Here is a 57,671-nt window from a genome sequence, read left to right as displayed (position 1 = left end):
CGATCCGTTTTTCTTGTACGATTTGCCCAATCCGGCAAACAACAGGAACATGATCAAACCGGTCAACAAAATCATCGTTACGTTTTTGGTGATCGAAAGGTCGATCGGCTTGACATTGGTGATGTGTCCTTTGGCGTCTTCGGTTACGGTACCGGCCGCGTCGGTTCGGTAGATTTTACCGTCGTGGTGGCCGATCATGTAGTAGCTTCCGTTGGATTCGGCTACGGCATGACCGTGCTCGAATTTAGACGACATGAAAAAATGCACGCCATTGTCGATCAAGATAACCGGAAGCGGGAAACCGACGTGCTTCTCATGGCCCGATTCTTTTCCATAAGAAAACAAGTGGAAATCGTGCGAATCCAAAAGGTGGTGCTTGATGAATTCTTTTCTTTCTGCCTCGGCCTGGTCGGCTTCAGACAACCCTTCCTTGGCCTCACCATGACCGGTGTGAGCGGCAGCGGCAGCATGTGTTTCGTGTGGGTTCTGGGCCGGTGCGGCAACCGAATCCTGGGTCGGATTGGCAAAACCAGAAAATGAAAGACAGGCAGTTAATGTGGCTATTATAAAATGGAGTGGCTTTTTAGAAAACACCATAGCGGATTTATTATCTTAATTATACTTTCTGAAATTTGGTGCAAAGGTACATTTTTTATTCATATCAAAAAGGGTTCACAAAAAATATTTTTTGAGGTTTTTGCCGCTTTAACGCCCGTTTACTGCTTTTTGTTTAAAAGGCTGATTTAGAAATGGCTGAAATTTGTTAAAATGCAAGAAATTGTGCTTTAATTTCTATTGAGCAACCGAATCGCCACGGTGGTTTCAATGGTCAGAAACAGCGCGAAGATGACAAAGAAGTTGGTTTTTTCGGCGGCCACCTCCGAATGCGTAGCCGCGAGGATCGGGTGCAGCAACACATAAGCCAGCACCATCTTGATACAGGTCAGCAGCATAAAGGTATTGCCCACGCTGTCGATGTTCTTTTGTTTCATCCGGATCAAAATCGACAGGATAACGACAGAACACAGCACGAAGAACCCATACAATTGCGGAATCGTATACAAAAAATGGGCGTCCCGGCCCGAAAACACAAACTGGAACAACAGCATGTGCCCGGCAAAAACCAAAGCCGAAACCACGAGCAATTCCAAAATGGGTCTGAGTGAGTTGAGGCTCATTTCTGGTCGTCGATTCGGTTGATTTCCTTGAGCTGGCGGTTCAGGTTGTAGAACGCGATGGCCACGCCCACGAGCGTCAGGATCTTGACATACAGGTTATGCGGATTGGGGTATTTGGCGTCGAGCCATTTACCGCCCCAGGCAAACAAAAACACGATCACCCCCATCTGGATCGGGATGTTGATCAGCGCGAGCCATTTATTGTTGCTGCGCTTGTTCGGTTCTTGGTTGTCCGTCATTGGGAATCAGTTTGAGGTTGGGTTTCATGATGCACGAAGCGCTGAATTCGGCGCCCGGCTCTACCGATAATTTCCCGCAAACCACTTCGCCGTGGATGCTCGCCTTCGATTTGACGTTGAGGATTTCGGCCACCTGGATTTTTCCGTGGAAACGTCCTTCGATATCGGCATTCTTGCAGATGATGTCGCCCTTGACGATACCGGCCGGCCCGATCACGATTTTCCCGTTCGAATTGAAATTGCCAATCAGTTCGCCATCGAGCCGAAAATCGGCATGCGAAAGGATGTCGCCCTTGATGGCGGTGCCTTCGACAATCCGGTTGGTTTTACCCAAGAGATCGGTGTACGATTTGGGCTTCTTGTCAAACATTATCGCTTTGGTTTTTGGTTCATCTGCATCGGTTCCTGCGGCGGCATCATCGAACCCGGAGGCGCGAATCCCGGCGGTACCGCATTGGTTTTCGGGTCTGGTGAGGAAACATCCGATTTGGTTTTCATCTTCTGGTTTTCCTCTGGACGTTTCTTCGGCAATTCCGCCGGTTTTTCCTCCTGCGGTTTTGGTGCCAATGTCGGTTCCCCGGCTACAATCGGACCGTTGCCCACCTTGAGGAATTCGTCGAAATTCTTCTTGATCTGCACCACGCGGTAGTTCTCGTTCGAGATGATGTAAAACGGTTCCTGGATTTTATATTCCTTGAATTCCTTGAGGATCGACGCGATGCCCTTGGCGTGGTCTTCGGTTTTCATGCCGTGGATGACGATGAAGTTTTTGTCCATCGTGTAAATGTCGATCGAGACATTGATTTTTTCGAACGAACGTTCCTTGATGAACTTGACGATTTTGCCATACAACGCAATGGTCTTGTTGTCCGATAAATTGTCGGCATGGTACAAAATCTTCCAGCTCAATGGCTGCTTCGAATTGAATTGGAGCGCCTCGAGATACGGCACCTCACGGCCCAGCAATCCTTCGGCTTCTTTACCTTCGGTGCTGTTGGGATAGGTCAGCGCCACATAGTTGAGTGCCTTTTTGTATTCCTCGACGCCTTTGAGTTTTCCGATTGTATTGGCCTTGAGCAATTCGAATTTCGGTACCATTTCCTCTCCGGTGAACTGGTCGATTGCGATTCCGGTATCGGTCAGGACTTTCTTGTAATCGCCCGATTCATAGAGTCGGAACAATTTTTCGTAAGCCTGCTGCGGCGTGTCGCCGAGCGCCAATCCCGACGCATCGGTGTTTTGCAGAATCTGCGCATACCTTGAATCCGGATATTCGCGGATGATGCGGTCTTTCATCGCGGCCGCCTTGTTCTTGTCGATGATCTCGTAAATCTTGTACAGGTTGTACATCGATGGCAATACCAATCTTTCTTCGGGCTGGTTTTCGAGCAATTTTTCGAGTTTGCTGGCCGCCAACTGGTATTCCTTGAATTTCTCCTTGTAAATCACACCCAACTGGTAATAGGCAAAATTGCGTTCCTTGCCGATGCTGTCGATTTCCTTTTGGGTCGTCGGCAACTGTTTGATGTAAAATTCGGGCTTGAACATTTCATCGGATTTTTCCGCATTGGCTTTGGCGTCGCCGCTTTCTTCACCGCCCGAATCGGCTACGTCGCCGTCCTGCGGATTGCTCGCGCCTTTGCTGGCCGAAACCCTCCAGTTGTTCTTGTGCGTCCTGTTGCCCCATAACTTCTTGAACTCGGCCTTACCGAAAGCCACGGTCGTCGGGTTGTAGAAATAGAAATTGCTTTCGCCCGAACCCGATGCTTTGGGCGCCGGTGGCATCGCCGGATTGTCGGCTGGTGATTTGACCGCTCCTTTCGTCGCGGCCTTGGAAGCTTCTTCTGCCGCTTCCGCACCGGCTGCATTGGCATTGGCCATGTTCTTGAATTTGCCTTCCTTGCCTTCAAGCGGCACGTCTGTACCATAGCTCTCTCCAGAAGCAGCGGCGGCAGCGGCTTCTTTCTCGCGTTTGAGCCTCAGTGCTTCTTGTTCCTTCTTGAGTTTTTCGATGTGGTCATTGTAATACGCGATCTTTTCGGTTTCCGACATCGCATATACCTTTAATATGCTGTCGTTGCGGGTCGCAATCGCCTCGTATTTGATCACGTCGTTCAGGTTCTCGCGTTTTTTCTTGATCGCCTTGTATTCGCGCGAACGGTCGTCGAGCTGCACCATGGTGCTGTCGTAGTATTTTCCAGCCGTCACATAGCGAGCCTTGTTGAAATAGATATCGGCCAGGTTGCGGTAGTTCGAAGCCACGAGATACTGGTCTTCGGTTCTTTTCTTGAGCGAAAGATTGTAGTACTTCTTGGCCTGTTCGTCCTTTTTCTGCTTGTCGTAGAACAAGGCCATTTGGTGGTTCAACACGTCAAGATATGGACGGTTCTCGCGGTCCTCGAGCATTTTTTGGTATTTCTCGACAAAAGCCAAAGTATCGCCGGTCTTGTAATCGAATTGCGCCGCCTGTCTGGCATGCGCATGAATCACGTATTGCCTTGCGGCTTTTCTTTTCATGTCGATCACCGATTGATAGGAAGCGAATGCGCTGTCTTTGTAGCCCAGTTCTTCGTAAAGCTGTCCGAGGATAAAGTAATAACGCGCCCTTTCCTCTTTTTCCTTGGTGAAATCGCGCGCGAGTTTGAGTTTGGCCACGGCGCTGTCCTTCATCTCGAGGTTGATGTAAGCCTGCGAAAGCGCCGCATTGGCATCTGCGAAAATCTGGTCCTTGAACTTGATTTCCTTAAGCAAATTATTGAGGTTGGTTACCGCCAAGGCATCGTTGTCCATGCGCATATTGGTTTTCTCGCGCCAAATCTTGGCTTCGTAGATCTTATCGCTACTCGGGTATTTGTACAAGATGTAGTTGAATGCCTCGAGCGCCGGTACAAAACGCTGGTCATAGTAACGTGCTTTCCCGAGCATCAGGTGCGCCTCGTCCATTTGCGGGTTTTTCTCGGATCCGCCGATGTTCATCGAGTGCTTCTGGATCGCCTTGGTCGCTTTGGTTTCGGCACGCTCGAAATCGGCGTTGACGACTTTCTGCTCGCCCGGCATCACGGCCTCCTTCTTGATCTGCATCCTTTCGATCGGCAATCGCTCCCAAAAATTGTCGCGGTATTGCAGTTTGAGGTCGTTCACGCCTTTGTCCAACGCCAAACCACCGTTGAAAAGGATGTTGTCCCTGGCGCTCAAGGCATGTGAATTCCTCGACAACCAGGTATTCTTTTTGGTCGAACAGGCGATTACAAAAACCAACAATGCCGCTATAGAGGTGTATTTGAGTAAATTAGTCTTCAATGTCTGAATGATTTTATTCTTAAACTTTCAAAAGCTCTTTTTAGTATATCAACCCGTAAAAATACGTTTCTTTTTGATATAGCGAAAATTATCGCTTAAAACTTTGCGTTAGCTTGTTTTACCGCAAAGGACGCCAAGTTTTCCGCAAAGAAAAAAAGCTTATGAAACTTCGTGTGCTTTGCGGTTAATTTCCAAACTTTAGTGAAAACATTGCACGCTTTGCGGTTTTGTTTCCTAATTTTGTAAAAATTTTTGTTATGTCCTCATTTTTCAAATTGAACATCAAAGAAGTAAGACGCGAAACCAAAGATGCCGTCTCGGTGCTGTTCAATGTCCCTGACGAATTAAAATCCCACTATACGTTTATCCCAGGCCAATACATCAACCTCAAGTTGCGTCTCGACGGCAACGAAATCCGTCGTGCCTACTCGATTTGCTCGGCTCCGGGCAGCGGCGAATTGCGCATTGCGATCAAGTCGCTCAAGGGCGGCGTGTTTTCGATGTTTGCCAACAACCAACTCAAATCGGGCGACCTGGTTGAAGTGGGCACACCCGAAGGCAATTTCACCTTCACCCCCGATGCAGACCGACAGAAAAATTATGCGGCTTTTGCGGCGGGAAGCGGGATTACACCGGTGATGTCAATCATACATGGTGTTTTGGCAGGCGAACCCAAAAGCACTTTCGTTTTGGTTTATGGCAATAAAACACCCGAAGACACGATTTTCTACCAGGAATTGCACGAGATGCAGCTTAAGTATGTGGGTCGTTTTTTTGTGCATTATGTGTACAGCCAGGCCAAGGTCGAGAACGAATTGTTCGGCAGGATTGAACGTTCGACAGTCAATTTTGTGCTCAACAACAAATACAAAAACCTCGAGTTCGACAAGTTCTATCTGTGCGGCCCCGAGGAAATGATCTTGAAGGTTTCGGATGTACTCAAAGAACACAACATCCCGGAAAAGAATGTCAAATTTGAACTGTTCTCGAGTTCGCTCGCGCCCAAGGAAGTGCACATTTCACCCGAAGGCCACACCAAAATCACCATTATGGTCGACGACGAGGAAACCACTTTCGAGATGTCGCAGAAGCAAACCATCCTCGACGCAGCCCTCAAACAAGGCATCGACGCGCCGTATTCGTGCCAGGGCGGAATTTGCAGCAGTTGCCTCGCCCGGATTTCCAAAGGAACCGCCGAAATGAAAAAGAACGCGATCCTGACCGACGGTGAAATCGCCGAAGGCTTGATCCTGACTTGCCAGGCGCATCCGACCAGTGCGGAATTGCACGTGGATTATGACGATGTGTAGCAAGCCCATAAATATCAAAAAAAACCAGAATCTCGAAAATGATGTTCTGGCTTTTTTTTGTGAAATCATACAGATTTTATGTAGGTCGGTTCCAATTTTTTTGGCTAGCTTACGCCCAATTGGGAAGGGGAATTGGGTTTATCCCTAAGCCATTTTAAAATCATTCCGTTGAAGAAATTCTGTATTTTTTGTTAATTTTTGATTCCGCGATGGCCGCAGATTTCGTCAAGATTTTTATGAAATTTAAAGACTTAGGTCTTTAACAATCCCGTCACTTTTTCAACCACAACCTCCGGCGCAATCGTCCGCATGGCCTCCTCGTAACCTTCTACTTTTTTATTGCCGTACACCGATGTCGGCAGTTTCGGGAATTTTTCGCGATCAGCAGTAATTGCATTTTCCAAAGGTTGGTTAAATGGGGAAAAGCCCGTAAACGGATGCGTCGCTCCCCACAGCGTCACGGTCGTAACACCAAGCATCGCGGCGATGTGCGCGTTTCCGGAATCCATGCTGAGCATGAGGTCGAGGTTGGAAATGAGTTGTAGTTCCTGTTGGAATTTAATTTGTCCGGCCATGTTCAGCACATTTTCTTTGCCCGAAGCGAAAGCATCCAAAACCGGAATTTCATTTTTGCCGCCAAACAGGAAAATCCTGAAGTTGCTATTTTGGGCCAATTGATCGATGACATTTTTCATCAAATCCTTTGGATACACTTTCGAATCGTATTGCGCAAACGGCGCGATGCCGATCCATTTTGAATGGTGGTCGCCAACGATATTGATGACCGCCGAATCGAGCATGGCTTTTTCGGGGAATTCCGGATTCGATAAATCAAGAGGAAATCCGAGTTGTTCAAACACTTTTGCATGTCTTTCGAACATGGTGGTGAGCGGTTGGAAGATTTTGTTTTCTTCGCGCGTCAATGCTTTCTTTTCGGCGCGGCCTTTGTCGACGGCGGCGACTTTTTTTCCATTGACCGCAAACAGGTTGCGGACGATTTTGGAACGCAACACATTGTGCAGATCGGCAAAGGCATCGATGCCCAGTTTCTTCAAATCGGCATGCAATTTCAATAATCCGAAAAAGCCTTTGTGGCGCTGTTTGTCGTCGAAAGCAAAGAAATCGACATTGGGAATTTGGGCGAAAAACGGTTGGAAGAACGGGCGCGAAACCACGGTCAGTTTCACGTCGGGATGTTGCTTGACCAATGCGCGTAAAACAGGAACCGTCATGGCAACGTCGCCCATGGCGGACAGTCTCATGACGGCTATATGTTTGATTTTGTTTGCCAAGTTGTTTTGGAAACTAAAGCCCTAGCCCGGATGGAAGCGGCATCCTTTTTCTTGCTTCTTTAGCAAGGAAAAGATACAGCGGACAGCCGGAATCAGCTCCTTAAAAAATTACTTCTTGTTTTGGTACAACACCGGGTTGAGTTCGTCGTCGTTGTACATTTTCATCTGCTTGTAGGCTTTCATGAACTTGTCGCCGTTCTCGATGTCTTTGAGTAAATCGTCGATCGCGGTTGACAAATCGGTGCGCTGTTCGAGCAAGATGTTGAGTTTGGCCTGACAGGCGTCGCGGTGTGCTTGGGTGGCTTCGGCACGCGTGGCTTCTTCGTTCATGTGGTAAATCTTCAAAGCCAGAATCGACAAACGGTCGAATGCCCAGGCCGGAGATTCGGAGTTGATTTTCGCTTCCGGTTTTACTTTGACGCTGGCGTATTTCTGCATGAAATAGCTGTCGATGTATTCCACGACATCGGTGCGTTCCTGGTTCGAGGCATCGATTCTTCTTTTCAAAACCAAAGCCGCCACCGGGTCGATTTGCGGATCGCGGATGATGTCTTCAAAGTGCCATTGCACGGTGTCGATCCAGTTTTTCATGTACAACAAATGTTCGAACTGCTCTTTCGGATACGGGTTGCTGATGGGCTGGTCCACGTTATCGTATTTGTGGTAATCGATAATGCTTTGTTCGAAAACGGAATAGGCTAATTTTGAAAACATAGTTTTTAGGTTTTAAAACGCAAAGATACTTTTTATACTTTTACATCCGAAAAAAATATAGGACGTTTCGCTTAGGGTTTCTTGATGATTTTAAAACTATCCGATTGACCATTTTTATTCTTTACTTTGAGAAGATACACACCTGCCGTTGCTTCAAACTCCAATTGATTTTCTGCAAAAGACTTTATCTGTATTTGCTGTCCTGCCATATTGTATAAGGAAATGTCATTGACGCTCAAAGTTTCCGAATGGTTAATCTTGATTATTCCATTGGTTGGGTTGGGATAAATCGTTACCGGGTCTTTTACATTTGCATAGTCATCGGTACTTAGATTTCCATATTCGAGTTTGACAATCCAATAATCGGTTTCGCCGCGGGCGTTTTCTGTTTTTTCACCCGAAATGGGTGATCGGGAATTGCCTGCCAAAAGCACTTCGCCGTTGGGTAAGATTAGTGTTTGTTTGACACTGTCGGCGGCACTTCCTCCGATGGTTTTTTGCCAATTGATTTCACCTTCGGGACTCAGGTTCAATACCCACATGTCCGAAATCCCTCTTGCGTTTTCGCTTTTTTCCCAAGAAATATTCGAGTCTGATTCTCCGGCAATCAATATCGTCCCATCGTTATTTTCCTGAAGTGAATACGGAAAATCTCCTGCTTCACCACCAATGGTTTTCTGCCACAAGATTCCTCCCAAAGGATCGAGCTTAATCACCCAAAAATCAGCCTCTCCACGAAGAAAACTCGTTTTATCTCCTGAAATTTCAGAAAAACTATATCCGCCTAAAAGATATCCTCCATTCACTTCGATGACTTTCTCGAGATGATCATTTTCACTTCCACCCAATGTTCGTTGCCATTGGATCATACCATCGGCATCAAGCTTTAAAACCCAATAGTCTGCATTGCCCCGGCAATTTTCGGTTTTGTCGTAATTGGCATTGGAGGCCGAAAACCCACCTACAAGGTAGCCAAAGTCTGACGTTTGGATGACCGACCATGCATTGTCATAATTGTCGCCACCATAGGTTTTCTGCCATTCGATAGTTCCGGTTGAGTCGAGTTTGAGTATCCAATAATCGATTGACCCGTTGATGCCGCGCGAAGGTTCGGTCTTTTCACCCGACACATCCGATTGGGATGATCCCACGGCGATGTAGCCACCATCATCGGTTTGTTGTATCGAGCGCAACACATCAAGTCTATTGCCGCCTATGGTTTTTTGCCATAGGATGTTACCATTTTGATCGAGTTTGACAATCCAGAAATCGCCCCCGCCCCCGCGCGTATTTTCGGTTTTCTCCCCGGAGATATCCGATGAGGATATACCACCAGTAATCCAGCCGCCGTCGTTGGTAGCTGCAGCCGAAAATAAGCTATCATGATCACCGCCTCCAATGGTTCTTTGCCATTGGATCTGGCCTGCAACGTTGAGCGCAACAAGCCAAAAATCACTCCCGCCTCTTGAATTTTCATTTTTTTCTCCCGAGATGTTAGACGTTGAACCGCCGCCCAGCAATATACCGCCTGCACTCCCCGAACAAATGGCGTAAAGTATATCTTGGTTGTTGCCTCCAATCGTTTTCTGCCATTGCAATGCCGGTTGCGCCTGAATCGCAACCATACTGCAAAAGGCCAATAGGTTGAATAATTTTCGCATCAGTTCCTGTAAATGATCGATTCTTTGGTGATACCACTTTCGGTTGTTTTCTTGAGTATGTTGTAGTATTGCGTCATCATTTGTTCGTACAGTTCCGGATTATTGACCTGGATCGCGTCGAGTTCGGTAACGGTAACATTCATTGCACCCAGCACTTCCATCGAATAGATCCTTCCCGAAACATAGGGCTCGATGGTACAGGAATATGGCGTGGTCGTCGATACGGTGGAAGAACTGACCTGAGCCGTAGGATTCACCTGATCGATTACGACCTTAATCGCATGGTCGGGACGGTCATTGTACACAAAAGTAGTATTAATATCGACATGTGTTGGGGAGGAAGGTTCAGTATTATAAAAATGATAGGTGAATCCTTTTTGGTAACTGCGCCTGAAGACATAATTCCTGCACACCATGAGGCCGTTTCCTCCGGGTGCTTCCTGTGTGCTGACGATTTGGTTGCCAACCATGAGCAATTCATCGTAAGGCTCGTATAAGCTAGCCACATCATTATAGGTTTGTGTGTAATGCGAAAAACCAGGAGATTCCAGGTACTGTTTCATTCTGGTCACCTGTCCTGCGGTAAGATGAAAACAAGGCGAAGGATCTACAAGATAGCCCATTAGATTGCTCTTAATAATACCTTGGTATGGCGTCCCTTGACAATCAGTATTGGCGGCATTATAATTATAGTTGCACCCTGTAAATTGGCTCCATGATACTTGTGATTGAGCCGGTGTATCTGCCACGAAGTCACCGGCTGTCGTTGCATTGTAATTAGGATCGCTCGGGTTTCTTGTCACATGTTCGCATTCAGGAGTATTATGACCTTGGAAAATATGGAGCAGGTTTAAACAGTGTGCAATCTCATGGCATATTACAAAATCAAAAGTACTCGGATCATTCAAAGCCAAATAGGAAAAGACACTCTTGGTGTTTCCTGTGATGGCATAAGCGCTATTGAGCCCTGCAGAGTTGGCAAAGAAAATGTTGAATGCATCGTAATTATAAAGATTGGATGGATAGGTTCCCCCGTTGTTCTATAAACTTGAATTGTTGGTCACATCATGTCCTAAATATTTGAAAAAAATATTGTACTGATTGAAAGTGAAATTTAATGCCTTTACTGCATTCATTACCTGGGGCAATCCCCATGATGCCCCAAGAATATTTGTGCCATCGGTATCATTCAAAAGATGAAAATACACGCTGATCACATATTTTTTATTCGGATCAATCGGCGGCGGCGAAGGCACTGCCCTTCCGCTCGATCCCGAAGGCGGAGTATATACCGTACCGCAACTAAAAGTTTGTGCCGATAAAATGCCTGTTAAAAAAAATGCCGTAATGGCAACAAGATTTCTCATATTGTTTGGTTTAAAAGTTTTCAAAACGAAACAAAATTACCTGGCCATAATCTTGCGGCATGCCCGCTGTGGTATCGCAGAGCGCGATAAAAGTAAGAAAATCTTTTAAAATTCATATCCTTTTAATTATTTCGGCTGCAAGACAATCAAAAAAGACATTTTCTATCTTTGTTGAAAATTTACGAATCCATGCAAATCCATTATTTATCCGAAGCCAACAGCGTCCTGAACCATTTCCTCGGGCAAATCAGAAACGTCAATGTACAAAATGACAGCATGCGTTTCCGCCGCAACATCGAGCGCATCGGTGAAGTGATGGCGTATGAACTGAGCAAGAACCTGCACTATAAAAACGTTGAAATCCAGACGCCGCTAGGCATCAAGAAAACAACCGAGATCGAAGACCAATTGGTCTTGTGTTCAATTTTGCGCGCAGGTTTGCCGTTGCATCTGGGTTTTCTGAATTACTTCGACAATGCAGAAAACGGATTCGTTTCGGCCTATCGATACCACCACAATAACGACGATGCGTTTGAAATCCGCGTCGAATACCAAGCCGTTCCGAATATTGCCGATAAAAATTTATTGCTCATCGATCCGATGTTAGCCACCGGCCAATCGGTTGTGGCCGTGTTCAATAAGCTGCTCGAAAAAGGCCAGCCCAAGGAAATCCACATCGCGGTCGTGATTGCCGCGCCCGAAGGCGTCGACTACCTGCAACGCAACCTTCCCGATTATTGCCATCTTTGGGTTGCCACGCTCGATGAAAAGCTCAACGAAAAGAACTACATCGTCCCGGGACTGGGCGATGCGGGCGATTTGGCTTACGGCAATAAATTATAAGTTTTAGCGCAAATCCTGTAAAAAGCCGAAGGTCGTTTGCTGCTACTTTGGCCCCATGGATCAACAACTCAAAGTGGCGTTCCTGACGCCCGAATTTCCGCATCCGAAAATTTCCGGTTTGTGCGGCGGTATTGGCACCAGCATTCAAAACCTCGGATCGGCACTGGCCCAACGCGGCGTAAAAGTGAGCATCATTGTCTACAATCAGGAAACAGATGGTTTCTTTGAAGCCGATGGATTCGATTTTTATACGATTCGCAACAACCCAAGCCACAAACGTGGCCGTTACAAAACCCAAAAGAAGATCGAAAAACTGCTGCGCCGGTTGGTCCGCGAAGACAGAGTCAATCTCGTCGAAGCCCCGGATTGGACCGGGATCACCGCATTCATCCAACCCAAATGTCCGGTGGTGGTCAAGGTTCACGGTTCGGAAACCTATTTTGCGCATTTGGCCCAGCGGCCCATCGATCCCGAAACGGCGCGGCAGGAAAAACGCGCCTTGCGCAAAGCCGATGCCTTGCTGGCCGTAAGCCAATTTTCGGCGGAGGTGACCCAATCGGTCATGGCGCTCCGGAAAGATTTTAAAGTCATTCCGAACGGCATCGACATCGGGAAATTTCATCCGCAAACCCAGCACGACCCCACCCATACGATTTTGTATTTCGGTACATTGGTGCGCAAGAAAGGCACTCTGGAATTGCCCCATATTTTCAACAAAGTCGTAGCGCAAAATCCGTCTGTCCAACTGATTTTGGTGGGTTTGGACAGCAATGATCCGGTTACCGGAAAGGCGTCGGTTTGGCAAATGATGCAGCCGATGTTTTCGGAAACCGCGTTGAAAAAAGTGACCTACGCCGGCAGTGTCGCCTATGATAAAATTGCAGCTTATATCGATAGCGCCGACGTTTGCGTGTTTCCGTCGTATGCCGAAGCGCTGCCTGTTTCATGGATGGAAGCCATGGCGATGGGCAAGGCAATCGTGGCTTCGGCTATCGGTTGGGCCAGCGAAATGATTACCGATGGAAAGGATGGATTTTTGGTCCACCCGACACAGCACCAACACTATGCAGATCGAATAGTGCAATTGCTTGAAAATGCCGATTTGCGTCAATCCTTCGGCCAGCAGGCCCGAAAAACGGTACAGGAAAAATTTGATTTCGAAAAAATTGCCCAGCAACATGTTTCGGCTTATGCGAAAATCCTGCAGCAAAAACCGGCTTACAACTGGAGAAAGTACGCAAACAGGCCGCTCGAAATGGTCACGGCCAGGATCACTTCTTTCTGCCATTGGATTGCGGCAGCCTCTACATGACTCGTGGCCATCATGGCCAACGGTGCGAAAGTAAAGATCAAAAGTTCGTTGCTCTTGTGCGGGGACACCACAAAAATAAGTACGCCGATAAAAAACGACCAGATGATTTTCTTGTAAGAAGAATGCAAAATCAACGGCCGGTTCGACAACGACAGCAACAACGACACCACGAAGAACAGCGCAATGGTCGCATAGACCGAAAGCGCGGCATTCTGGAAATTGTTGTCGAAATAATTGATCTTGAAATCGAATTGCGCATTGGCGATCAATTGGTTGATCCATTCCTTATCGATCAATAAGGCGAAGAAAAGAAATATCGTCACGGCCGTAAAAAAGGCGATGAACGGCAAAAACCAATTGCGGTAATCGCGCGCGGCATGGAACAAAATCGAAATGAACACCAGCACGATGAACGCGATGCACCAAAAGTGGAAAAAGGCCGCGAGGAAAATCCACAACGAGGCATCGAATATTTTTTCCTTGGTGGCCTTGAGCGAGTGCAGCGAAACGAGCCGACGCATCGACAACAGCACCAAAAAATTGGCCACAACAAGCCGCAGGTTGTCCATCAAGGGCGGAGAAAACAACAAAAAAACCAGGTAAAACAATACCGTGTAAGCGCTGTCCTTGCTGAGCCCGTTTTTCTTTACGATGAAATTGGCGATGAAAAGCGAGGCGAAAATAAACGACAACAAGCTGAATTTCAAGACGTAATCGGCGAGCGTATTTTGCCCCGTGGTGTGCCCGATCTGAAAAATGAAAAAGAAAAATACGACCGCCAGGATAACCAGCGAATAATTTAACGGCGTAGATTTTCTAAAAAGGCTTGTTATCATGAATCTATTTTATACTTTTGTGACTGTAAATATAACATTGTTTAAAAAAGAAACCGCGGCCAAACCGCGGAATCCATAAAAATAAGTCATTATGATGCGATCTATTTTCTTAGCGATCCAGTGGTTTTTTGAAAACATCATGTTCATCCCGCAAAACTTTTTCAGACAACTCGAATTGTCGAGCTGGACCGGGGCGAACATCGTGAACTGGATTTTTATGATCATCTGTGCTGTGGCTACCGTTTACTGGTGCAAACAGCTTACTTTACACCATGCCAGCGGCGAAGACGACCAGGATACTACGGCACACTCGTTCTTAAAGTAAGTCGAAACCGATATCCTTTCTAAAATACATCTTATCAAAGCTTAGCCTGTCTATGTTTTGGTAAGATTTTTTTATGGCCTGTTGGAAATCATCGCCGTACGAAGTCACCGCAATGACACGCCCGCCGTTGGTCACGACTTTGCCGTTTTCGGTTTTGGTCCCGGCATGGAACGCAATCGATCCTTCGACATTTTCGAGTCCCGAAATTTCCTTTCCTTTCTCATAATCTTCTGGGTAGCCGCCCGAAACGACCATGATTGTCGCGGCACTTCTGTCGTCAATCTTGAGCGCTACTTCATCCAATCGTTGGTTTGAAACGGCGACAAACAATTCGACCAAATCCGATTTCAATCTTGGAATCACCACTTCGGTTTCCGGGTCGCCCATCCTGACGTTGTATTCGATGACCATCGGCTCACCTTTCACATTGATCAATCCGATGAAAACGAATCCTTTGTATGGGATGTTGTCGTGCTGCAAACCGGCAATGGTCGGCTTGACGATGCGCGATTCGATTTTATCCATCAACGTCTTATCGGCAAACGGAACCGGGGAAACCGCGCCCATTCCACCCGTATTCAAGCCGGTGTCGCCTTCGCCGATGCGTTTGTAATCTTTGGCCGTCGGCAAGATTTTATAATTTTTGCCATCGGTTAACACGAAACAGCTCAATTCGATGCCGTCGAGGAATTCCTCAATGACGACTTTGCTGCTGGCCGTCCCGAACTTGGCGTGCACGAGCATATTCCGCAATTCGGCTTTGGCTTCCTCCAAATCCTGGATGATCAATACGCCTTTGCCTGCGGCCAATCCATCGGCTTTCAACACATAAGGCGGCGACAATGTTTCGAGAAAATCACAGCCGTTTTCGACCGTTTCTTTGGTAAAACTGCCATAAGCGGCGGTCGGAATTTTATGCTTGACGAGAAATTCCTTCGCGAATTCCTTGCTGCCCTCGAGTTTCGCGCCGAGTTTCGACGGCCCGATGACCGGAACATCACACAAAATCGGGTCTTCCTCAAAGAAATCGAAAATCCCTTTCACAAGCGGATCTTCTGGGCCCACGACGACCATGTTGACTTTTTCCTTGATGACAAAAGTCTTGATGGCGTCGAAGTCGGTGGGATTGAGGTTAATGTTGGTCGCGATGCCTTCGGTACCGGCATTTCCGGGTGCGACAAAAAGTTTCGAGCAGTGTACGCTCTGGAGCATTTTCCAGGCCAATGCATGTTCGCGTCCGCCGGATCCTAAAAGTAAAATGGTCATTGTGCTGTTGTTGTTTTGATGGCACAAAAATAGGGGCTTTTGCGCGCAAAAAATAATTAATCTTTAAAAAAACTTCCAATCCTAACGCTCGGTGGCGGGTAAATATTATTTTTGGGAAAAATTCGCGCTGGTGTTTAAAATTTTCGATTTTTCGCTCAAAATGAATGGCTTCCCTCTCGAGGAAGCCAAGCGCAAACTCGCCCAGATTTTGGCAGTCCCAGAGCAAGATTATGCCGCTTTTCTCGAACACAAAAAACGCGAACTCGTCGAATTCCACCTGGCCAGCAACCCATTTTACCAAAGCCTCGTCGGTAAAAATTCGTTTGACCGTTGGGAAGATTTGCCCATCATGCGCAAGATCGATTACCAGCGGCCTTTGGATCAGCGGCTTTCAGAAGGCTATTCACAAAAGACCGCCTACATCAACAAGACCTCGGGCTCGAGCGGCGACCCGATGGTGTTTGCCAAGGACAAAGCCTATCATGCGCTCATTTGGGCCAACATTATTAGACGATTCGGCTGGTATGGCGTCGATTTCAATCATTCTTTGCAAGCACGGTTTTATGGGATGCCGCTCGATTTCATCCCGAATCTGACGTTGCGCTTCAAGGACATCCTGAGCCGTCGTTACCGCTTTAGCATTTTCGATTTCTCGGATGCAGGAATTGAAATCATCCTCAAAAAATTTGCAACGAAAAAATTCGATTACATCAACGGCTACACGAGTTCAATCGTTTTGGTCGCGAAATACCTCAAAAAGAAAAACCTCATTTTAAAAGAAATTTGTCCGACGCTCAAGGTGTGCATCGTCACTTCGGAAATGCTGTTTGAGGACGACAAAATGTTACTTGAAACACATCTCGGCATTCCTGTCGTCAATGAATATGGCGCGAGTGAAGTCGACATGATCGCGTTCCAAAACACCGAAGATGAGTGGATCGTCAACGCCGAGAGTTCGATCATCGAAATCGTAGACGAGAACGGAAAAATTTTGCCACATGGCCAACAAGGAAGAATCTTGGTCACTTGCCTGTACAATTTCGCACATCCGTTCATCCGTTATGAGGTGGGCGATTATGGCATTTTGGATGAAAAAAGTACGGCCAAGAAACCAATCCTCAAAAAGCTGATCGGGCGTACCAATGACGTCGCGATCCTGCCTTCGGGGAAAAAACCCGCCGGGATGACGTTCTATTCGATTACCAAACGCTTGTTCGGCGACGACGGAAATGTCAAGGAGTTTGTCATCAAACAGACAAAATTGGATACTTTTGAAATCGATTACACGAGCGAAAAACCGCTAAGCGAAGCCGAAATTTCGGAGATGGAAAAAGTGTTCGCCGATTTCCTCGAACCCGGACTGACGTACATCTACCACCGCAAAACCGTGCTCGAGCGCAGCAAAAGTGGCAAGCTCAAACAATTTGTGTCCGAACTAAAACAAGATTCATGAAAATAACCATCGTTGCCGGCGCGCGCCCAAATTTCATCAAGATTGCCCCCATCATCAAGGCCATCGAAAAAAAGCAACACGAAGGTGCAGATCTTTCGTACCGGCTCGTTCATACCGGACAGCATTACGACAAGAACCTCAGCGATACGTTTTTCGAGGAGCTCAACATCCCGCAGCCGCACAGCAACCTCGAGGTCAAAAGCGGTTCGCAATCCGAGCAGACCGCCGCGATCATGATTGCGTTTGAGCAGGAGCTGATCCAAAATCCTTGCGATCTGGTCGTGGTCGTGGGAGATGTCAATTCGACGATGGCCTGCGCGATCGTGGCCAAGAAAATGCATATCAAGGTTGCGCATGTCGAGGCCGGCATCCGTTCGGGCGATTGGACGATGCCCGAGGAAATCAACCGCATCGTGACCGACAGCATCACCGACCTGTTTTTTACGACTTCGGTTTGGGCGGGTGAAAATTTGCTCCAATACGGCACCAATCCGATGCACATCCATTTTGTCGGAAATGTCATGATCGATACGCTGACACAGAATTTGGGACGCATCACCAAACCCGATTTTTGGGATGCCTTTAATCTTGAAACCGGAAATTACATCATCTTGACGCTGCACCGACCGTCGAATGTAGACGAAGAACAATCGCTGCAAAAATTGCTGCTCGGCATCGATGCGTTGGCCAAGGACAAAAAAGTCATTTTCCCCGTGCATCCGAGAACCAAGGCGATCCTGCAAAACTCCATGCTCGATTTCAAGAACATCATTTACGTCGAGCCGCAAGGTTACCTGAGTTTCATGTACCTGATCAAGAACAGCTTTGCCGTGATTACCGATTCGGGCGGCATTTCAGAAGAAACGACCGTGCTCAAAATTCCGTGTTTTACGATGCGCACGACGACCGAACGTCCCGAAACGCAAACCATCGGCACCAATACGCTCGTCGGGATTTCGATTGAAAACCTCGAAAAGGAATTCAACAAATTCCTCGAAAACGGCCCGCGCGAAAGCGGCATTCCCGAACTTTGGGACGGGAAAGCCTCCGAAAGAATCATCGAAATCCTGCTGCAATCCTAGTGGAAGACCTGCTGATCATATCGAACTATTACCCGCCCGAAAAAGGCGCCGCGGCCAACCGCATCGAACAGTTGGCGCTCAAGCTCCAGCAGCACCATTACAATGTTTCGGTGGTTTGCCCGCTCGCGAATTACCCGAAAGGCGAAGTGTTTCCGGCTTACAAGGGCAAATTTCTCGTCCATGAAAATTTGGACGGCGTCAAGGTTTCCAGACTTTGGATCTTGCCCAGCGTGAGCAAAAACCTCATCGTCCGGTTGCTGTCGGTTTTTTCGTTTGCGGGTGTGTTGTTTTTCTATCTGCTGTTCAAGAAAACGCCGAAGAAAATCATCGTACAGTCGCCGCCGTTGTTGCTGTCGTTCTTGTCGGTTTTTGTGCTTTCGTTCAAGAACAAAAAGATCATCCTCAATGTTTCCGATCTTTGGCCGATGGCCGCTCTCGAATTGAACGCCCTCAAAAGAGGCAGTTTCTCGCACAAGGTCTCGTTGTTTTTCGAACGCTTCATCTACAAGAATGCGACCTTGGTTTTGGGCCAATCCAATGAAATCATACAACACGTCCAGGAAATTATCCCTGGAAAGCGCTGTTTCCTGTACCGCAATTTCCCCGACCACCAAATCGACCAACTGACCATCGTCCAGGACGGCAATCCCAAAATCAAAATGTTTTATGCCGGTCTGCTCGGAGTGGCGCAGGGCGTTTTGGAAGTGTGCCAGCGCATGGATTTGGCCGGCCACAACATCGAATTCCACATTTTTGGCGACGGGGCCGAGAAAGCGGCGATCGAGACCTACATCCAGAACCATCCGGAGAAGAATATTGTTTTTCACGGCATGCTTGACCGAAGTGAATTGCTCCAAAGACTGGCTTCGTTTGACGTGGCGCTGGTTCCGCTCAAAACGCGGATTTTCGGTTCGGTGCCGTCGAAGATTTTCGAATACGGCGCGCTCGGGATTCCGAGTTTGTATTTCGGGGGCGGCGAAGGCGAGACGATTGTCGCCGAAAATAATTTGGGTTGGATTGCGAAAGTCGGCGATTTTGAAAGCCTGAATCTGGTTTTGGGTGAAATTTCGAACACGCAAAAATCCAAGATCCAAGCCATGCGCAAAGACGTTTTCGAGCGCGCACAGACGCATTTCAACCTCGACCGTCAAATCCAGAAACTGATTGCCGAAGGCGTGTTCTAATAGGCTTTTTCTTCGCCCTTGAAGATGTTGATGACGGTTTGGACGATGATTTTGAGATCGAGGATCAACGACCAGTTCTCGATGTAAAACACGTCGTATTTGATGCGGTTGATCATGTCCTCATCGGTTTCGATCTCGCCGCGAAAACCACGCACCTGCGCCAATCCGGTGATGCCGGGTTTGACGTAATGGCGCACCATGTATTTCTTGATCTTGCTGCCGTAAGCCTTGTTCTGTGACCAAAGGTGTGGTCTTGGGCCCACGACCGACATCTCGCCGACCAATACGTTGAGGAACTGCGGCAATTCATCGATGCTGGTCTTGCGCATGAATTTTCCAATCTTGGTCACGCGCGGATCGTTCTTGGAGGCTTCTTTCTCGGTGGTCTTGTTGACCTTCATCGATCGGAATTTGTAACAGAAGAATTCGCGTTCATCGAGCCCCGGTCTTCCCTGACGGAAGAAAATCGGGCCCGGCGATTCGAGCTTGATCAATACGGCCAGGATCGGGACGAGCCACGAAAGCAGGAAAAGCATCACAAACAACGAGAAAAAGATGTCGAAAACCCGCTTGACGACCTTGATGATCGGCTGGTGCAATTGGGTGCGCTGCAGCGAAAGTACCGGAAACAATTCGTAGTAATCGATCTTGAGGTTTTTGGAGAAAATCTCCTTGGCATCGGGGATGAACTTGATCGTGACTTTGTTGTCGTCCGAGAATTCGACAAGGTCCTTGACCTGTTCGTTCGAAATCTCATTGAGCGAGCAATAGATCTCATCGATGTTCTTGTCGAGCACAAACTGTTTGAGCGTATCGATCTTGCCGATGATGTTGGCGTTGGTTTTCTTGTCGGAGAAAAAGCCGAAGAAGCGGTAGCCGTAATCGTTGCGCGTCTCGAAAACCTCCTTGAGGCGGATCGCCTCGGGCGTGTATCCGATGATGACGGCATTGCGGAAATTGCTTCCGGTGATGATGCGGTATTTTTTGAGGTAATAAAAAAGCAGGTACTTGAAAATCGTGATCAGCGCAAAACTCGCGGTCATGAACCACGCAATGGCCGTCCCGCTGAAGATGACCGCCTTGGAGAACGGGAAAAACGCAATGATCACGAGCAGGAACAATACGCCCTGTTGCAGAATCTTCGAGGCGATTTCTACCGGCGTCGTGAACCGGTACACTTCATAAAATCGGATGAACAAAGCCACCAATCCCCACAAAAGCGTTTGATAGGACAGGTAATACACAAAGTTAAGGTTCAATTCCCTCAGGAAATATAAACTCAACAGCGTAATTACCAAAAGATCGAATGCAACGCTTATAGGCCTGATGTACTTTGAATATCTTCCTTTATGCTGTGAAACCATGCTAGTGGATGTATCCCGTAAAGTCTTTGTGTTCTTCTTTCAAGAGTTCTTCAGTCGACAACGATTTGAAATAGTCATAGGTGATTTTCATCCCTTCGGCACGCGAAACCTTGGCTTCCCATCCGAGGATGGCTTTGGCTTTGGTCGTATCGGGTTGTCTCTGCAACGGATCGTTCATCGGCAGCGGATGGTAGACCACTTTCTGGTTGGTTCCCGTGAGCTTGATGATTTCCTCGGCAAAATCCTTGATCGTGATTTCGTCTGGGTTGCCGATGTTGACCGGATACACATAGTCCGAATGCAGCAAACGGAAAATGCCTTCGACCTGGTCGTCCACGTAGCAGAACGAACGCGTCTGCGAACCGTCGCCAAAAATCGTCAAATCTTCACCGCGCAACGCCTGTCCGATAAAAGCCGGAATGACACGACCGTCGTTGAGTCGCATTCTCGGACCATAAGTGTTGAAAATCCTAACGATTCTCGTTTCTACACCGTGGAATGTATGGTAGGCCATCGTGATCGACTCCTGGAAACGCTTGGCTTCGTCGTATACGCCGCGCGGTCCGATCGTGTTCACGTTGCCGTAGTAATCCTCGGTTTGCGGATGCACGAGCGGATCACCGTAAATCTCCGAAGTCGAGGCAATCAAGATTCTGGCTTTCTTGACGCGCGCCAAACCGAGCAGGTTGTGCGTGCCGAGCGAGCCGACTTTGAGCGTCTGGATCGGAATCTTGAGGTAATCGATCGGGCTGGCCGGTGAGGCAAAGTGCAGGATGTAATCGAGTTCGCCCGGAACATGGACATACTTGGTGACATCGTGGTGGTAGAATTCGAAGTGCTTGTTTTTGAAAAGGTGCTGGATGTTTTTTAAATCCCCTGTGATGAGATTGTCCATCCCGATCACATGATAACCTTCTGCTATAAACCGGTCGCACAAGTGTGAGCCCAAAAAGCCCGCCGCGCCGGTGATGAGTATTCTCTTCATAGTTTTATTTTATTCTTTTTCAGCGGCCGTAAACCGTATGCCCGAATTGAAAAGGCAGTACATTACGGTGAAAAAAATGATGCCCCGCTGTCTTGATAAAAAAGATTCCGTCAAAAATAAACTTATCATTAGAATTGCGAAAGAAATATGGATAAAATCTTTTGTTTGAAGCGCATTTTTAAGATTAATGCCAAGCATGACCACCAAAAGTAATAATCCGAAAATGCCGAGTTCGGCAAAAACCTGTACGTATTGGTTGTGGAAGTTTTTGTTCTGGTAGCCGTCGTGCGTCTCATTTCCTGAAAACACGCGGTGTTGCCGGCCTTTTTCCTTGATTTTTTCGTCGACCGCATTGAGCCCATAACCGGTAAAGAAAATGGAATCTTCCGAGAGCAATTCCTTAAAAATCCTGATTTGGTACACGCGGAAAGCCGCCCCGGGAAAATAATCATTGTCGGAGAAGGTTTCCTGGTTCCAGGCTTCCCAGATCGTCACGTTGTAGACTTTGTTGAAATTGTTACCAACCTCGGTGTTGACGGTGTCCTGTCTCGTATTCGAGTTGAATTCGATCAGGAAACGGTCCTTGATTTTACCCATAAAGGCCGCTGAGGCGAGTAAAGTGACCAAAATGCCCCACAACAGCAGTTGCCTGTTCTTGGATCGGAACAACCGAAACGAATAAATTCCGGCGAGCAGCAAAAATACAAGCAGGATATTCTTGGAAGAAAGCTGCACGAGGAAAACCACGAGCAATACCACCGCCATTTTGTCGAAATTGGATTTCGAGCCACGCGTCAGAAAATAGAAGATGCTGACCGTTATATAGACCGAAACATGGATGGCATTGACGTCCTCGGTCACGAGTTCATGGTAGAAAAAAACCGAGCTGTCCTGTCCGGCAACGAAACGAACCAGTGCCTTGATCAGCCAAAATAGCGTAAATCCTACCATTCCGTAGCTGAAATAGCGCAGGATCTTTTGCTTCTGCAAGCAATCGAGCGCGGGGAAAATCATGAAGCACAGCGGAACCAACAGCAATGGGATTCCTTTCTGCAATGCCTTGACCGAGACGCGGAAATCGACGCTCCAAAGCAGTGAAACCATCATCAGCACAAACAAGCCGATGGGCAGCAACAATCGGGTTTCCAGGTGTACGTTTCTTTTCTTGGCCGTAATCAGGGTGGTACCGACGAGCAAAATAACCGAGATGCTGTTGCACACATACGGCAACGGAATCGTCAATAAACTCAAGGCAATTAAAAGAAGGGTCGGGTGTTCTTTACTTTCCTGTCTGAGATTGAGCAAAACAGTCTTCAAATAATTTGAGGTATGCTCCATTTATTTTTTCCCAGTTAAAATCATTTTCGATGGCCGTGTAATTGTTTTCGACCAGGCGCAAGTTATCACTTTTTTTGATAGTGCCGAGCAAATTTTTAACCTCTTTCGGATTGGCAAAATAAAATGCATTGTCTTTGAGCACGCCGCGGTTGAAGTCGTTGTTGTGGGCCGCGATAAGCGCCTGGGAAGCCATGGCCTCGAGCAGCGACGGATTGGTTCCGCCCACCGAATGTCCGTGGAAATACAGATTCGAGAAATAACGCAGGTTGTCCAGGTGCAGCAAATTGTAAATCCCGCCCATGAATCGGATGTTGGCGTGGCCGGCATATTTGTCTTTGAGGTAGGCGCCGTATTTTGTATTGTGGTTGCCCACGACCAGGATCGGGGTCTTTTCTTGTTGCAGTGTCACGCCTTCGAGCACCATGTCGAGGTTGTTCTCGGGTTCGAAACGCGCCATGATCATGTTGTAACGGCCTTTTTCCACATTGTACTGTGCGATTATCGATTCGTCCGGTTGGTTGAACGGATGCGCTCCATAGGCGATATAAGTCGATTCCTTGCCGTACTGTTTCTTGAGGAACGACTGGATCCCGAGTGAATCGGCGACCAGGTAATCGCTGCTCACGGCCGCCAAGCGTTCGGCGAACTTGAGGAACTGGCGCACCGGGCGGTTGTATTTCGAGCGTTTCCACTCGAGCCCGTCCATATTGGTGATCACGATCGGTTTTTTGGGCAAAAGGAAAAACCAGACCGAGTTGCTCGTGTAACCGAGCTGCAGCAGGATGTCGAAGTCGCGTTTGCGCGAATCGAGGATGCAGTTGTAGTCGTAAATGAATTGCCCAAAAGTGCCCATCTTGTGTTCCGGGTCGTTCTGGTGGATGATGTTCACACCGTTCCAGGTCTTTTCCTGGTGCGGATGGTTGTGCGAATTATAGACATACACCTCATGGCCTTTCTCGACAAGATAGACCGAAAAGAACTCGGCAAACTGTTCGAAACCGCCATAATGGTTGGGCACGCCTCGGGTTCCTATAATTCCTATTTTCATTGAAGCAACTTTTTTCGGGGGCAAAAATAGGGATTTTTTGCAATTATCAACCGATGTTCGGCCAAGACCCTAAATATTCCTCCATCCGGATAATAAAATCCATCGCCAATCGTTATCACAGGTGGTATCGATAATATTTTACGCGCCATACTGTTAAATGATAATGCCGCCATTGCTTATTTAGATTTATTCTTACTTTTGCACTAATCTTAAAGAAAAACAAGATGATCAACTTCGACTTTTTAGAAAATAACCTGGACGATTTACGCATAAAATACCTCACTGCGCAACCGTTTCCACATTTGGTGATCGACAACTTTTGCGATGTCGAAAAACTCACGCGCGCTTACGAGAGCATCCCGGAACTCAACAACAAAAGCCGCGATTATGCGTTTGCCAACAACAAATTCGAAAAGTCGAACTACAAGGAAATCTGCCCGGAACTCAACGAGTTCTACAACGATTTGTCCTCGGAGCGTTTCAACAAAATCCTGAGTTTTATCACGGCCAAGAAAACCTTTGTCGACCCGAAAAATTTCGGCGGCGGATTGCACCAGGGCAAGAAGAACAGTTTCCTGGACATGCACCTGGATTTCAACTACCATCCGTTGCACAAGAACTGGTACCGCGAACTCAATCTGCTGTTGTACCTCAACAAGGATTGGAAACCGGAATACAAAGGCGGGCTCAAAATCAAGGATTTGCGCACCAATGAGGAAACCGAAATCGACGTGCCGTTCAACCGCATGATCGTCCAACAATGCGCGCCGTATTCGTTGCACGGCTACGACATGACCAATTTTCCCGAAGGCCGTTACCGTACTTCGATCGCGACCTATGCCTACCAAGTACACGAACGATTGATCGAAACCCCAAGGACGACCGACTGGTTCCCGAAGGAAGACGCGTCATTCCTCAAGAAACAATTGGCCAAAAACTACAATTTCCTGGTACAGACCAAGAACAAGTTTTTCGGAAGCGCGACGGCCAAAAACCAATAATTATTCGAATTTTTTAAGTTCCCGATTAAAGATGTCAGCGGCGATTCGCCAGTTGTACTTTTCGGCTACGGTGTTTTTGATGGTTTCGAGCTCAGCCTGATTGGGTTCGGATGTGGCAATTCGCAATAGTTTCTCACTGAATTCCTTCGGATCAAACGGATTGAATAGATTGTCTCCAAAGAATTGGAAATCGGACATCGCAGTCTGGTTAGAACACAGCACCGGTATTTTCACGGCAGCGGCTTCCAATGGTGGAATCCCAAAACCTTCGGCTATCGAAGGATAAATGAATGCTTGGGCGCCGCGAAGCAATTTGACGATTTCTGGAAACGCCACGTTGCTGATGAGCAGAATTTTCTTTTTAATATCGGCGTCTAGCGGATTGTAAATGGCATCGAACTTTTCATCCTCGAATGTCTTGTGTCCAACCAGCACCAATTGTTGGTTTTCATACAACTTAAGGTCGATGAAATACTGCAGCAGCAAATGCTGGTTTTTTCTGGGTTCGCGCCGGCTGATGTAAATCAGATAATTGTCCAGTCCATAGTCCTTTTTGACTGCTGCCTGAACAGATTCCTTGTCGTAATCTTCAAAGAAAAGCGAATCGACCCCATTGGGCATCACCACTGGGTTCGAAATGCGCATGTGCCGTTGTATCTGTCTTCTCGAATAATCGGAAACCGTAAACACGATTTCAGACATGTGTGCGCTGATCCAGTATGTAAGTGAACTTTCATAGCGTTCCCCTACCGGAAAAGTCTGCGGAAAATCTTCAAACAGCACATCATGTGTCGTAACGATGTATTTGCACAGTTTAAGGGGCGGCACACGGTATTGGAAATGCGCAAAATCAATGCGGTGCTTCCTGATCATTCGCGGCATTTCAATGAGCAATCTTTTGATGCTGCTGTACGATTTGAATTTCAAATAGGTCACATTGGGTCTGTCGCCGAATTCTTCCCTGAGGATTTCGGTATTGACTGAGGCGAAGAAAAAGTGACGGGTTTCATCGGCAATCAATTCATTATACAAACCTTTGATGTATGTTCGCGTGCCCTGAAAACCTTCGTCAAAAACATGACAATCTACAAAAATTCGGGTGGGGCCTTTAGGATTCTTCATTCTTGGGCAATAAGGATTGTTTGACGAGCAGTTCCTTGTAGCAAAGGATCAGCCCGATGATGAGTGATTTGTTGTCGATCTTGAGGTACAGTCCCAGCAACACCCAGTTGGCCAGGAAAAGGAAAATACCCGTCCCGGACAGGAACAAGTTGATGTTCTTGATCAGCGGCGTGTCGGTCTTGCGTTGGCGTTGGCGCGTGAGCAGGATCATGAACACCACGCTAAAGAAAATACCAACCACCCCCGATTTGAGGTAAACGGTCATGTAACCGTTGTGCAGCGTCGGGACGTAACGGATGAATTCGCCGTCGTTGGTCCACATTTCGCGGCCCACATCGATGGTCGCACCCATGCCCTTTCCAAACAAAATGGTGGTCCAGCCGCCCGAAGACACCTGCTTGAGCGTGATGATGGTTTCGTAGGACCGGTAGTTGTCGTTGAAATCTTCCCAATCGTCCTCATCTACCTTGCTTTTGAACGCCTCGATCGGTGCGTTCTTGACCTTGTACAGGAAGCCTTCCAAACCGCGTCCATTTCGCGTAAGGGTCATGTTGTAGATGATCGCATAACCGATCAATGTTCCCGCAATGACCAAACTCATGACAATCACCGCACGCGTGGTAATCTTGAAATAACCTTTCATCGCCAGGTACAAGATGATGAGCTGCAGGAAATTGGTCCGCGAAACGTAAAGCGCCGACGAGACAGCAATGATGAGGATGAACAGCCAACGTTTTTCGGCCGAAATCTTGATCTCGAGTTCCTTGCTGAAAATCAGCACGAGCAATGCATAAATTTCGAAATCGCTAAAGTAACCCGTAAAGTGGCGCAGCTCGTGGATGTTGACGATATGGTGCAGCAACGCATTGTAGAAAATCAGGATCATGTGGATCACCGCAATACCGAGTCCGGTGTAGGCGATGGTTTCAAACGGCTTGATGCGCAGGTTGCGGCACAATTGGTAACCGACGACCAATCCCAGAATCGGTTTGAGCAGATAGGAAATGTCGCGGAAAAAATTGTACAGTTTGTATTCGCGGAAAAAAGAAACCGTCAGCGCAATCCCAAATATCGCCACAAAACACAACAGGTAATGCACCAAAGTCAGCGAATATTTCCGGCGGAGCGAAATGAGCAACGAGAACGACCAGATGGCAAACGTCAGTTCGTAAATGTTCAAATACGTCACGCCGACGCAAATGGCAAAAAGGATTTGGTAAAATAAATTGTTATTAGCTGCTTTAGACTCCATTCAATTAATTTAATGCCTGCCTTAGGTTTTTCCCGAGGATAAAGACATACAAAACTATCACAATAAATTCAATAAAAATAATAGAGAAGAACGAACCTTCGAGTTGGTACCATTGCGTAAGGGCGAGGAGCAAAATGAGGTTGGCGATCGTAGCCACGATGGTGATCGTGATGTAGATCCTGTTCTTTTCAAAGGCAAACATGAGCTGGCGCAACGGCATCGAAACCGCAATGAGCATCGGGATCGCGAGCGCCATCCTGAAATAATACACCACCGATTCCATCTGCGTGGCATCGATCTTAAAATAGGTAAAAATGAGTTCGGCCTTCCAAAAAAACACGGCCACAATGCCCAAAAGCATCAGGAAATTGAGCCCGTTGTATTGTTTCCAGACCGCCATGCCGCGTTTGAGGTTCTTGTCGAGCTCGTAACAAATGTTCGCATAGACGAAATAGAAAAAGATGTTTTGGTACGACTTGAAAATCGACACGATCTGGTCGATCACGCGGAATTGTCCCGCCATGAAATCGCCCCCGATGTAACTCACGATCATGATCGGGAAAAACTGGTAAATCGACAGGAAAAACTGCGAAACGCTGAACGAAAACTCCTCGCGCAGGATTTGGTAGGCCGGTGCCAATGAAAATCCGCCGAGCGACACGCCATAGGTTTTAACAAGGTAGAAAAAACCGATGCTGTTGGCCAGGATCATCCCCAGGCCGAAAAACAAATTGGCCAAAACATAATCTTCCTTACGGTTGATCAGCACAAAAACGGCGCACACGTAAATGACTTTCGAAAAGGATGTTGATCAGCGAAATCCACTTGAAATTTTCGGTGCCCTGAAAGAACCAGGCCGGGTTGATGAACTGCCCGAGCACCATGAACAGGCTCAGGAAAAACAGTTCCTTGTCGCGCGCGAAAAACGGTACGATGAAGAAAACCAGTGTCATCACGCCCAACACCGCCAACAGCAGCAAAAATTTCGACAAATAGATTGCCTTGAACCGCCCGGCAAGGTATTCGTGGTTATCGCGGTTGATCGAGATGTCCTTGACGCCCTTGATGTAGGAACCGTAGTCGACAATGCCGTTGAGGATCAGCGCCATCGAAAAACCGACACCGATTTTCCCCAGCCCTTCCTCGCCGCAAATGTGGATCAGGTAAGGCATCACGATCAGCGGGCTCAACAAATTGATGGCCTGTCCGAAACCGTAAACCATAAGGTCCTTGATTTTTTTCTTGCCCAATATGCCGCCGCCCAATTTCATGCGTCAAGGGCTAAGCCTGCTGTTTTTTGAGGTAGAAGCTGTTCATGTCGTCGACCGATTTCGACTTCAGGAAAGGCGTGAAAAAGAAATAACCCAAATACAGCAAATGCTTGGCGTACTTGAATTGGAAGAATGCCGAGGCCAGAATGCCGAGTTTCTTTTTGGTCAGGATGTGCACATTCATCGCATTGTAGTAGTGCATGCCGTATTTCTGGGCCAGGAATTCGAATGATTTCTTGGAATGGAAAGCGATGTGCTGCCCGTGCTCTGGGGCGATGTACCACCAATCCTTGCGCATGGGCTTGTCGGGCGAAATATCGGTCGTCAGTACGATGGTATCGGTGAGTTTGAGGATTTTCTCGACCTCGTCTACCGGATACTCGAAATGCTCAAAGCTTTCGAAAAGTGGTCACCATTTCGTAACGCTCGTCGAGCTTGCCGTCGAAACCGCGGGCGATCACATTTTTGGTGTACGGATCATCCCAGTAAAAATCAAATCCGATGTCGCGCATCGTACGCGTGAACACCCCATATCCGCCGGCATAATCGAGAAATTTCCCCTTGGAGTTGAAGAACAGGCAAATCAGCGAGGTCGTGATCTTGGACATCCTTTCGCAACGCAGCATCACGCCCGTATCGGAAAGGTTCATCGAACTGACATAGGCTTCATCGAGCCAATAGGGTTTTTCGGTTTGTCCGAAATCACAGTTTGGGCATTGGTAATAATCTACCGCGTATTTGTACAATACCTGTGTATTGAAAATCTTTGTGGTTTCACTTCCGCAAATCTTACACTCCATGCGATTGTTTTGGTGGGGTTAATAACAACGTGCGCAAATATAACATTTAAACCCGTTTATTATTGTACGCGGCAGGAAAATAAGGGTTTCGAATGTGTTAATTTTCGGTGGCCGTGAGCTTCAAAATCTGTTCGTGCAGCGGTCCGTCGACGGCCTTGGGATAAAGCGAAGGCGATTGCTTGACCCCTTTTTTTACAATTCCGCGCACCATGCCCGTAGTGGCATTGATCTCGGTTTTGTTGAAATCGGGGCGGAAGTACGAAAAAATCAAGGTTCCCGGAAATTCGACTGCTTTCCCATGATAGGACATCCAAATTTTCTGGAGGTAGATTTCGCGTTGGTCGGGGTTTTGTCCCAGATCGATGCGAAGTTCGGTAGGAACCACTTTTTGAGGGAGTTTGAAAACCACTTTTTGCGGTTTCGGACTGCCCTTGATTTTGGCCCAAACGGGCTTGATGCTCGAAAAATCGATGCTGCCATCGGTGGTGTAATACAAGGCGAAAGTGTCGTCCTGCGCAGCCTGGACTTCTACTGTGACCTTAAAAACAGGCGATTGGTCGGCAATGGTATGCGATTGCACACCGGTCCTGTCGTTTCCGTCGCAAGCGGAAACCACAAAAACCAACCATAAAAACCAAAGCGCCTTTTTCATACAGATCCAAATGAAGTCCCTCAAAGATAAACGTTTTTTGACTGCTTCGCTACATTCCATAAAAAAAGCCACAGACCTAAAGGAATATGGCTTCGTATGGTTTTGAAAAAATTATCTCGTGATTTGTTCGATAGCCTTGATCGAGGCTTCCAACGGATACATCGACGGCCCAGAGAACGGATTGCCATTCGGGTCTTTGGCCTTGAGGGTTTGCGTTTGAGGGTCCACTTGGGTATTGGTCTCGTTCGGTCTGAAATAATTGAAGAAATCAGCTCCGGTTATCGTTACGTTTTTCCCGTAATAGCTCAATTCCAAACCATTGACTTTGATGTCGCCCTGGTCTTTGTTCAAACCAAAATCAATTCTGATTTGTGAGGGCAATTTGTCTTTCGGCACATCGAAATTGAGTTTTTGGCTGTTCTCGCTTCCTTTGAATTCTACCCAAATAGAATTTTCTTCGGTGAAATTTCCGTCTTCGCTGTAGAACAGGTGGAATGAATCATCTTTTTTGGCAACCACATCCAGGGTAGCTCTGAAAAATTCATTTCCAGCGGGCTGTTCTTGTTGGGGTTGTGCCTGTCCGTCTTCGCTTTTTTTGTCGTCCTTACAACCAACGAATGCTAAAACAGTTAAGATAATTAGGATTTTTTTCATGGTACTACACTTTAAATTTTTTGACAAAAATAATCTTTTTATAGAATTAACGGTATAAAACTTTTTTTCTTGGTTTTTTAAGTCTTGCGACGAAGTTGCCCTAGTAATTTTCCAATTATTGGCGTGTTTGAACAGTTTATTTTTTATTGAAATCCCCCCTTGAAAAATATTTCTCTACAAAGCAATAGACCAAAATAAAGAAATAACGGCTTCCCATTTCCTTGATCTTGAGCTTGGAAACACCATACTTTCGGTTGGTCCACGAATTGGGCACCACCGTATAGCTGTATCCGCGGATGATGGCCTTGAGCGGCAACTCGATCGTCAGGTTAAAATGGGGCGACAAAATAGGCTTTACCCCGTCGATGACCTCGCGCTTGTACAATTTGAATGCGTTGGTCGTATCGTTGTACTTGATGCGCATCGTCTGCTTGATGATGAAATTGGCGATGCGGTTGATGATTTTCTTGACAAACGGATAATCGATTACCTTACCGCCTTTGATAAAGCGGCTTCCGAAAACGCAATCGTAATTCCCTTCCACCATTGTCGTGTAATAGCGGATCAAGTCATAGGGCGAATCCGATAAATCGGCCATCATGACCGCCACGCAATCGCCCGAGAAACGTTCGAGTCCGTAGCGTACGGCGTAGCCAAAACCGTTCGGGCCGAGGTTGGTTTCGTATTTGACCGCCGGGTACTTGGCCGCGAGTTGCTCCAAAACCTGCAGGGTGCCGTCCTTTGAATTGTCGTTGACGATAAAAATCTCATGGTCGATGCTGACCTTGGAAAACGCTTCCTCGATCTGGTCGATGGTCTCCACAATCGATTCTTCCTCGTTATAGGCCGGGATTACAATGCTGAGTTTCATTAGTGCTTGTTAATGGTCGCCGAATATATTTGGCTCAAAATATCGTTGATGTTGTATTTCCAGGTCCAATCCGGATAGTGCGACTGGAATTTCGACACGTCACTGATCCACCAGATGTGATCGCCGATGCGGTTGGCTTCGGTGTATTCGTAATTCATCGGTTTGCCTGTGATCTGCTGGCACATTTCGATCGCCTCGGCCATCGAGCAGTTCGAGAAACGGCCGCCGCCTGCATTGTAGACTTCACCCTGACGCGGATTCTGGTAAAAATGCCAGAACATGTTGACCAAATCCCAACTGTGGATGTTGTCGCGCACCTGTTTGCCGTGGTAACCAAAAACAGTGTACTTGTCGCCCGTGATCGCGCATTTCATCAAATAAGACAGGAAGCCGTGCAGCTTGGTCCCCGAATGGTTCGGGCCGGTCAGGCAACCCCCGCGGAAAATCCCAGTGTTCATGCCGAAATATTTGCCGTACTCCTGTACCAGGACATCGGCCGCCACCTTAGAAGCGCCAAAGAGCGAGTGCTTGGTCTGGTCGATGCTCATGAGTTCGTCGATGCCGTTCTTGTAGTACGGATGCGATTCGTCGATTTCCCAACGTTTGTCGAGTTCGATCAGCGGCAAATAATTGGGCGTATCGCCGTATACCTTATTGGTCGAGGTGAAAATGAAAACCGCCTGCGGACAGTGCTTGCGCGTGGCTTCCAGCATGTTGAGCGTCCCGTTGGCGTTGACCGTAAAATCGGTAAACGGTGCCGAAGCCGCCCAGTCGTGGCTCGGTTGCGCCGCCGTGTGGACGATGAGTTTGATGTCGTTTCCGTACATCGCAAAGATGCTGTCGATTTCCTGTTCGTTGCGGATATCGGCATGGTGGTGTTCGAAGTTCGGGATGGTTTCGACCAATTTCTTGGTGTTCCATTCGGTCGAGGCATCGGCCCCAAAAAAAGCCTGGCGCATGTTGTTGTCGATCCCGACAACCTTGTCGAATTTATCTGCAAAAAATGTTACTGATTCACTGCCAATCAATCCTGAGGATCCTGTGATGATACAAATTTTCATTAATATGTTTTTTTAATCTTCTTGTCCGTAATTTCTTTTTTAAATAGCTTGTCGTTAACAATCGACAGTTTAATCGTATATTCCTGTCCGTCGAGCAACGACTTCGGAATCCTGCAACTGAACCCGCCATAATCGAGGTTGTTTTTCTTGAAGTACGGATTCATGTCGTATCGTTTGACGGGAATGGTTTCAAAAGTCATGGTGTTCTTGGTCGCGCCGTTTTCGAGTTCGAGGTAAATCTTTTGGCCAGCAGTCGGTTCGCCGTCCAAAAAGCCTTTCCCTGTAATGATAAAGCTGTCCTTGAGTTCGTAGATTTGCTCGACCCCTTGGGTAAACCACTTGTCGGTGTTGTTGGCTTGGTTGAGCGCGGCTGCCTGTTTCGACACGGGGAAATAGTGATCGATTTCTTCTTTGGGAAGTTCGTAGGTCTGGTAATTCTTCGATTCTTCCAATATGACCTTGTAGGCGTCCTGTTCAAAGCCGTTGAGCAATTTGTGGTTGCCCGACTGGTAATTGATGGCGCCGATGTAATTCAAACTTTGTCTGTAATCGAGGTATTCCAATTGTGCGTAGCTCACGTTGACAAAATAAAACAGCGAAATTACACCAATCAGGCCATACTGCAAACTGTTTTTGATGCGGGCGTGTTCTACCGCATAACAATAGCAGCAGATGATGATGATGGCGCTGTACAAACGGTAGCGCGAAGCAATCGCCGTTTCGATCCCGAACGGTGTACGCGTGATGCTGGTCAAACCGGCGGCAATCAGCATAAACGTCAAGGTCGCAAAAACAAACAAGTTCTGTTTGTAGTATTGTTTCCAGACCAGATAGCCGTAAAACACGAGCACAAGCACACCCAACATGGCCGAAAGCACCACCGAATCGTTGATGTCGTTGGTGAAAATGAGGTAGAAACTCGAAATATTTCCCACAAAACAAAAGAAAAACAAAACGGCCTTGACTTTAAATGCCACGAGCGTCTCAAAAATATCGGGCGTTTGCGGCGGTTTCTGGTAACCCATGAAATAAAGCGCCAAGGTCACCACAGCCAGGGCCACAAAAACCAGGGCCATTTTTTTCTGCTTCTTGTACAGGAAAACAAGCGGCAGCAAAACGGTCAGGAACATCCCCGATCCTACGGTAAGCACCGACAATACATAAAACAGCAGGCTCCAATATTGCGATTTGCCTTCCTTGGTGGCAAAATAAATGCTCGCGACGATGAACAGCAGTCCGGTGTTGTTGGAAAGCGTCGCCATCGGGAAAGTAATGTTTTCGTGGAACGAAAAGTTGAAAATCAGTACGGCAATCGGAATCAGGTAAACGAATCCTTTGCGCCAAACGGGCAGCGACAACAATACAAAAAATACCAGGTAGCTCAAATTCCCGATCAACGCCAGGAAATTGAAATTGACCGTTCCGTAAATCTTGTAGCTGACCAAGGTCCAGAGGCGGTCATAAAAAATGCGGTGCTCGTTGTGCTGGGCCAGCATGAGCTTGATCTTTTCCGCAAATGATTCGGCGCCCTTGAACTTGTTGATGAATTCCAATATCGCCTTGTAGTCGTCGTTGACCGGGATATTGGCCGTGTAAGTAAAGAATTGGAAATAAAAATACGAAATCAGGGCAAGTATGACCGCAATTGAAACACAGTCAAGAAGCGAAACCTTCGAAATATTTACTTTCATAGTGTTGGTTTGGGTATTCATCTCCCGATTTTTTGTTCACCACCGGGCCTTTTTTGAATCGCGTGTAAAGCTATTGCATTTTTATGACTTTTTCGATTTTTGTTTACCGTGTCTTTTATTTTAACATTTTGCCGCAACTACTGCCGGATCCGGTAAACTTTCACCTTGATTTTATCGCAGAACCTATTGGCCTGCACGGGCTTAAAGGCATAATAATCCACTTTCCTGTTGCCTTCGGACTGGCCCAAAAATAAAGCCGCTTCGGTTGTGTCGTTGACAAACGAATCCGAAAAAACCCCAGCCTGCAGCAAAGGCAAGGACGTGCGGTACCCTCTTGCCGGTTCGTCCCGGACTTTTATTTCGAGTTGCAGTTCGGGCGCGTGGTCGGCCGCCGAAACCAATAGTCCCGCCAGCGAATGCGACAGCCCGATTTCGTAGTATCGGTCTTTCTCCGGCACGAGCCGCCCAGAAAGATTCATTTCATAAACCCCCGATGGTTCGAGATACAACGGCTTGAAATCCTTTTTCTTGTGCAGCAGTAAAAATTTCCGCCCGTCGAATTCGAAAGCGGTTTCCAGCAGATAATTCCTGGAAAGTGCCAGGTTGACCTTGGCCTCATCGAACAGCGCATAGCGGTTGTCGGTCGAGAGGTATTCGTAGAGCACATATTCTGGCGCCTTGGGGCCGTTGTAATGGTCAAAATTGCGTTGCTCGAGGTAAGGCGTGTAGGCCGTATAGGATTGGCAGATGGGCCTTGGCAGATAGTGAAGCCCGTTGTCGAACAGCAGCCGGATGTCCCACGGATAAACGTCGATGGTTTTGGTGCCGATGGTTTGGATGATGTGTGGCGGCAATTTCAAGTTTGCCTCATTGGTCCGAAAGCCCGAATCCGGTTGATGGGCCACGAGTTGGCTCCAATACTGGCTTTTGTCCAACTTCTGGGCAAAACCCAGCGGATATTTCATTTCAAAAAGGATGACCTGGAACGGAATCCACAAGGCGGCGGCCAACAACGGCAACGTCCAGTAGCTTTTCCCGGAATGCAAATCGGCAAAACACAAAACCAGCAGCGGCGTGAAGTAAAAAAAATCGACCAGGTGTCCCGCATCGGCCCTGACGAAAGCCTGTTTGTACAATACAAACAACGGAATCAAAAACAGCAATGCCAGCACGGGAATTTTGGCCAAGGGTTGCCTTTTCGTCCCCAAACAAAATCCGAGGACGGCAACAAGCAGCAGCGCCATCGCTCCGGCATAATACGATAAACGCGGCAAAATAGTATCAAAGTACATGATGGCATTGTAGCCCGATACGAGTTCGATCCCGCTTGTGATGTAAGGAACCAGCGCCACGTTCAGGAGTCGGGCGCCAACGGCAATCAACACCAACGGCAAAGCCGCATAGGCCAAGGCCAACCGCCCATTTATTTGACGCGAGACCACATTGTAAAGCAAACCCATAAAATACAGTACGAACACCAAAAGTCCCGTATTGAACTTGATGAAAAAAACCAGGCTGATCAGCCCGATCTGGAACCAATAATACTGTGGCAACGGACGGTCAAGACTCCTGCAGATCCAAAACACCAGAAAAAACAAATACACCATCGATTGCGGGGCGCCCACCCAAAAAGGAATGATGATCGCCGTTGTCCCAATAACCAATGCCGTCTGGAGCTTATTTTGGCTGTCCCGAAAAGAACCGTATACCAACCAAAAATAATTGAGCGCCGTAAACAGGTCGAGCGCCACGAACCAAAACCTTCCCTGCCCCCAGCCAATGCGGGTGCAATAATTCCCGAGCGGTCCGTAAGTAAAGATGAAATCCCGCCCCCATTCGAGTCCTTGAAGGTCGGCATAATTGAGCGCCAGCGACCAAGACAGGTCTAGGGTTTGCCAGGGATTTTTCTGGTAAACGACCGGGTCGATGACGAGTTCGAAATAGTTTGGAAAAAGCAGGTACGCCACCAAAACCGACAGGATTGTCCCCATAACGGAAGCCTTCCGGAGGTTCATTTGGCACAGTGCTGCCCACATGCTATTTGAGGATTTTTTCCAATTGGGTTTCGTTGGCCTTGATCCAATGGTAGATGTCGGTGAAAACGGTTTCCACCGAACGCTTCGGTTTCCAGCCCGTGGCGGCTTCTATGGCCGAATTGTCGGTGACGAACAGCCGAAGGTCGGCCGGCCGTGTTTCGGTTTCCGATCCGATTGAAATCTTGTGGCCCGATATTTTTTCACAAATTGCCGTCATTTCCTGCAACGATGCGCTGTTTGCGAGTCCGCCGCCGGCATTGAATATCTTTCCGGTGAATTTTTCGATCTGGTGGATCTGCAGGTCGATCAATTCGACCAGGTCGTCCACATGCAAAATGTCGCGCACCTGTTTGCCCGTCCCGCCATAACCGATGTACTTGAGCGATTGGTTCCAATAGTGTTTGGCCATCCACAAGGTCACGACGCCCTGATCGGTTTTGCCCATCTGTCTTGGACCTGCAATCACGCCAAAACGGGTGACGGCCGCCTGCAAACCATAAAATTCGGCATATTCCTGGATGAACAATTCCGACGACAATTTGGTCGTACCGTAAAACGAACGCGCGCCATCCAGACGCAAATCTTCGGAAATCCCTTTTTTGGAAATCCCCGCCACCGATTGGTTGTCGGTGAAATTAAAACGCGTGGCTTCCTCGGTAAATGCCGCCTTTTCGATGGTTTCGATCGGGTAGACACGGCTCGTGGAAAGGAAAATCAATTTGGCCTTGTGCTTGAGACAGGCGTTGAAGCAATTGATCGACCCGTAGAGGTTGTTGTTGATCACATAAGTCGGGTCCGAATCGAGTCCGGCCATCACCGACGGTTCAGCCGACGCCTCGACGAGTACATCGAATTCGCCAATGCTCGCCATGTCCTCCTGGTTTCGGATGTCGCCGTGGATGAACGGAATTCCTTTTTGCTGGAAATCGGCGAGGTTGAGTTCCGATCCGCGTCTTTTCAAGTTATCGAAAGCCGTGATCGTATAGTGCGGATATTTTTCCTTGAGTTGCAGACAAAGCGATGAGCCAACAAAACCGGCCCCTCCGGTAATAACAATTTTCAAAATAATATTTTTAAATGACGTAATGTATCGAATCGCGTGTAAAGCTATCGCATTTTTGCGGCATTACAAAAAAGAGCCCGAATCTTTCGAGCAGTTTTTGTACCCGGTGTTGCATTTAGCAGCGGTAGAGCACCGTTTGTCATTCTTTGGGCCGGTCAAAATAGAATTTTGTAACTTTATCCGTTTTTTAAAAGCGAACCAATGAGAAAAACACAACTCCTTTATGCAATGCCCTTCTTTTTTTTATCGTTTGTTGTACAAAGCCAGAACCTAGTCATCAATGAGATACTGGCCTCGAACAACAATGCCAATACAGACGAAGACGGCGATCATCAGGATTGGCTCGAACTTTTCAACGGAACACCGGAGGCCATTTCGCTCAATGGATATGGCTTGACCGACAATCCGTCGCAACCCTTCAAATGGATTTTCCCCGATTACACGATGGCTCCCGGCGAGCATCTTTTGGTCTGGTGTTCGGATAAGAACCGCACCAACCCCGCTGCGCCTTTGCACACCAACTGGAAAATCAGCAACGACGGCGAAACCATACGGCTCACCAATGCCTCGGGTGTGATGGTGGATGAATTTCCGCCCGTGGTTTTGGGATCGGATGTTTCCTATGGCCGGACGGTAAGCGGCGGCCCCGATTTTACGATTTTCCAACAGCCCACGCCGGGCGCACCCAATTCGGTCCAGTCTCCGGGCGAGACATTGTCGCCACCTGTGTTTTCCATGGCTTCGGGATTTTTCAACGAGAGTTTCAACCTGACCCTTTCGCACCCCGACCCCGAAGCAACGATTCTTTACACGCTGGACGGTTCAGAACCCGATTCCGAAAACCTTGGCGGAAAGACGTACCAATACAAGAACCAGTATCCCGAATTTCCGGGCGACCCTTTTGGCGAATTGTTGACCGCAAGCTATACGACCCAAACCTATGCTGATCCGCTTGTCATCGAAGACCGTTCGGCATTGCCCAATAAGGTCTCTGCGATTTCCACGACTTTTTTCAATCCGTATTATTTGCCTACGGCGGCCGTGAAAAAAGCCACTGTGGTCCGGGCACGTGCAGTCAGGCCGGGTTACAGCCCGAGTATGACCGTGACGCAGAATTATTTTTTTTCCAATTCCACGCATACGCTTCCGGTGGTCAGCATCAATCTCGATGAGGATTTGTTTTTCGACTACGAGAACGGCATCCATGTGGCCGGCAAAGATTTTGACGACTGGCGTACCGCCAATCCAGAAGGCTCCACGGTGGTCTCCACCAACAACTACAACCGCTCGGGCGACAGCACCGAAGCCAAGGCCAACCTGAGTTTTTTCAAGGACAGCCAAGAAGTATTGAACCAGGACGTCGGTGTCCGCATCAATGGCGGTTTTTCAAGATATTTTCCCAACAAATCGTTGCGGATTTATGCCCGTTCCGAATTCGGTGCCGGCGGACTTGAATACCCATTTTTTACACAACTGAACTACAACAGCTACAAAACCCTGGTACTGCGCAATTCGGGCAACGACGTCAACAAGACTTATTTCAGGGATGCCTTTATCCAGCGGTCGGTGGCACACATGAACTTGGCTACCCAGGGTTATGAACCGGCCGTGGTCTACCTTAACGGGGAATACTGGGGCATGCTCAATTTTTGCGAACGGTACGACAAACATTACTTCAAGCGGGTCTACGGGATAGAAACCGACCAGCTCGATTTCCTCGAATACGATGGCACTTTGATTCAGGAAGGCGACAATGCGCATTACCTGTCCATGATCAACTACCTGCAGTCGCATGATCTTTCGGAGGATGCCCATTACGACTACATCAAAACCCAGCTCGATCCCGACAATTTTACCGATTTTTTCATCACAAACATTTACGCCAGCAACCTCGACTGGCCGCACAACAATGTCGAATTCTGGCGCAAACACAATGCGGCATTCGAGTCGGAGGCGCCGTATGGTCAAGATGGCCGCTGGCGCTGGGTGCTCAAGGACACCGATTTTGGTTTTGGCAATTCCGATGCGCCAAACGCCTTCCTCCACAATACGCTGTCATTTGCCACTTCGGTCGGCGGCGACCCGATCACCAATCCGGAATGGTCCACTTTCCTGTTCCGCAAATTGCTCGAAAACAATACGTTCAAGACCAATTTCATCAACCGTTTTGCCGACATGATCAATACCACCTTCCAGCCGGACAGGCTCAATGGTATGATTACAGCGATGGCCCAGGTCATTGCGGGTGAAATCGAAGCACACGGCCAACGTTGGCAAAGCATCAATTCGTTGGCGCAATGGAATGACAATGTGGCGGTCATGACCGAATTCGCCAACCAGAGACCGCAATACCAGCGCGACCACATCCGCGAAAAATTTGGGATTGCCGAAAATGTGGCGCTGACACTCGACGTCAATGACGCAGCGGGCGGTTACATCAAAATCAATACGATTGAGATCCTGCCCACCACGCCTGGTGTTTCTCCAACCCCTTATCCGTGGACCGGGATTTACTTCAAGGATGTACGCGTGACGCTTCGGGCGATCCCGAACGACGGTTATGCCTTCAGTTATTGGAGCGGCGACGTAGAGAGTTTCGAGGCCGAAATCACGGTAACGCCACAGCAGGCCGCCACATTGGTGGCTCATTTTACTTCGACGGCTCCGATCACCGACCGGGTTCCGGTTTATTTTTGGGCACTCGATTCGAGCTTGCCCAACCTGTCATTGCTTTCCTCAATCGACGCCAGTTTTGAGCAGGGCAGCGAGGCAACATTGCAGTACACCTCCTGCCTGGACGGTTATCCTTTCGAGATCGGCCATCCGAACTGGGGCAAAGCCGCACTGACCAAAATCGACAGCCCAACCGCGGTCAATTACATTCCCGAAGCCAATTACGGGATTGAATATGCCAATGCGGGTATCCGCGGAATCATGATTACCCAGCCGTTCCATTCGGATGCCGGCGACAATACGTTGACCTTTCATTTGCCCACGACGGGCTACCAGAATATCATTGTTTCATTTGCCGCCAAGAATTACAATGCTGCCGATGCGATCGTCCTGGATTATTCGGTGGCCCACGACGGCGATCATTGGATCCGTACGGGATTGCCTTTTGCAGCCTTGCCGCTTCAAAACGATTACACCTTGTACACCGCCGACATGACGACCATTTTGGCCATCAACAACAACCCTGATTTTAAGGTACGCATCCGCTTCACCGGTCCCGACATGACCCTGATCAACGGCGGCCGTGTCTACTTTAACAATGTGAGCCTGATCGGTTCGCCGGTATTTTTGGGTAGGCCCGAACAACAACAGACGATGGGGTTTGGCCTTTACCCGAATCCGTTTTCGGATGTCGTACAAGTCAAGCATGGTTTGCAGAAAGCGACCTACCGCGTATTTACCATCGATGGCCGAATGGTCAAAAACGGGGAATTGTCCACTGAAATCAACCTGTCGGGATTGTCGTCGGGCGTTTATTTGTTCCAGGTTTCGGCCGACGGCAAAACCCAAACCAAAAAACTCGTCAAGAAATAACGGTTGAGCATCTGAACCATTTCAAAACACCCTGATTTCATAAAATCTGCATTTGATAGATAAAATAGGTATTGTATCGATAAAAAATATCGTTTGCTTAACCTTTACATAACTTCGCGCCTTATTAATCAACGCTTTAGTGAAAGTTATGAAAAAAATTACCCTTTATTTGATTGCATTACTGGGCTTGTTTACCGTGTCTGCCACGGCGCAGAACCTGGTGATCAATGAAGTAGTAACCTCAAATACTACAATCAATACCGACGAGGACGGTACCTACCAGGACTGGGTGGAATTGTACAATGGCGGTGCTTCGGTGAACCTGTCCGGCTATGGACTGACCGACGATCCGGCTGTTCCATTCAAATGGATTTTCCCGGCTGTGGTCATGAACACCGGCGACCATTTGTTGATTTTCTGTTCGGATAAAAACCGTACCGTGGTCGGCCAGCCTTTGCACACCAACTGGAAAATCAGTTCGAGCGGCGAAAACATCGTTTTGACCAGCCCGACATCGGTGACCGTAGACAACGTCCCGGCCACCGTGATCATGCAGAACATGTCTTATGGCCGTTCACCCAACGGAACCGGAAGCTTTATGTTTTTCCCAACCCCAACCCCGGGTGCAGCCAATACGACTCCGGCTTTTTCGGAAATCCTGCCCAAGCCGGCTTTTTCACAGGCCGGCGGATTCTATACGGCTGGATTCAATTTGACGATTTCGACTACCATTCCGGGCGCGACGATTTATTATACGCTCGACGGTTCGGAGCCAAGCGCTGCCAACCTGGGCGGAACCACCTATCAATACAAGAACGTTTACGAAGAAACGCCTGGCCAAACTACAGGGCCGTTGATCAACCAGACTTATCAATCGATGCAGTATACGACACCGATCAGTATCGTAGACCGTTCGCCATTGCCGAATAAAATCGCCAATATTTCAACCACATACAGCCATGATCCAACTTACATCCCGACCGCACCTATTTTCAAAGGGACTGTCGTAAGAGCCATTGTGGTTAAAGCCGGTGCCTTGTCAAGCCCGATCGTGACGCAAACTTATTTTGTGACGCCTGAAGGAAGCGCGCGCTTCGACCTTCCGGTGATTTCGATCAGCATCAACGAGGACCGTTTCTTTGATTACGAAGACGGCATCCAGGTAGCCGGTAAGGATTTTGACGACTGGCGTGCGGCCAACCCAACGGCCGAGCCACTTTGGGAAGAAGTGGGTAACTTCTACCGCCGTGGTGCGGCCAACGAGAAAGTGGGTAACTTCACTTATTTCGTAAACGGCGAGGAGAAAGTCAACCAGGATGTAGGCATCCGTACGCGCGGTGGAAACAGTTGTGCGTTCCCAAGCAAGGCGATGAACATCTATGCCCGTGCCGAACTCGGTGACGGCAGCCTGAGCTACAAATTCTTCAGCGACCTGACCGACGACAGTTTCTCTAGATTGATGCTGCGCAACGGAGGCGGTGATTTCTACGGCACCATGTTCCGCGACGAACTCAACCAGACCACTTGCGCCGAATTGCGCGTGGAGCACGAATCATATCAGCCGGCGGTGGCTTTCATCAATGGCGAATACCGCGGGATTTTGAACATCCGTGAGAAATTCGACGATGATTATTTCGGGCGTGTCATTGGCACCAAAGACGTGGACATCCTCGAGGACGAAGGGATTTACGAAACCAATATCGAAGAAGGCGACAACGCCGATTACATCGACCTGGTGAACTACATGGAAAACAACACCCTGGTTTCGGATGCCAACTACCAGTACATCCAGACCCGTATGGACACCGACAATTTCATGGATTACTACATTGCCAACATCTTTTTTGACAACGGCGACTGGCCAGGTACGAACCAAACGTTCTGGAGAAAACAAGTGCCTTACACACCGGGCGCGCCTTACGGGCACGACGGCCGTTGGAGATGGGCTTTCCACGATATGGACGATACTTTCGGCGTAGCTTATGATACCTACAGCCACAACGCACTTGCCGCGGCAACAGCGACCAATGGCCCAGACTGGCCTAACCCGGCCTGGTCTACCTTGTTCCTGCGCAAGTTGTTGGACAACCCGACATTCAAGGTGGATTTCATCAACCGTTTTGCCGATTTGATGAACACTTCGTTCCTGTCTTCCCGCGTGAACGGTATCTTTACCGCTTACAAAAATGCGATTGCGGGCGAAATGCCTGACCACATGGAGCGTTGGGAAACTTTGGTTCCGGACGACCTCGAATGGTTGCAGGAATGGGAAGAAGGTTTCATCGCAGAAAGACCAGCCTTCCAACGCAACCACATCCGAAACAAATTCGCGATTGCATCGAACGTCAACGTCACCCTCGACGTTTCGGATGCCGCCGCCGGATACGTCCACATCAATACGATTGACATCAAGGAAGGTACGCCAGGCATCACTGCCAATCCGTATCCTTGGACCGGAATCTATTTCCACAACATCCCGATGAAGGTCAAAGCCGTGGCCAACCCTGGTTTTGTTTTCAGCCACTGGAGCGGCGCTTCGAGCAGCACCGATGCGGAAATCACCGTTACTGCCGCTGCGGCAATCAGCCTCGTGGCACACTTTACACCACAGGTCGTGAACACGCCGGAGCCGGTTTATTTCTGGTTGATGGACGGCGCCATCCCGAACGATACACCGCTTACCTCGCTCAACTCGACTTTCGAAGTGCCGGGAATCGATGCGGTGATTACTTACGAATCTTCTTTGGCTGGTTATCCGTTTACTTCGGCCGATCCGAACTGGAGAAAAGGTTCGATGGAAAGACGCAACAGCCCAACCGATGTCAACTACATGCCGGAGGCCAACAACAACGTACCGTATGCGCCAGCCATCATGAAAGGTTTGCAGATTACCGAACCGTTGCACACCGCTGAGTTGCAAAACACGATGGTGTTCAATTTCACCACGATGGGTTACAAGGACATCCAATTTGGTTTCGCAGCCAAAAATGAATTGACCAATGCCGAGGCGATTGCAGTGGATTATTCGGTAAGCGCCGGGGCACCCGTTTGGATCACTACCGGATTGACCGCCACTTCATTGCCTTTGACGGCGGCGTACCAGGATTTCAACGTCGATTTCACTGCGGTGACGGCGGCCAACAACAACGCCAACTTCAAGATCAGGTTGCGTTTCACCGGCAGCGGCGACATGACCGTTTCGGCCGGAAACCGCATCACGTTCAACAACATTTCGGTGATTGCTACCGAGGAAGCGCTTGGTGTGAAGGAAAACCACAAATCGCAGTTCGCGGTGTACCCGAACCCGTTCAGCGACTTGATCCACATCGTGGGTGTCGAGAAAGCCGATTACAAAGTTTTCAGCATCGACGGCAAACTCGTCAAGGCTGGAAAAACCGAAACGGCCGAGTTGAACCTTTCGGATCTGAACAGCGGCATGTACCTGCTTCAATTGACTTCGGGCAACACGACCGAAACCAAGAAGGTCATCAAAAAATAACACAAGCATAACGCTATTTTAAAAAGAGGTGAAAAAAATTCACCTCTTTTTTTATGCATTTCGTCGATTGTTAAAATAGGTTGTTCGTCGAAAAAAGGGGTTTTGTACCGATGAAAATTCATCGACGCGGGGCTAATGTTTTATCTTTCAGCAAATAAGATATTTTGTATGAAAAAAATTACAGTTTTACTATTTGCCCTACTTAGCTTTTCCCTATCTGCACAAAACATCGTCATCAATGAATTGGTTACTTCGAACAGTTCCATCAACACCGACGAAGATGGAAGTTACCAAGATTGGGTCGAACTCTACAACAACGGCCCAGCGGCCGTAAACCTTTCCGGCTACGGGCTCAGCGATGATCCGGCCAACCTTTTCAAATGGGTTTTCCCAGCCGTTACCGTCAATCCAGGACAGCATCTTTTGGTGTTCTGTTCAGACAAGAACCGCACGGTGGTCGGGCAACCTTTGCACACCAACTGGAAAATCAGTTCCGATGGCGAAACCATCTCGCTGACGATGCCCGGCGGCACACTGGCCGATCAAGTTCCACCAGCGACGATTGCCCAAAACACCTCCTGGGCGCGCATCCCTGACGGAACCGGTGCGTTTGTCAATACGACCACGCCAACACCGGGCGCTGCCAACCAAGGCGGTGTTTCGAATCCGGTGCTTGCGGCTCCTGTTTTTTCTGTGGGTTCAGGTTTCTACACCTCGAATGTCACGTTGACGCTTTCGGCCGAGCCGGGTGCCACGATTTTGTATACGCTTGACGGTTCGGAGCCCGATGAGAACAACCTGGGCGGTACGACCTACCAATACAAGAAAATCTATCCCGAAATGCCGGGCGATCCTTACGGGACGTTCCTCGACAATACTTACCAAACGTTGCAATACAGCGCGCCGATCCTGATTACCGATCGTACGGCGCAACCCAACAAGCTCACCGGGATTTCCTCGACTTACGATGCCGCACCCGATTATTTCCCGGCTTACAACGTCTACAAAGGGACGGTCGTCCGCGTGAAGGCCGTCAAGCCGGGTTCAGATCCGAGTCCGGTGGTGACCAAGAATTACTTCATCTCGCCTGCCGGAACTGCGCGTTTCAGCATCCCGGTCATTTCACTGAGCATCAGCGAGGACAAACTGTTCGATTATGAGGACGGGATTTATGTGGCCGGTAAATTGTTCGACGATTACCGCACCGACAACCCGAATGACGTTCCGGATTACCCGATTGGAAACTACACCCAGAAAGGTTCTGGCTTTGAACGCCGCGCCAATTTGAATTATTTTGTGGGTGGGCAGGAAGTGCTGAACCAGGACATCGGCATCCGTGTGCAAGGAAATTATTCGCGCATCTATCCAAATAAATCGCTCAATTTTTATTCGCGTGCCGAATTCGGAGCCGACAAGATGAATTACAAATTCTTCGCCGACCGCGAGAGCACGAGTTTCTCGAGGGTCGTGGCCAAAAACGGTGGCAGCGATTATTTCAATTCGTTCATCAAGGACGCGCTGTGTGCCGAAGTACTCGAAAATTTACATACGGTCACCGAAGCTTCCCAGCCCGCCGTTACGTTCATCAACGGTGAATATTGGGGCATGCTGACGATCCGCGAGAAATACGACGACAAGTTCTTCAAACGCACATTCGACATTCCCGAGAATGAAATCGAATTGCTCGAAAACGACGGCTACCAGGTCGAGGAAGGCGACAACCCGCATTACCTGGCCATGGCCGATTACATCGCCAACAATTCGCTGGTTCCCGAGGCCAACTACAATTACCTCCAGACCCAGATGGATACCGAAAGCTTTACCGATTATTTCATCTCGAACATCTACCTCAACAACACCGATTGGCCGGGCAACAACATCGTATTCTGGAGAAGGAACACTGCGTTTAACCCAAGCGCGCCTTACGGGAACGACGGCCGTTGGCGTTGGGCCGCACACGACATGACGGCTACCTTCAGCAACCCGAACCACAACAACCTCGCCGTGGCGACGCATGCGGGTGGAACCGATTGGCCAAATCCGGACTGGTCGACCCTGCAATTGCGCAAACTGCTCGAGAATGCGACTTTCAAACACGACTTCATCACGCGTTTCGCCGATTTGATGAACACTACTTTCCTGCCTTCGCGTGTAGTATCGCTCGTAGACGAACTCAAGAATGAAATCGCCGCCGAGATGCCCGAGCAGATGCCACGTTGGAACGGCCCTGCCGATTTGGGCGATTGGAATTACTTCCTGAACCAGGAGAAAAATTTCGCCAACAACAGACCGGCTGCACAGCGCAACCAGATCCGTACGATGTTCGGTATTGCCAACAACCTCAACGCGACGCTCAACGTTTCGAACGCCACGCACGGTTACGTCAAGATCAACACGATCGACATCAAACAAGGCACGGACGGAATCACCGCGAATCCTTACCCATGGACCGGGGTTTATTTCTCGAACATCCCAGTAAAACTCAAGGCAATCGCCAATCCAGGCTATGTGTTCAGCCACTGGACGGGCGCTTCGACCAGTACCGATGCCGAAATCACGATGACGACCGCGGCCGATTTTTCGGTGACTGCTGTATTTGTTCCGTCAGGTTTTGCCGTAGAAACAAGCGAGCCGATTTATTTCTGGTGGATGAGCGGCACAATCCCGAACGATACGCCTTTGCTTGCGCTCAATTCTTCGTATGAAGTGACCACCGATGCGAGCATCGCCTTCAGCTCGGCCTTTGCCGGTTATCCGTTCGATTCGACCCATCCAAACTGGAGAAAAGCCTCGATGGAACGCCGCAACAAACCGACCCCGATCAACTACCGCGCAGAGGCCAACAACAATGCGCCTTACGTGGCCGGCGATATGAAAGGGCTACAGATCACGCAGCCGTTCCAAGACAACGGGCGCGAAAACACGATGGTGTTCAATATTTCAACCGTCGATTACAAGAACATCAAGTTCTCGTTCGCCGCAATGGACGAAAATGCCGCCACAGGCATTTCGATCGATTACGCCGTGAATTCGGGTGCGCCGGTCTGGATCACGACCGGATTGGCCGCGACTTCACTGCCACTCGCCACCAACAGTTTCCAATTGTTCGAAACCGATTTTACGTCGATTGTTTCGGCCAACAACAACCCTGACTTTAAGATCCGTTTGCGTTTCACCGGCCCGGACATGACGGCCTCGAGCGGAAACCGCGTCACATTCAACAACATCGCGGTCGACGGTGTGAAATTGTCGTTGATTTATCCGTCGCCGAATGTATTCACGGTAGGAACGGCGATCACCAATTTGGTTCCTGAAGTGGCCGCTCCGGTGACCAGCTACAGCATCAGCCCGGGACTGCCTGCGGGATTGAATTTTAATACAACTACCGGAGTAATCTCGGGAACGCCGACGGCAGTCGCTGCAACAGCCGCTTATACCGTTACGGCCACCAATGTGGGCGGCAGCGCCAGTTTTGATGTGGTGATAACCGTCAACGATGCCGCACCTACCGCTTTGAGTTATACCTCGCCGAACGTATTCACCGTCAACAGTTCGGTGGTCAACCTCGCACCGACCGTGACCGGAAACGTCGCCAACTATTCGGTTGTTCCGGCTTTGCCTGCGGGGCTTTCGCTGGATGCGACGACTGGTGTGATTTCTGGAACACCGACGGTTGTTTTGGCTTTGGCTACCTACAACATCACCGCCGAAAATTCGGGCGGAAGCGTGTCGTTCCCGGTCATCATCACCGTCAACGATGCCGCGCCAAGCGGATTGAGCTATACCTCGCCGAACGTATTCACCGTCAACAGTTCGGTGGTCAATTTGACACCGACCGTGACCGGAAACGTCGCCAACTATTCGGCTGTTCCGGCTTTGCCTGCGGGGCTTTCGCTGGACGCGACTACCGGCGTCATTTCTGGAACACCGACCGCAGTGTCGGTATTGACGACCTACAACATCACCGCGGAAAATTCGGGCGGAAGCGTGTCGTTCCCGGTCATCATAACCGTCAACGATGCCGCGCCAAGCGGATTGAGCTATACCTCGCCGAACGTATTCACCGTCAACAGTTCGGTGGTCAACCTCACGCCGACCGTGACCGGAAACGTCGCCAACTATTCGGTCGTTCCGGCTTTGCCTGCAGGGCTTTCGCTGGACGCGACTACCGGCGTCATTTCTGGAACACCGACCGCAGTGTCGGTATTGACGACCTACAACATCACCGCCGAAAATTCGGGCGGAAGCGTGTCGTTCCCGGTCATCATCACCGTCAACGATGCTGCGCCGGGCGGATTGAGCTATACCTCGCCGAACGTATTCACCGTCAACAGTTCTGTTGTCAATTTGACGCCGACCGTGACCGGAAACGTCGTCAACTATTCGGTCGTTCCGGCTTTGCCTGCGGGGCTTTCGCTGGATGCGACGACTGGTGTGATTTCTGGAACACCGACGGTTGTTTCGGTATTGACGACCTACAACATCACCGCCGAAAATTCGGGCGGAAGCGTATCGTTCCCAGTGGTCATCACCGTGAATGACGCCGCGCCGGGCGGATTGAGCTACAACTCACCGAATGTATTTAACATCGGCTCGACCATTTCCGATTTGACACCATCCATCACTGGAAACAACATCATCTACAGTATTTCGCCTTCGTTGCCGGATGGATTGGCTTTCGACACCGCTACGGGAATTATTTCGGGAACGCCTACGACACTCACGGCCGAGACGACTTACACCGTGACGGCAACCAATTCAGGCGGCAGTGTTACTTTTGATGTCCTGATTACGGTGGAACAAGGTTTAGGATTGGCCGAGCATACGGCTGCGGCATTTGCCATTTTCCCGAACCCTTTTGTGGATGTGGTTTATGTAAAATCCTCAGAAAGTCAATTGGAATATGCTTTGTTCGCGATTGATGGCAAACTGATCCGCCAGGCGAAAATCAACGAATCGAGAATCGATTTGGGTGATTTGCCCAACGGGATGTACCTGCTGAAATTGTCCTCGGACAACCGCACCGAGACCAAGAAGATCATCAAACGATAAAAAGAAAGAGGCCAATGGCCTCTTTTTTTATGCTTGCTTCAACGCGGTTTGCCAATCGGGAATCTGGATCCCGAAAACCGACTTGATCTTGGTTTTGTCGAGTACGCTGTATTTTGGGCGTTTTGCGGGCGTTGGATAGGCCGCGGTAGGAATTGCATTGAGTTCGATCTTTACGCCGTTTACAGCGAAGATTTCGGCGGCAAAATCGTACCAGCTCGCGACGCCTTCGTTGCTGTAATGGTAAATGCCATATTCTTGTTTGCCGCTTCGGATCATTTGCAACAAGGCATCTGCCAGGGTCGTGGCTTCGGTCGGTGTCCCGATCTGGTCATTGACGACATTGAGCGACGGCCTTTCGGCAGCGACGCGCAGCATCGTCTTCATGAAGTTGTGCCCGAATGCCGAGTACAGCCATGAAGTCCGGACGATGTAATATTGGTCGAAAACCGCAGCAATGGCCTGTTCTCCCTGCCACTTGGTCAAACCGTAAACACCTTGCGGATTCGTCGCATCGGTTTCGGTATACGGTGTTTGCTGTTGGCCGTCAAACACAAAATCGGTGGAAATGTGCAGCAGCGTCGTCCCGAATTTATGACAGGCTTGGGCCAGATTTTTGGCACCGGTCACGTTGATTTCGTAAGCCTTTTCGGGTTCGCTTTCGGCTTTATCGACGGTGGTGTAGGCCGCGGCATTGATGCAGAATTGGGGTTGGATTTTGTTAAAAATCGCTTCGAGGCTTTCGGGATTCGCAATATCGGCCTCAGCGGAAGAAGCCAAATACAGTTCAATCTGCGGATAGTTCCCTGCAATGGATTGCAAAGCCTGCCCGAGTTGTCCTTTGCCGCCGGTGACTAAGACTACCATGCTTTCTTGGCGTTTTCTAAAGTCGGTTGTACTTGGTCCTTGTCGGAAATCACGAGTTCATTTTCCGGGAAATTCCAGTCGATGCCGAGTGCCGGATCGTTGTAGATGATGCCGCCTTCGGATTCTTTGTTGTAGAAATTGTCACATTTGTAGAAGAAAACCGCCGTTTCGCTCAAGACCAAAAACCCATGGGCAAATCCCCTGGGAATGAACAATTGCCTTTGGTTCTCGCCCGAGAGCAAAACCGCAACCGATTGTCCGTAGGTTTTCGAACCCGGGCGGATATCGACGGCCACATCGAGCACTTCGCCCTTGAGCACGCGTACTAACTTGGCCTGCGCATGTGCACCGGTTTGGTAATGCAGGCCGCGCAAGACGCCGCGTGAGGAAAACGATTGGTTGTCCTGTACAAAATGTACGGGTTGGCCTACGCCGAGCTGGAACGTCATTTCGTTGAAACTTTCCATGAAATAGCCGCGTGCATCGGTGATGATCTTGGGCTCGATGATGAAGCAGTCTTCTAGTTCCGTTGGGATGAAATTCATGCGTATTAAATTATGCTCATCAAATGTTTGCCGTAGCCGCTTTTGAGCAACGGTTCGGCGAGTTTTTTCAATTGTTCGGCGTCGATGAAACCCATCTTGTAGGCGGCCTCCTCGATCGAACCGATCTTGAGTCCTTGCCTTTCTTCGATGACCTGGACGAATTGCGAGGCCTGCATCAGCGAGTTGAATGTACCGGTGTCGAGCCAGGCCGTCCCGCGATCGAGGATGCTGACCTTGAGTTTGCCGCGCTTGAGATACTCTTTGTTCACATCGGTGATTTCGAGTTCGCCGCGGTGGCTCGGTTGGATGTTGGCTGCGATGTCGACCACGTCGTTGTCGTAGAAATAAATCCCGGGTACCGCATAATTGGATTTGGGCACTTCGGGTTTTTCCTCAATCGAAAGCACTTTGCCGTTGGCGTCGAAATCGACCACGCCGTAACGCTCGGGATCATGGACATGGTAGGCGTAGATGATGCCGCCATCGGGGTCGCTGTTGGCCAGCAACAATTCGGACAAACCGGTTCCGTAGAAGATGTTGTCGCCCAGGATCAGTGCGACCTTATCGTTCCCAATGAATTCCTTCCCGATGATGAACGCTTCGGCCAGACCGTTCGGGTTTTCCTGTACGGCATATTCGAAACGGCAACCGAATTTTTTGCCGTCGCCGAGCAATTGCTCGAACAAGGGCAAATCATGTGGCGTCGAGATGATCAGGATTTCCCTGATGCCCGACCACAAAAGGGTAGACAACGGATAATAAATCATCGGTTTGTCGTAAATCGGCATCAATTGCTTGCTCACGGCCAAGGTAAGCGGATGCAGTCTGGTTCCGGATCCACCGGCTAAAATGATTCCTTTCATGGATTTCGGTTAAGCTTGCTGCGCTCTTTTCAAGCGTTGGGTTTTGTAAAAAGTAACAAAGAGATAGCCGGAAACATACAACAGGATGAACAAGATCGGCAGGACAAACTTGAGTTTTCCGTTGACCGATTCGTTGTTTTCGATGTTGAGTGTCGTGCTGGTTTCCTTGATGATTTTGTCAAGGTTGATCAGGTCTAGCTTGATGTCGGCCTGTTCACGCACCACGCGGTCCTTCATTTCAATGACATCCTTGAGCGGGGAATTTTCGTTGAAATAAACCAGTTTTTCACTTTTTAGCCCGTTCGGGTTGGTGGTAAAACCGTTCAAGAAACCGTCGATTTGTGCGATGATCAAATCATTGGCCTTGATTTTCGTCTGGATGGTTTTGATGTATTCCGATTGTACTTTCTTGTAATAATTGTTGTCGTTCAAAAAACGCAGCAACGGTTCGACCGTTTTCTTGCGATTGGTCAATTTTTTGGTCCTGAAATAAATGTTGTGGAATGAATAATTCTTACTCGTGGTGGTTTCCTCGAGCACTTTTTTCATATCGGAGTCTTCGGCAATCAACTTGAGCAATTCAAAATTACGGTCGCTGTTGTTGTTGACGAATTGGTACACGTCGATTACCGGCTTGATGTCGATGTAGCCAATTTTGCTTGGTTCTGCAACACCAATCCTTTCGAGAAACGCGGTGTCTTTTTCCCTGATGATCGCATCCAACAGCGCCACTTTGGTATACAGGTAATCCACGCTGCCATAGTTGGGCTTGACCGTGATGAAATTGTCATAGGTCTTTTGGGTTTTATCGAGGTACAACCCTAATCCGACGCCCAATACAAACAACAACCCAATTACGATCTTATGTTTGAATACGAACTGGATGCTATCGAAGACGACGTCTTTAAACCATTGGAAAAAACCGCCAATCTTTTTGGAAACGATGGCCAGGTCTAATTCCTGTTCCTCATTTTGTTGTTGAGAATTTGTGCTCATGTGGGTATTTGTTGTGTTATAGGTTAAAAATTTGTTCGAGTATTTTAATCGTAATCAAGTACGTTGGTTTGACGCCCGTGGTTCCGAGACCGCCCGAAGCGAGCGTGCTTCCAGTTTCCAACGGGTTGTCCGAAGCATAATACGCATAACGCACCTTGACATCCGGATTGATGCTTTTGCGGATCTTCGAGGCCGACTGCACCGCTTTCTGGTAATACGCGCCTTCCATCTCGAGGCCGATCACGCCCCAGGTCGAATCGTGGAAAAACTTGAGCAGGTCCTTGTTCTGCAATGAAGTTCCCAAAACGGTCACCATCGGACCGGCATAGACCGGGATGCCGTTGCCTTCGAACATTTCGGCGGTCAATTCGTTTTCAAACGGATAATTGTCGCCCGTGCCTTCGTTGATGTGCGCCGACGGGATCATGATGTCGCCCTTGCCGCCTTCCAAAATTCCGGCCTTACCCATGATCGATACCGATACCACATTGAGCAATGTTTTCTTGTCCTTGGATTCCTTGTAGGGTTTGAGTAATTCGTCAATCGTTTCATAAGCCTGTTCGCCAAAAGCGTAATCCATCACAATGATGACCGGTGGACATTTCTCGTCGATTTTTGCGCCCGCAAAAGCCGATTTTTTCCAATCGATCTTGGCCGTATCGAAAATCTGCACATCGATGTTCGTTCCAGAGGCATCCGGAAGCGAAATCATACCATGTTGCTTGGCGAATTCCTCGACCTTGTTGCGCAAATCGTGTGCGCCAGATTTACTCAATTCCTCATAGATAAAGAAATCGGTCTTGTCCTTGAATTTGGTTTTGTGTACGTGTGTGGCAAAAATCGAATTCATCACGCTGTGCATGTTCGCGCTGATGATGTGGATCGGACGGTTGAGCAAATCGTTTTCCTTCAAGACCTGCTTGATGTTGGTCGCCCAGATTTCCCCGTGGATGTGGTGTCCGAGGCGTTCGCGCAAAATCGGGCTGAATGTGACCGTGCGTTTGGTGCCGCCCATCGCTTCTTCGAGGGCGAGTTTGCCGAGCCAATAGATGACGTGCAGGAAACGGTCCGGTTTGTCGGCATTGCCGAACGAATCATAGATGTCCATGACCTCGGCGAAAGTTCTTCCGAGGATGTTGGCCGTGTGCGACAAGGTTTTCTCGCGGTCGACCAATGATAATTTCTTGTTCTGCAACACCGCCTGTTCGAGCTTGAGCCAATCGCGGGTCACTTCACCGGTTTCGTCGATCAAAACATTGTGCTTGATTTTGTGCGATTCGATGAAGATAAACGTCAGGTGCGTCAAAATATCGTAGATGTCCGAACGCCCGCGTGTGATTTCGACATTCATCTGTTCGTCGTCGATGCGGTAGCAGTTTCTCTTTCTTTTGGGTGGAACGATCGCCGTAAAGTGCGATTTCGAATAGCCTTCATCCGAGGTCAGGTTGATGAAACGGCATTCCTCGATGCCGATCGGCAACCTTTCGATCACGTACAACAATCCGTTGAGTTCGACTTTTTCCTCGGCAATGGTACCGTAGATTTCGGGGCGCAAAGACAACAATGCCTCCCTTAAAGTGTCGCCCGATACGCCCATCGGCTTGTAAAAACCGCGGTTGAATAAATGGCGCATCGTGATGTATAATTTTTCGACCGCGCTAGAGGATTCCTGGGCGCGCGAGCGAACGATGTTCTTGATTTCTTTCATTCTGTTTGTTCATTCTGTTATCGGCGATAACCTCTACCGCCGGACCCCAAACTTTTGAGGAATTTGCTTTACTTTTTCTTATCTAACCTGCAAATGTAGCATTTTATAATTAGTTGGTCAAAATCAATGTGATTGCCGGCTCATAAACCTTCAATTGACTGGACGCATCTTCGGGCGTCGGGTTGCTTTTGAGCACCCATTTTCCGTTGGTAAATACAAACACGAAATCACGGCTGACGCGGTTGTAAAGCATGAGCGGGTAATGCGTGATCTGGGTTTCGGGATAATTGGTATTGGGGTCCAACACGGTTTTTTCGACCTTGTTTTTCTCGATCATCAATTTTTCAAAACCGACAAAAAGCCCACATTTGGGCATCGCCAGGTTGAATTTCGACAAATTGAACTTGGTTTTCATCACGCCCTTGCTCACCGAAACGACAAAATCCTTTTCGAGCAATTCCTTTCCCGGATAACCGTTCTCATCCACGCTGTACAAGTGGATCTTGAACGTGGCGTCCTCGATTTTGCTGTCGGTCACGATGCAGACCTGTTTGAGGTATTTGGTTTTCCTGTATTCGGGCAGGTTTGGGAAATATTTGAGGTCGATGCGCGGTGCCTGGTCGAAAGCCTGCGAGACACGGTTTTCCGATTTCCCGATCTCGAGCTGCCGTGTCCCTTGCCTGTCTGAGACGACGATTTCCTCAATCTGCACGGGCGATGGTTTCAACTTGACTTCATTTGCCTTGGCAATGGCCACGATTTTGCGCTCAAAGCCCAGCGCATAAAAAACCAGGTTTTGGCTTTGGGCAGAAGTGCGGATCGAAAAGGTTCCGTCTTCCTCGGAAGAACTTCCGATGTTTTCATTCTCAACGGCTATCATCGCATACGGAATCGGCGCCCCGCTGAGGCTGTCCTTGACAATGCCTTTGATTTGCGCCGATGCTGCGAAACCGATCCCGAAAAAAGCAGCTAAAAAAAACTTTTTCATCCGATGGTTCTTAAGGCATCCGCAATTTGACGGTCGTTCGACAATCGCGGGATTTTGTTCTGCCCGCCGAGTTTCCCGATCGATTTCATGTACACCTGGAAACCGTTTTCGGGTATTTTGGTGATGACGAGCCGGCGCAATACATTTCCGGCAATCAAATCGTCGTAATAGGTATTCTGCCCACGCATGGCATCGTCGATTTTTTGGGCGAATGCTTCGAGATCTTCGGGTTCGTTTTCGAATTCGATGAACCACTGGTGGTAAGGCAAACCTTCGGCTGGTGTGATTTGCGGCGCGACGGTGAATTCATTGACACGGATGTTGGTGCCTTCCATCGCCTGTTGCAGCGCGGCCTCGACTTCTTTTCCGATGACGTGTTCGCCGAAGGCCGAAATGAAATGCTTGATGCGGCCCGAAACAATGACGCGGTACGGTTTGGTCGACGTAAATTGAACGGTATCGCCAATGTTGTAGCCCCAAAGTCCGGCATTGGTCGAAATGATCAACACATAATTGACGCCGGTTTCGACTTCGCCAATCGTGTAGCGTTTCGGGTGTTCTGAGAAAAATTCATCCGATTTGATGAACTCATAAAAGATTCCGGAATTCAGCAACAACAACATGCCTTTTTCGGTCTGCGAATCCTGGTAGGCGAAAAACCCTTCGGAAGCCGGGAATAATTCGATGCTGTCGACCTTGCGTCCGATCAGGTTCTCGAATTTGGCACGGTACGGTTCATAATTGACGCCGCCGTAAATGAACAGCTTGAAATTGCTGAAAATCTCGCCGACCGGCTTTTGCCCCTTGGCCCTGAGTTTCTCGAAATACATCTGTACCCAGGACGGAATCCCCGAAATGACGCTCATGTTTTCGGGAAAAGTTTCCTCGACGATCGCATCGACCTTGGTCTCCCAATCTTCGATGCAGTTGGTACGCCACGAAGGCAATCGGTTTTTCTGTAAATATTTCGGGACATAATGCGCGACGATGCCCGACAAACGCCCGAGCATGATCCCGTTTTTTTCCTCCATTTCCGGGCTGCCCTGCAGGAAAATCATCTTGCCATCGACAAAATCGGCCTTGCCTGTTTCGTGGATGTAATGCAGAATCGCGTCGCGTGCCGCCTGGATGTGGAATGGCATCGAGGCTTTGGTCAGCGGGATGTATTTCGCCCCCGAGGTCGTCCCTGAGGTCTTGGCAAAATACAACGGCTTGCCCGGCCACAAAATATTGTCGTGTCCGTTGACGACTTCTTCGACATAGGGTTTCAAATCCTCGTAATCGCGGATCGGCACATGGGCCGCAAAATCGTCATGGGTCTTGATCTGGTCGAAATGATGGTCGATGCCAAAACGGGTATTCTTGGCCTTTCGGATCAAATCGGACAAGACTTTCTGTTGGGTCGCCACAGGATTGTTGGCCCATTTCTGGGTTTTGCTGTAAATGCGTTTGGCGAATATTTTGGCGGCTACCGATTTGATTGACATTATTTCGGGAATTTAATTTTGAGCGCGCGTTCGGTGCGTACGACCAGATAAATGGGAACGGCAAACAGGGCAATGAAACCGGCAATCGTTTTGGCCTGTTCAGAAAACGCCACCATCTCGATGGCCAAACCGCATACTACCGAAAACAATCCGGCCTCGAGCAGTCGCGCGGTCGAATAACGCTGTGCAAATTGCCAGTGCGCATCCGATTGCATCGAACGGGTCGTGCGGTATCCGTAAAGCGAATTGATTTTGCGCGGCGGAAAAAATTTCATTATCAAGCCGGTGAGCAAAAAAAGGCCGCCGCAAACCAGCGCTATATTTTTAAAATAATCCATTATTCAAATTCTATAAATTGTTCCGGATCGATCGGGTAACCGTCTTTCCAGAGTTCGAAATGCAAATGCACCCCCGTCGATTCATCGCCGGTCGAGCCTGCAAGGGCAATCACCTCGCCCGTGCGGACAATATCGCCTTGCGAAGCGGTCAGTGAAGCCGCGTGTTTGTAGGCCGACATAAATCCGTTGTTGTGGCGCAGGATAATGACGTTCC

At 48.7% G+C, this 57,671-nt stretch carries 49 protein-coding genes (2 of these 49 only partly in view); 11 read left to right on the top strand and 38 right to left on the bottom strand.

The window, feature by feature from the left end:
- From atpB to QM717_RS07650, 5 genes are all read right to left on the bottom strand, one after another.
- Positions 1–597 carry the 5' portion of a F0F1 ATP synthase subunit A gene (gene atpB, locus QM717_RS07670; protein WP_415036492.1) on the bottom strand. The gene continues 591 nt to the left of window position 1, outside the view, so only the first 597 of its 1,188 coding nucleotides appear in the window; the start codon lies at positions 595–597; its stop codon lies off the left edge, out of view.
- A gap of 188 nt (positions 598–785) precedes the next feature.
- A complete protein-coding gene (locus tag QM717_RS07665; protein WP_415036490.1) occupies positions 786–1,178 on the bottom strand; it encodes a hypothetical protein in 393 nt (130 codons plus the stop codon).
- Positions 1,175–1,417 (bottom strand): AtpZ/AtpI family protein, encoded by a 243-nt coding sequence (locus tag QM717_RS07660; protein WP_415036488.1) that lies wholly within the window; start codon positions 1,415–1,417, stop codon positions 1,175–1,177. Before QM717_RS07660 ends, QM717_RS07665 begins: the two co-directional genes overlap by 4 nt.
- Entirely contained in the window at positions 1,377–1,787 is a 411-nt protein-coding gene (locus tag QM717_RS07655; protein WP_415036486.1) for a bactofilin family protein, read from the bottom strand. Before QM717_RS07655 ends, QM717_RS07660 begins: the two co-directional genes overlap by 41 nt.
- The gene (locus QM717_RS07650; protein ID WP_415036484.1) at positions 1,787–4,717 is read right to left on the bottom strand and encodes a tetratricopeptide repeat protein; all 2,931 of its coding nucleotides are present in this window, start codon (positions 4,715–4,717) and stop codon (positions 1,787–1,789) included. The genes QM717_RS07655 and QM717_RS07650 overlap by 1 nt, the downstream gene beginning before the upstream one ends.
- Positions 4,718–4,974: 257 nt before the next feature.
- Between QM717_RS07650 and QM717_RS07645 the strand changes: the two genes are divergently transcribed.
- On the top strand, positions 4,975–6,027 hold the full coding sequence (locus QM717_RS07645) for a 2Fe-2S iron-sulfur cluster-binding protein (protein ID WP_415036482.1): 1,053 nt from the start codon (positions 4,975–4,977) through the stop codon (positions 6,025–6,027).
- A gap of 251 nt (positions 6,028–6,278) precedes the next feature.
- Here the strand turns inward: QM717_RS07645 and QM717_RS07640 are convergent, their stop codons facing one another.
- The 5 genes from QM717_RS07640 to QM717_RS07620 form a co-directional block, all read right to left on the bottom strand.
- On the bottom strand, positions 6,279–7,289 hold the full coding sequence (locus tag QM717_RS07640) for a glycosyltransferase family 9 protein (protein ID WP_415036480.1): 1,011 nt from the start codon (positions 7,287–7,289) through the stop codon (positions 6,279–6,281).
- Positions 7,290–7,427: 138 nt separating this feature from the next.
- Positions 7,428–8,033 carry a DUF4254 domain-containing protein gene (locus tag QM717_RS07635; protein WP_415036478.1) on the bottom strand — a complete coding sequence of 202 codons (606 nt, stop codon included), beginning with the start codon at positions 8,031–8,033 and terminating at the stop codon, positions 7,428–7,430.
- A gap of 71 nt (positions 8,034–8,104) precedes the next feature.
- The gene (locus QM717_RS07630) at positions 8,105–9,694 is read right to left on the bottom strand and encodes a T9SS type A sorting domain-containing protein (RefSeq protein WP_415036476.1); all 1,590 of its coding nucleotides are present in this window, start codon (positions 9,692–9,694) and stop codon (positions 8,105–8,107) included.
- Complete coding sequence (locus QM717_RS07625) at positions 9,694–10,641, bottom strand: M43 family zinc metalloprotease (protein WP_415040093.1); 948 nt, start codon at positions 10,639–10,641, stop codon at positions 9,694–9,696. The genes QM717_RS07630 and QM717_RS07625 overlap by 1 nt, the downstream gene beginning before the upstream one ends.
- Positions 10,642–10,734: 93 nt before the next feature.
- A complete protein-coding gene (locus QM717_RS07620; RefSeq protein ID WP_415036474.1) occupies positions 10,735–11,061 on the bottom strand; it encodes a hypothetical protein in 327 nt (108 codons plus the stop codon).
- 189 nt (positions 11,062–11,250) lie between these two features.
- Here QM717_RS07620 and upp point away from each other — a divergent pair, with 189 nt between their 5' ends.
- On the top strand, positions 11,251–11,904 hold the full coding sequence (gene upp, locus QM717_RS07615) for a uracil phosphoribosyltransferase (protein ID WP_415036472.1): 654 nt from the start codon (positions 11,251–11,253) through the stop codon (positions 11,902–11,904).
- Between the two features lie 55 nt (positions 11,905–11,959).
- The gene (locus QM717_RS07610) at positions 11,960–13,216 is read left to right on the top strand and encodes a glycosyltransferase family 4 protein (RefSeq protein ID WP_415036470.1); all 1,257 of its coding nucleotides are present in this window, start codon (positions 11,960–11,962) and stop codon (positions 13,214–13,216) included.
- On the opposite strand, the gene QM717_RS07605 is transcribed toward QM717_RS07610, so the two are convergent.
- Entirely contained in the window at positions 13,123–14,052 is a 930-nt protein-coding gene (locus QM717_RS07605; protein ID WP_415036468.1) for a DUF6427 family protein, read from the bottom strand. The two genes, QM717_RS07610 and QM717_RS07605, sit on opposite strands and share 94 nt — an antisense overlap.
- Before the next feature lie 94 nt (positions 14,053–14,146).
- On the opposite strand from QM717_RS07605, the gene QM717_RS07600 reads away from it, so the two are divergent.
- Complete coding sequence (locus QM717_RS07600) at positions 14,147–14,377, top strand: DUF6341 family protein (protein WP_415040091.1); 231 nt, start codon at positions 14,147–14,149, stop codon at positions 14,375–14,377.
- Here the strand turns inward: QM717_RS07600 and purD are convergent.
- Positions 14,369–15,643, bottom strand: coding sequence for a phosphoribosylamine--glycine ligase (gene purD / locus QM717_RS07595; protein WP_415036466.1), 1,275 nt, complete (start codon positions 15,641–15,643; stop codon positions 14,369–14,371). The genes QM717_RS07600 and purD overlap by 9 nt on opposite strands.
- 130 nt (positions 15,644–15,773) lie before the next feature.
- Between purD and QM717_RS07590 the strand changes: the two genes are divergently transcribed.
- Genes QM717_RS07590 through QM717_RS07580 form a run of 3 tightly spaced genes read left to right on the top strand, consistent with a single transcriptional unit; the run spans position 15,774 to position 19,362 of the window.
- Positions 15,774–17,096, top strand: coding sequence for a phenylacetate--CoA ligase family protein (locus QM717_RS07590; protein WP_415036464.1), 1,323 nt, complete (start codon positions 15,774–15,776; stop codon positions 17,094–17,096).
- Positions 17,093–18,178 carry a non-hydrolyzing UDP-N-acetylglucosamine 2-epimerase gene (gene wecB / locus QM717_RS07585; RefSeq protein WP_415036462.1) on the top strand — a complete coding sequence of 362 codons (1,086 nt, stop codon included), beginning with the start codon at positions 17,093–17,095 and terminating at the stop codon, positions 18,176–18,178. The genes QM717_RS07590 and wecB overlap by 4 nt, the downstream gene beginning before the upstream one ends.
- On the top strand, positions 18,178–19,362 hold the full coding sequence (locus tag QM717_RS07580) for a glycosyltransferase family 4 protein (RefSeq protein ID WP_415036460.1): 1,185 nt from the start codon (positions 18,178–18,180) through the stop codon (positions 19,360–19,362). The genes wecB and QM717_RS07580 overlap by 1 nt, the downstream gene beginning before the upstream one ends.
- Here QM717_RS07580 and QM717_RS07575 read toward each other — a convergent pair.
- Genes QM717_RS07575 through QM717_RS07560 form a run of 4 tightly spaced genes read right to left on the bottom strand, consistent with a single transcriptional unit; the run spans position 19,359 to position 24,097 of the window.
- A complete protein-coding gene (locus QM717_RS07575; protein WP_415036458.1) occupies positions 19,359–20,726 on the bottom strand; it encodes an undecaprenyl-phosphate glucose phosphotransferase in 1,368 nt (455 codons plus the stop codon). The two genes, QM717_RS07580 and QM717_RS07575, sit on opposite strands and share 4 nt — an antisense overlap.
- 1 nt (position 20,727) lies before the next feature.
- Positions 20,728–21,711, bottom strand: coding sequence for a UDP-glucuronic acid decarboxylase family protein (locus tag QM717_RS07570; protein ID WP_415036456.1), 984 nt, complete (start codon positions 21,709–21,711; stop codon positions 20,728–20,730).
- Between the two features lie 9 nt (positions 21,712–21,720).
- Positions 21,721–23,049, bottom strand: coding sequence for an O-antigen ligase family protein (locus QM717_RS07565; RefSeq protein WP_415036454.1), 1,329 nt, complete (start codon positions 23,047–23,049; stop codon positions 21,721–21,723).
- Positions 22,991–24,097 (bottom strand): DUF1972 domain-containing protein, encoded by a 1,107-nt coding sequence (locus tag QM717_RS07560; protein ID WP_415036452.1) that lies wholly within the window; start codon positions 24,095–24,097, stop codon positions 22,991–22,993. The genes QM717_RS07565 and QM717_RS07560 overlap by 59 nt, the downstream gene beginning before the upstream one ends.
- A gap of 224 nt (positions 24,098–24,321) precedes the next feature.
- On the opposite strand from QM717_RS07560, the gene QM717_RS07555 reads away from it, so the two are divergent.
- Positions 24,322–25,098, top strand: coding sequence for a 2OG-Fe(II) oxygenase (locus tag QM717_RS07555; RefSeq protein ID WP_415036450.1), 777 nt, complete (start codon positions 24,322–24,324; stop codon positions 25,096–25,098).
- On the opposite strand, the gene QM717_RS07550 is transcribed toward QM717_RS07555, so the two are convergent.
- The 13 genes from QM717_RS07550 to QM717_RS07490 all read right to left on the bottom strand — a co-directional run bounded on the left by QM717_RS07550 (position 25,099) and on the right by QM717_RS07490 (position 37,571).
- Positions 25,099–26,220: a glycosyltransferase family 4 protein gene (locus tag QM717_RS07550; protein ID WP_415036448.1), complete on the bottom strand. Its 1,122-nt coding sequence runs from the start codon at positions 26,218–26,220 to the stop codon at positions 25,099–25,101.
- Entirely contained in the window at positions 26,207–27,472 is a 1,266-nt protein-coding gene (locus tag QM717_RS07545) for a hypothetical protein (RefSeq protein ID WP_415036446.1), read from the bottom strand. The genes QM717_RS07550 and QM717_RS07545 overlap by 14 nt, the downstream gene beginning before the upstream one ends.
- Positions 27,473–27,476: 4 nt before the next feature.
- Positions 27,477–28,256 carry a hypothetical protein gene (locus QM717_RS07540; protein ID WP_415036444.1) on the bottom strand — a complete coding sequence of 260 codons (780 nt, stop codon included), beginning with the start codon at positions 28,254–28,256 and terminating at the stop codon, positions 27,477–27,479.
- Entirely contained in the window at positions 28,225–28,743 is a 519-nt protein-coding gene (locus QM717_RS07535) for a lipopolysaccharide biosynthesis protein (RefSeq protein ID WP_415036442.1), read from the bottom strand. Before QM717_RS07535 ends, QM717_RS07540 begins: the two co-directional genes overlap by 32 nt.
- Before the next feature lie 10 nt (positions 28,744–28,753).
- Positions 28,754–29,041 (bottom strand): hypothetical protein, encoded by a 288-nt coding sequence (locus QM717_RS07530; RefSeq protein ID WP_415036440.1) that lies wholly within the window; start codon positions 29,039–29,041, stop codon positions 28,754–28,756.
- A 91-nt stretch (positions 29,042–29,132) separates the two neighbouring features.
- Complete coding sequence (locus tag QM717_RS07525; RefSeq protein WP_415036438.1) at positions 29,133–29,543, bottom strand: hypothetical protein; 411 nt, start codon at positions 29,541–29,543, stop codon at positions 29,133–29,135.
- Between the two features lie 97 nt (positions 29,544–29,640).
- Positions 29,641–30,219 carry a hypothetical protein gene (locus QM717_RS07520; protein WP_415036436.1) on the bottom strand — a complete coding sequence of 193 codons (579 nt, stop codon included), beginning with the start codon at positions 30,217–30,219 and terminating at the stop codon, positions 29,641–29,643.
- Positions 30,220–30,306: 87 nt separating this feature from the next.
- Entirely contained in the window at positions 30,307–30,849 is a 543-nt protein-coding gene (locus QM717_RS07515) for a hypothetical protein (RefSeq protein WP_415036434.1), read from the bottom strand.
- A gap of 136 nt (positions 30,850–30,985) precedes the next feature.
- On the bottom strand, positions 30,986–31,720 hold the full coding sequence (locus tag QM717_RS07510) for a glycosyltransferase family 2 protein (RefSeq protein WP_415036432.1): 735 nt from the start codon (positions 31,718–31,720) through the stop codon (positions 30,986–30,988).
- The gene (locus QM717_RS07505) at positions 31,720–32,781 is read right to left on the bottom strand and encodes an NAD-dependent epimerase/dehydratase family protein (protein WP_415036430.1); all 1,062 of its coding nucleotides are present in this window, start codon (positions 32,779–32,781) and stop codon (positions 31,720–31,722) included. Before QM717_RS07505 ends, QM717_RS07510 begins: the two co-directional genes overlap by 1 nt.
- A complete protein-coding gene (locus QM717_RS07500) occupies positions 32,781–34,472 on the bottom strand; it encodes a hypothetical protein (protein ID WP_415036428.1) in 1,692 nt (563 codons plus the stop codon). The genes QM717_RS07505 and QM717_RS07500 overlap by 1 nt, the downstream gene beginning before the upstream one ends.
- A gap of 137 nt (positions 34,473–34,609) precedes the next feature.
- Positions 34,610–36,508, bottom strand: a complete 1,899-nt coding sequence (locus QM717_RS07495; protein ID WP_415036426.1) for a hypothetical protein — start codon at positions 36,506–36,508, stop codon at positions 34,610–34,612.
- Between the two features lies 1 nt (position 36,509).
- Positions 36,510–37,571 carry an NAD-dependent epimerase/dehydratase family protein gene (locus tag QM717_RS07490; protein ID WP_415036424.1) on the bottom strand — a complete coding sequence of 354 codons (1,062 nt, stop codon included), beginning with the start codon at positions 37,569–37,571 and terminating at the stop codon, positions 36,510–36,512.
- Between the two features lie 201 nt (positions 37,572–37,772).
- On the opposite strand from QM717_RS07490, the gene QM717_RS07485 reads away from it, so the two are divergent.
- The 3 genes from QM717_RS07485 to QM717_RS07475 all read left to right on the top strand — a co-directional run bounded on the left by QM717_RS07485 (position 37,773) and on the right by QM717_RS07475 (position 49,668).
- Positions 37,773–41,117 (top strand): CotH kinase family protein, encoded by a 3,345-nt coding sequence (locus QM717_RS07485; RefSeq protein ID WP_415036422.1) that lies wholly within the window; start codon positions 37,773–37,775, stop codon positions 41,115–41,117.
- 148 nt (positions 41,118–41,265) lie between these two features.
- Complete coding sequence (locus QM717_RS07480) at positions 41,266–44,616, top strand: CotH kinase family protein (RefSeq protein WP_415036420.1); 3,351 nt, start codon at positions 41,266–41,268, stop codon at positions 44,614–44,616.
- Positions 44,617–44,784: 168 nt separating this feature from the next.
- Positions 44,785–49,668: a putative Ig domain-containing protein gene (locus tag QM717_RS07475; RefSeq protein ID WP_415036418.1), complete on the top strand. Its 4,884-nt coding sequence runs from the start codon at positions 44,785–44,787 to the stop codon at positions 49,666–49,668.
- Between the two features lie 27 nt (positions 49,669–49,695).
- On the opposite strand, the gene rfbD is transcribed toward QM717_RS07475, so the two are convergent.
- The 9 genes from rfbD to QM717_RS07430 form a co-directional block, all read right to left on the bottom strand.
- Positions 49,696–50,532 (bottom strand): dTDP-4-dehydrorhamnose reductase, encoded by an 837-nt coding sequence (gene rfbD / locus QM717_RS07470; protein WP_415036416.1) that lies wholly within the window; start codon positions 50,530–50,532, stop codon positions 49,696–49,698.
- The gene (gene rfbC / locus QM717_RS07465; RefSeq protein WP_415036414.1) at positions 50,526–51,077 is read right to left on the bottom strand and encodes a dTDP-4-dehydrorhamnose 3,5-epimerase; all 552 of its coding nucleotides are present in this window, start codon (positions 51,075–51,077) and stop codon (positions 50,526–50,528) included. Before rfbC ends, rfbD begins: the two co-directional genes overlap by 7 nt.
- A 5-nt stretch (positions 51,078–51,082) precedes the next feature.
- Positions 51,083–51,940, bottom strand: a complete 858-nt coding sequence (rfbA, locus tag QM717_RS07460) for a glucose-1-phosphate thymidylyltransferase RfbA (protein WP_415036412.1) — start codon at positions 51,938–51,940, stop codon at positions 51,083–51,085.
- 9 nt (positions 51,941–51,949) lie between these two features.
- Complete coding sequence (locus tag QM717_RS07455) at positions 51,950–52,936, bottom strand: hypothetical protein (protein WP_415036410.1); 987 nt, start codon at positions 52,934–52,936, stop codon at positions 51,950–51,952.
- A gap of 16 nt (positions 52,937–52,952) precedes the next feature.
- A complete protein-coding gene (locus QM717_RS07450) occupies positions 52,953–54,644 on the bottom strand; it encodes a DUF6909 family protein (protein WP_415036408.1) in 1,692 nt (563 codons plus the stop codon).
- Between the two features lie 109 nt (positions 54,645–54,753).
- Positions 54,754–55,632, bottom strand: coding sequence for a carboxypeptidase-like regulatory domain-containing protein (locus QM717_RS07445; RefSeq protein ID WP_415036406.1), 879 nt, complete (start codon positions 55,630–55,632; stop codon positions 54,754–54,756).
- Positions 55,629–57,119, bottom strand: coding sequence for a GH3 auxin-responsive promoter family protein (locus QM717_RS07440; RefSeq protein WP_415036404.1), 1,491 nt, complete (start codon positions 57,117–57,119; stop codon positions 55,629–55,631). The genes QM717_RS07445 and QM717_RS07440 overlap by 4 nt, the downstream gene beginning before the upstream one ends.
- Positions 57,119–57,394 carry an SdpI family protein gene (locus tag QM717_RS07435; protein WP_415036402.1) on the bottom strand — a complete coding sequence of 92 codons (276 nt, stop codon included), beginning with the start codon at positions 57,392–57,394 and terminating at the stop codon, positions 57,119–57,121. The genes QM717_RS07440 and QM717_RS07435 overlap by 1 nt, the downstream gene beginning before the upstream one ends.
- 62 nt (positions 57,395–57,456) lie before the next feature.
- Positions 57,457–57,671, bottom strand: the 3' portion of a protein-coding gene (locus tag QM717_RS07430; protein ID WP_415036400.1) for a M23 family metallopeptidase. 655 nt of this gene lie beyond the right edge of the window; 215 of the gene's 870 nt are visible here — the last part of the coding sequence; its start codon lies beyond the right edge, outside the window — the gene reads right to left on this strand; the stop codon is at positions 57,457–57,459.

It is taken from the genome of Flavobacterium sp., from assembly GCF_047602195.1.
GTDB lineage: Bacteria > Bacteroidota > Bacteroidia > Flavobacteriales > Flavobacteriaceae > Flavobacterium.
This window is presented reverse-complemented; position numbering and strand designations above follow the sequence as displayed.

Bases quoted from the DNA above. Each gene is read 5' to 3' on its own strand.
- QM717_RS07630 (WP_415036476.1), bottom strand. From the start codon at position 9,694: ATGCGAAAATTATTCAACCTATTGGCCTTTTGCAGTATGGTTGCGATT.
- QM717_RS07610 (WP_415036470.1), top strand. From the start codon at position 11,960: ATGGATCAACAACTCAAAGTGGCGTTCCTGACGCCCGAATTTCCGCAT.
- QM717_RS07530 (WP_415036440.1), bottom strand. From the start codon at position 29,041: ATGCGCAAGGATTGGTGGTACATCGCCCCAGAGCACGGGCAGCACATC.
- QM717_RS07605 (WP_415036468.1), bottom strand. From the start codon at position 14,052: ATGATAACAAGCCTTTTTAGAAAATCTACGCCGTTAAATTATTCGCTG.
- wecB (WP_415036462.1), top strand. From the start codon at position 17,093: ATGAAAATAACCATCGTTGCCGGCGCGCGCCCAAATTTCATCAAGATT.
- QM717_RS07620 (WP_415036474.1), bottom strand. From the start codon at position 11,061: ATGAGAAATCTTGTTGCCATTACGGCATTTTTTTTAACAGGCATTTTA.
- QM717_RS07440 (WP_415036404.1), bottom strand. From the start codon at position 57,119: ATGTCAATCAAATCGGTAGCCGCCAAAATATTCGCCAAACGCATTTAC.
- QM717_RS07535 (WP_415036442.1), bottom strand. From the start codon at position 28,743: ATGAAATTGGGCGGCGGCATATTGGGCAAGAAAAAAATCAAGGACCTT.
- QM717_RS07435 (WP_415036402.1), bottom strand. From the start codon at position 57,394: ATGAAATTTTTTCCGCCGCGCAAAATCAATTCGCTTTACGGATACCGC.
- QM717_RS07485 (WP_415036422.1), top strand. From the start codon at position 37,773: ATGAGAAAAACACAACTCCTTTATGCAATGCCCTTCTTTTTTTTATCG.
- purD (WP_415036466.1), bottom strand. From the start codon at position 15,643: ATGACCATTTTACTTTTAGGATCCGGCGGACGCGAACATGCATTGGCC.
- rfbD (WP_415036416.1), bottom strand. From the start codon at position 50,532: ATGGTAGTCTTAGTCACCGGCGGCAAAGGACAACTCGGGCAGGCTTTG.
- QM717_RS07560 (WP_415036452.1), bottom strand. From the start codon at position 24,097: ATGAAAATAGGAATTATAGGAACCCGAGGCGTGCCCAACCATTATGGC.
- QM717_RS07505 (WP_415036430.1), bottom strand. From the start codon at position 32,781: ATGAAAATTTGTATCATCACAGGATCCTCAGGATTGATTGGCAGTGAA.
- QM717_RS07450 (WP_415036408.1), bottom strand. From the start codon at position 54,644: ATGAAAGAAATCAAGAACATCGTTCGCTCGCGCGCCCAGGAATCCTCT.
- QM717_RS07600 (WP_415040091.1), top strand. From the start codon at position 14,147: ATGCGATCTATTTTCTTAGCGATCCAGTGGTTTTTTGAAAACATCATG.
- rfbA (WP_415036412.1), bottom strand. From the start codon at position 51,940: ATGAAAGGAATCATTTTAGCCGGTGGATCCGGAACCAGACTGCATCCG.
- QM717_RS07550 (WP_415036448.1), bottom strand. From the start codon at position 26,220: ATGAAGAATCCTAAAGGCCCCACCCGAATTTTTGTAGATTGTCATGTT.
- QM717_RS07660 (WP_415036488.1), bottom strand. From the start codon at position 1,417: ATGACGGACAACCAAGAACCGAACAAGCGCAGCAACAATAAATGGCTC.
- QM717_RS07640 (WP_415036480.1), bottom strand. From the start codon at position 7,289: ATGAGACTGTCCGCCATGGGCGACGTTGCCATGACGGTTCCTGTTTTA.
- QM717_RS07525 (WP_415036438.1), bottom strand. From the start codon at position 29,543: ATGGAGTGTAAGATTTGCGGAAGTGAAACCACAAAGATTTTCAATACA.
- QM717_RS07655 (WP_415036486.1), bottom strand. From the start codon at position 1,787: ATGTTTGACAAGAAGCCCAAATCGTACACCGATCTCTTGGGTAAAACC.
- rfbC (WP_415036414.1), bottom strand. From the start codon at position 51,077: ATGAATTTCATCCCAACGGAACTAGAAGACTGCTTCATCATCGAGCCC.
- QM717_RS07455 (WP_415036410.1), bottom strand. From the start codon at position 52,936: ATGAGCACAAATTCTCAACAACAAAATGAGGAACAGGAATTAGACCTG.
- upp (WP_415036472.1), top strand. From the start codon at position 11,251: ATGCAAATCCATTATTTATCCGAAGCCAACAGCGTCCTGAACCATTTC.
- QM717_RS07480 (WP_415036420.1), top strand. From the start codon at position 41,266: ATGAAAAAAATTACCCTTTATTTGATTGCATTACTGGGCTTGTTTACC.
- QM717_RS07570 (WP_415036456.1), bottom strand. From the start codon at position 21,711: ATGAAGAGAATACTCATCACCGGCGCGGCGGGCTTTTTGGGCTCACAC.
- QM717_RS07510 (WP_415036432.1), bottom strand. From the start codon at position 31,720: ATGAAACTCAGCATTGTAATCCCGGCCTATAACGAGGAAGAATCGATT.
- QM717_RS07445 (WP_415036406.1), bottom strand. From the start codon at position 55,632: ATGAAAAAGTTTTTTTTAGCTGCTTTTTTCGGGATCGGTTTCGCAGCA.
- QM717_RS07575 (WP_415036458.1), bottom strand. From the start codon at position 20,726: ATGGTTTCACAGCATAAAGGAAGATATTCAAAGTACATCAGGCCTATA.
- QM717_RS07635 (WP_415036478.1), bottom strand. From the start codon at position 8,033: ATGTTTTCAAAATTAGCCTATTCCGTTTTCGAACAAAGCATTATCGAT.
- QM717_RS07545 (WP_415036446.1), bottom strand. From the start codon at position 27,472: ATGGAGTCTAAAGCAGCTAATAACAATTTATTTTACCAAATCCTTTTT.
- QM717_RS07475 (WP_415036418.1), top strand. From the start codon at position 44,785: ATGAAAAAAATTACAGTTTTACTATTTGCCCTACTTAGCTTTTCCCTA.
- QM717_RS07665 (WP_415036490.1), bottom strand. From the start codon at position 1,178: ATGAGCCTCAACTCACTCAGACCCATTTTGGAATTGCTCGTGGTTTCG.
- QM717_RS07555 (WP_415036450.1), top strand. From the start codon at position 24,322: ATGATCAACTTCGACTTTTTAGAAAATAACCTGGACGATTTACGCATA.
- QM717_RS07500 (WP_415036428.1), bottom strand. From the start codon at position 34,472: ATGAAAGTAAATATTTCGAAGGTTTCGCTTCTTGACTGTGTTTCAATT.
- QM717_RS07495 (WP_415036426.1), bottom strand. From the start codon at position 36,508: ATGTGGGCAGCACTGTGCCAAATGAACCTCCGGAAGGCTTCCGTTATG.
- QM717_RS07515 (WP_415036434.1), bottom strand. From the start codon at position 30,849: ATGAAAAAAATCCTAATTATCTTAACTGTTTTAGCATTCGTTGGTTGT.
- QM717_RS07565 (WP_415036454.1), bottom strand. From the start codon at position 23,049: ATGGAGCATACCTCAAATTATTTGAAGACTGTTTTGCTCAATCTCAGA.
- QM717_RS07645 (WP_415036482.1), top strand. From the start codon at position 4,975: ATGTCCTCATTTTTCAAATTGAACATCAAAGAAGTAAGACGCGAAACC.